The sequence below is a fragment of the Streptomyces blattellae genome, assembly GCF_009709555.1.
In the GTDB taxonomy this organism is placed as follows: domain Bacteria; phylum Actinomycetota; class Actinomycetes; order Streptomycetales; family Streptomycetaceae; genus Streptomyces; species Streptomyces blattellae.
The window spans coordinates 1-54,732 of the sequence record NZ_WJBG01000139.1; the positions used below are offsets into that span (position 1 = coordinate 1).

The window sequence follows — 54,732 nt, forward strand, 5'->3', positions numbered from 1 at the left end:
CCCCATACCACGACAACGAGGACCAAGACCCGAAGCCACGGCTTGTTTCCCGGCAAGCCCTTAACTGAACGGCATTGGCTCAAGTGCCCTACTGCTACGCCCTCTTGACGTGGTCCGTCGGGCGAGTGAAGGTCGTGCAATCAAGCGCAATCGCATCGACGGAAGGGCACGGCATGCCGCTACGTTTCCTCGGGATCATCCCGAACACGCCTGACACGGACTCGCCCACGATCTGGCTGGATGAGGACACGGGAGACCTGCTGATTCAGTCGTACAAGGCCACTGAGGCGGAGGTGAAGGCGTGTCAAGAGATCGGCTCAATCCCCGGTCACTCCACTGACGTACCGGATCACGAGACGATCATCAGGCTTCCCAAGATCATGCTTCAGTACATCCCCCGCCCCGACAGCGAGTAGCAACGATGACGAACCCCGTGCTTGAGGGACTGGCGACCGCCCGTCACTCAGCCGTCCACCTGGAAATGCGCGACGCGTACCAGCCGAACGACCCCGATTTCATCGCGTGGCAGAAAGGCAAGCGCCTTGACCCGACCGCAGACCGGTCGACATGGTGGCGCCCGTTTCTGGACGTAGTAGCCGAGACGACAGCGCGTGGTGTCGAAATGAGGCGTGCCCGGATCGTTTCGGAACCAGTGACGGACTACATCAAGTACGAGTACGACGTGACGTTTCCGAATGTCGTAGCGGGTGAGCTTGTGCGCTGGCTTCCCCGGCGTAAGGCAGCCGACATTGCGCTACCCGGAACCGACCTTTGGATGTTCGACGGTTCCTCAGTTCTGTTCACCTACTTCTCTGGAATCGGGGAAGTGGTCGACCGGGAATGGTGCACCGAACCGGCCGTGGTCGAATTGGTCAGCAGCGCGTTCGAAACGGTCTGGGAGCGGGCCACGCCTCACGAGGAGTACAAGCCGGTCTGACCGGTCCGAGCCATGCCCGTATCAGGATCATCAAGCGTTCAGGCAGCCCGGCAAGTCCTCGCCGATCGTCTTCGGGAGATCTGCAAGGACGCCGGGTTGGACGGTAAGGATCTCGCTGCCGCGTGCGGTTGGCATCCGTCCAAGGTGTCTCGGATATCTACCGCGAAAACCGCGCCATCCGCTGACGACATTCGGGCCTGGTGCAGCGCGTGCGGCGCAGAAAACGAGACGGAAGACCTGATTGCCTCGCTGCGGGCCGTAGAAGGCATGTGGGTGGAATGGCGCCGGATGGAGCGCGCGGGGCTCCGAAAAGCGCAGGAAGCCCGCTTGCCGCTGTACGAGCGAACGCGCTGGTTCCGCGCATACTCACCGGGTCTCGTCCCTGGGTTGCTTCAAACGTACGGCTACACCGAGGACGTATTGCGCGCTGTGCAGCGACGACGGGTTGAGATTGACGACGTGGCCGATGCTGTCGCAGCGCGTATGGAACGTCAGCGAGTGCTGTACGAGGGTCACCGCCGTTTCGCATTCCTGATTGAGGAGTCCGTTCTAAGGAATGCGTTAGGCGAGCCGGAAACGCAGCAAGAACAGCTTGAGCACTTGTTCACAGTTGGCTCGCTGCCCAATGTCAGCTTGGGTGTAGTGCCTACGCGGCTCAGCCGTTCTCGGATGCCCGTTGAAGGGTTCTGGATTTACGACACGACCCAAGTCAATGTTGAATTGGTGTCTGGCTACCTGACGATCACTCAGCCCCGAGAGGTGGCCGCGTACGCCGACACGTTCGCCATGCTGGCCGACGTGGCGGTCTACGGCCCCAAGGCCCGTGCGCTGATCACCAGGGCCCTTGAATCGCTCGGGTAATCCGCGCGCAATCACGTGCAATCGGCTGTGAGTTGGGGTTCCACCGTTCCTAGCGTGGTTGCCATCGGATCACGTGAGGGGACAGCGAGCATGACCATGGGCGCGAATGAGAGAACAGCATCGGTGAGCAGGCTCCGACTCCTGCCCTGGTCGAACGACACGGGGAAGCCGTGTTTTCTCAGCAGCGACAGCGGGTCACCGCTTGCCCGGCTGGCCGACGAGATGGAACGGGTCCAACTGGCCATGGGCGCAGAGGTACTTGGGCATGCGCGCAAGGTGCTGGAAGACCCGTTGGCCGGACACGCGGAAGTCAGGTACGCCGGGGTTCGTCTCGCCGAGTGCCTTGCCGACGCGTTGAGGGTCGCTGAGTCGCGCGGGATGCGCCTGCCCGTGCCGGACGGCGACGAGGACGACAGCGAGAGCCCCGCTGAGGCGTCCGCATGAGCCGCAGTGTCCTGCGTTTCGTGAACCACACCATCACGCACGTGTCGGAAGGCGGATGGATCTTCGAAGCGTTCTGCGCGTCCGGCGGATGTGAGGAAACGTCCGGCCCGCAGAGTGAGCAGAACACGGCGCAGGATTGGGCACTTCGGCATACGGGACGCACCGGTCATGATCTCTTCCGTCGTGTCGTCACGGACCATGCCCGCGTGATGCGGCAGGAGTAGCGTCGGCCGCATGAAGGCAGTCACCATCACACAGCCCGGCGGCCCCGAAGTGCTCAAGTGGGCGGACGTGCCGGACCCCGTGCCCCATGACGGGGAAGTCCTCATTGACGTAGCGGCAAGCGCCGTGAACCGTGCTGACATCCTCCAGCGGCAAGGCTTCTACGACCCGCCCCCTGGTACCTCTCCGTACCCCGGCTTGGAGTGCTCCGGCCGGATCGCTGCTCTTGGCCCCGGTGTCTCGGGTTGGGCTGTGGGAGACGAGGTCTGCGCGCTGCTGACCGGTGGCGGGTACGCCGAGAAGGTCACCGCTCCCGCTGGTCAGCTGCTCCCCATCCCCAAGGGCGTAGGCCTGGTGACCGCCGCAGCGCTCCCCGAAGCCGTCTGTACGGTCTGGTCCAACCTCTTCGGGTTTGGTGGGGGAGACTTCACAAGCTCCAACGTCTTCATGATCGCGCACCTGCGTCCCGGCGAGACCCTCCTCGTGCACGGCGGCTCCAGCGGCGTCGGCACCATGGCGATCCAGCTCGCCAAGGCCGTAGGCGCCAAGGTCGCGGTCACCGCGGGCACCGAGGAGAAGCTGCGGCGCTGTGCCGAGCTGGGCGCGGACATCCTGGTCAACTACCGCGAGCAGGACTTCGTCGAGGAGGTCAGGAAGGCCACCGACGGCTCGGGCGCCGACGTCATCCTCGACAACATGGGCGCCAAGTACCTCGACCGCAACGTCCAGGCCCTCGCCGTCAACGGCCGGCTCGCGATCATCGGCATGCAGGGCGGGATCAAGGGTGAGCTGAACATCGCCGCCCTGCTGGGCAAGCGCGCCGCGATCAGCGCGACCTCGCTGCGGGCCCGCCCGCTCAGCGAGAAGGCGGCGATCGTCGCTGCCGTTCGCGAACACGTCTGGCCGCTGATCGACGCCGGCCACGTCCGTCCGGTCGTCGACCGCAAGCTGCCCATGAGCGACGCGGCCGGCGCCCACCGGGTGGTCGAGGAGAGCGGCCACGTCGGAAAGGTGCTGCTGGTCGTGGAGTAGGACCGGCACACCGGACCGGCACACCGGACCGGCTCTACCCCCGCCGCAGTCGCAGCGCGAGCAGGCCGAGCCCCAGCCCGAGCCCGATCAGGACCAGCCCGCTGCCGAGCGGCAGGATCCGCAGCACGGGCTCGGCGGGGCTCTCGGCCTTCGCGACGGCCTGTTTCCCCGGACGCGACGGCGTGGAGGGCGGGGCGGTGGATTCCGGGGGCTGCTGAGGCTGCCGGGTCGCTCGTGGCGCCTCCTCCACCGGCTCCGCCGCGCCCTGCCGCCCCGGCCGCTCCCGCCCCTCACCGGCCCGGCTCCCGGCCCGGGACGGCCCGCCGGAGGGCGCGGGCGATGCCGAGGGCACGGCGGAGGCGCTGACCTGGATGTCGTACGACGGGACAGCCCCGTGCGCCCAGACAGTCCCGTACGACGGGACAGCCCCGTACGCCCAGACCGTCCCGAACGGCAGCAGGGCTGCCCCTGCCACCACCACCCTCGCCACCAGCCCCGGACGTACGCGCCACCACGGAGTCACGGAACAAGCCTCACATCTCCGTACTTTTCCGGCACTCCGGGTTCCGCCGACGGGCCGAAGCCGGCGCATCGGAAAACGGTGGATCGGCTGTCACCGGGGGCACCCCGGTGATGAGGTGTACGGGTGCGAGAGAATGGCGGCATGGAGATGCCGAGGAACGAAAGGTCGCCGGAGAACCCGCAGATCCTGGTCGTGGGCCAGGACGGCATGGCGCTCACAGGCGGCGACGGAGACGAGGACTCCCGCGAGATCCCGGTGACCGAGCAGGTCGAGCAGCCGGCGAAGGTCATGCGGATCGGCAGCATGATCAAGCAGCTTCTGGAGGAGGTGCGCGCCGCACCTCTCGACGAGGCCAGCCGGGTCCGGCTCAAGGAGATCCACGCGAGCTCGGTCAAGGAGCTGGAGGACGGCCTGGCGCCCGAGCTCGTCGAGGAGCTGGAGCGGCTCTCCCTGCCCTTCACGGACGAGGTGACTCCCTCCGACGCGGAACTGCGGATCGCGCAGGCCCAGTTGGTCGGCTGGCTGGAAGGCCTCTTCCACGGGATCCAGACCACCCTGTTCGCCCAGCAGATGGCCGCGCGCGCCCAGCTGGAGCAGATGCGCCGCGCCCTCCCACCGGGCGTCGGCGGCCACGAACCGGGCGAGGACGGCCATACGGGCGCCCGTTCGGGGGGACCGTACTTGTAATCCCGCGATTGATCCCGCGATGTGCACCTCATGCACGAAGAGCCCGGTGGCACACGGCTGCCGGGCCCTTTCACCTCGTGGGGATCACTCCGTCACTGCGGATTTCCCGTGGAGACCTGGAACACCATCTCCGGCGGGTCGTCCGGGTCGAAGTCCGTCCGTGTCTCGGGAGCCTGCCGCATGATCGTGCCCTCGCCGTAGGTGTTCTCGTTGATGTCGACCTTCGTGTACCCCCACCCGGCGGCCTTGAGGCACTCGACGACCGACGGCCAGTACTTGAACGTCAGGTTCGGCATCTGCACCTTTTCGGGGTCGTAGTACGACTCCCGCGGCTCGGTGCACTCGGTCGTCTCGACCGTCTTGGTGCTGTCGCCTTCCCGGTACCCCGCGGCGTTCGTCGCCGACGCCGTGGCGGATGAGCCGCCGCTGCCGCCCGCGTCGTCGCCGCCGCTGTCGCCGCCGTTCAGCGTCAGGGCCGCGATGAGGCCGCCGGCCGCCACGACGGACACGACGGCCGAGCCGATGACGACGACCGGCCGGTTGTTCCTGCCGCCGCCCGAAGCGGCCTGCGGCTGCGGCGACATGGTGTACGGCGGTGGGGCCGAGTGGCCCGGCTGCGGGGAGTACGCCGCAGGCGGCGGCGGGGTCGGGTAGCCGGGGTGCTGCGGGTGGCCGTAGCCGTACGCCGGTGGGGGCATCGCCGGCGGCGGGGTGCTGTACGGGTTCGGGGCCGAGGGCTGCTGGTACGGCGTCTGGACCGGGGCGGGCGGCGGGGGCGCCTGGCCGATCGGCGGGAACACCGAGGCGCCGACACCCTGGCCGCTCTGCGGCTGGGCGCCCGGCACGATGCTCGGCGGGGCCGCCTGGCAGGACGCGGCCACGCGCAGGCACTCGTCGCGCATGGACTCGGCGCTGGGGAAACGCTCATTAGGGTTCTTCTTCAGCGCGCGGGCGACCAGCGCGTCCACGGCCGGCTGCAGGGCACGGTTGACCGAGGACGGAGCCACCGGCTCCTCCTGCACATGTGTGTACGCGATGGCCAGCGGTGAGTCCGCGTCGAACGGCAGCCGCCCGGTGACCAGTTGGAACAGCATGATGCCGACCGAGTAGAGATCGGAGCGGGCGTCCACGGACCGGCCCAGCGCCTGTTCCGGCGAGAGGTACTGCGGGGTGCCGACGACCATGCCGGTCTGTGTCATCGACGTCACGCCGGACTGCATGGCGCGCGCGATGCCGAAGTCCATGACCTTGATGACGCCGCGCTTGCTCATCATCACGTTGCCCGGCTTGATGTCGCGGTGGACCAGCCCCATCTCATGGCTGATCTCCAGCGCCGCCAGCACGTCCGAGGTGATCGTCAGCGCCTTGTCCGCGGGCATCGCGCCGAACTGCCGTACGTCCTCGGCGAAGACCGAGCTGAGCGGGCGGCCCTCGATGTACTCCATGACGATGTACGGCGTCGGCGTGCCGTCGCCCGCGTCGGCGCCGCCGTCGGACAGCGTGTCCTCGCCGGTGTCGAAGACCGAGACGATGTTGTTGTGCGTGAGCTTCGCCACGGTTTGGGCCTCACGGCGGAAGCGCTCCCGGAACGCCTGCTCGCGGCCCAGCTCGGTGTGCAGCATCTTGACCGCGACCTGCCGGTCGAGCACGGAGTCGTACGCGAGGTGCACCGAGGCCATGCCGCCTGTGCCGAGCAGGTCGCGCAGCTGATAGCGGCCGCCGGCCAGCGCCCGCCCCGCATGCCGGCCCTGTGCGCCGTCCTGGCTCATGTTCCGCGTCCCCCATCGGCCGTTCCGCTCGGCTGTGCTGCTCGGCTGTGCTGCGTCCCCCATCGGCGCCGACGGCCCGAAGTCAGTGATCCAAGGTCCTCTTCCGGCCAAGTCTGCCCGCGGCACTGACAGGTCAAGCGCGGTGCCCGTTCCGTGTCCGTACGCGAAAGAAGCGTCGCGGAAGCGTTACGGCGGCCGTACCGCCGGTACACAGAACTTGCACGACACCGTGGGGTACGGGTTTCATGGCCGGTCCGTCTCATGCCGGTCCGGGGGTCCGTACCGGAACGGAGGCTTGCGCGGAGGCTGTAGCGTGGCCGACGGAGACCGTAACAACACCGCGCGCACCGCGGGCAGAAACGACGGCGAGGACTGATGGCACAGCAGCAGCGCGCTCAGGGCCCGTCCGACCCCGAGGCGACTGGCGGCGGTATGTCAGATGCGCCGGAGATGTGGGGTAACGGCGGGCTGGTCGGCGATGGCCGGTATCGGCTCACCCGCAGACTCGGCCGGGGCGGTATGGCCGAGGTCTTCGCGGCCGAGGACGTGCGCCTGGGCCGCATGGTGGCGGTGAAACTGCTCCGCTCCGATCTCGCCGAGGACCCGGTCTCCAAGGCCCGCTTCACGCGCGAGGCCCAGTCGGTGGCCGGGCTCAACCACCATGCGATCGTCGCCGTGTACGACTCCGGCGAGGACTTCGTGGGCGGCCAGTCGGTGCCGTACATCGTGATGGAGATCGTCGAGGGCCGCACCATCCGCGACCTCCTCATCAACGCCGAGGCGCCCGGGCCCGAGCAGGCCCTGATCATCGTCTCCGGCGTCCTGGAGGCGCTCGCCTACTCGCATCAGCACGGCATCGTCCACCGTGACATCAAGCCCGCGAACGTGATCATCACGCACAACGGCGCCGTGAAGGTGATGGACTTCGGCATCGCCCGCGCCCTGCACGGGGCGTCCACGACGATGACGCAGACCGGCATGGTCATGGGCACGCCGCAGTACCTCTCCCCGGAGCAGGCGCTCGGCAAGGCCGTCGACCACCGCTCCGACCTGTACGCGGTGGGCTGCCTGCTCTACGAACTCCTCGCGCTCAGGCCCCCGTTCACCGGCGAGACGCCGTTGTCGGTGGTCTACCAGCACGTCCAGGACATTCCGACGCCGCCGTCCGAGGCGTCCGACGCCTGTCCGCCGGAGCTCGACGGCCTTGTCATGCGCTCGCTGGCCAAGGAGCCGGACGACCGGTTCCAGACGGCCGAGGAGATGCGCGGGCTCGTCCAGTACGGCCTGCAGATGCTGTACGACCAGGGCGGCCACACCGGCACCTGGAACACCGGCCCGGTCACCGCGCACGACGGCCGGCAGACCCCGGCCGCGGGCTTCGCGAGCACGGCCGTGATGCAGAACCACGGTGACGGCTCCAGCACCTCGCAGATCCCGCAGCAGATCCTGCCGCCCGGATACGGCGGCGGGGACGACGGCGGCTTCGAGGGGCACGGCAACAGGGGCAGCGGACGCGGCAAGCTGTGGATCTTCGCGGTCCTCGCGGTGATCGCCATCGCCGCGGGCGTCGCACTGGCGCTGGGCGGCGGTGACGGGGAAGGCGGCGGCGGTGGCGGCGAAGTGTCGCCGACCACCTCGCAGACCACCGAGGACCAGCAGGCCAGCGAGACGCCGAGCGACGACGTGACGGACCAGCCGACCGAGACGGAGACGGACAGCGACTCGGGCACGAGCGGCGGTTCGGACTACACGCCGTCGTACCCGCCTTCCTACACGCCGTCGCAGTCGTTCTCTTCCGAGCCGTCCGCCACGCCGTCCGACGAGCCGACGCCGACGCAGCCGACCGAGACGGAGCCGTCGGACCCGGTGACCCCGTCGAACCCGGAGACGTCGCAGCCGACGGACACCGGCGGCGTGACCGAAGGCAGCGACGGCTGACCGCTGACCGGCCCGCCGGGAGACAGCTTCACGCGCGCGTACGGCCCGGAAACGGGCAGCACGCGCGCGTGCTGCTCTGCGGGGTACGGGGGCCCGGACGTCAGCCGCAGAAACGGTGACAGTCAGGCCTCTGAACGGTGACGGTCAGTCACTGAAACGGTCACGGTCAGTTGCTGAAACGGTGACGGTCACCCGCTGAAACGGTGACGGTCAGCCGCTGAATGCCTCGCACACCGCGTCGTACTCCCGTGTCCACCACACGGCGAGGGCCGAGGCGGCCGGGAACTGGGGATCCGCGCGGGTGTCGCCGCGCTCGTAGTGCCAGCGCAGCATCCAGAAGTCGTTGAGACGCTCCCACCACACGCGGTGCACGGCTGCCGCGAGCTGGGAGGGCGTGGCGCCGGCCGTGCGCCGGTACGCGCGCGCGTACGCCCGCACCTTGGGCAGGTCGAGAGTGCCGACGGGGCGGACGAAGAAGATCGCGGCGGCCCGTACGGCTTCCTCCGCGCGGGGCTGTATGCCGAGCCGGTCCCAGTCGACGATCGCTGCGGGCGCGTCCCCCTGGTAGAGCAGGTTGAACGGGTGGAAGTCGCCGTGCACCCAGCCCACCGAACCTCCGCGCGGCGGGCGCCGGTCGGCGTGCCGCTCCAGGAGTACGCGCCGTTCCAGCAGCCGGTGGCGGGCCAGTTCGTCGAAGGAGTCGGCGGGGCGGTGGCGGCCGACGCGGGCGAGCAGGTCGTCGATGACGGCGAAGGTGTCGGTGGGGTCGGCGCTGTGGGGAGGCTCCGTACGTCCCCGCCCCTGCGCCGGCATCACGCGCTCCAGGCTGGCGTGCACCACCCCTAACAGCGCCCCCAGCCGTCCGCACTGCGCCCCGCTGAGCTGACCGCCGTGCCGGTGCCGTCCCTCCACCCACGGGTGCAGGGCGTACGCGTGGCCGCCGATCACCGCCACCGTGCGCCCGTCGCGCGCGGCCACCGGCGGTGCCACCGGGACGCCGAGGTCGGCGAGGCGCTGGGTGGCCCGGTGCCGGCGTTCGATCGCGGGCGGGTCGGCGGTCTCGGGGTCGAAGTGGTGCTTGAGGAAGTACCGGCCGCAAGTCGTGCGCAGCCGGTAGCCGCGGTTGAGGAGCCCCTGGTCGACGGGCTCGCATGTCACGGCGGAACCGGCGGCGTAGTGGCGGAGCAAGGCGCCCAGCGGGGGCGCATGAGACCCAAGGGGTGGTACACAGGGGCGCGGCACGCGCCAGATGCTAGGGCACCGGCCGACCCGGTGAGCTGGGCGTTGTCACAGCACGTCGTCAGTGGTCGCTTTCGGTCAGCATCAGGCGCTTGACCGACGTCCGCGCCACGCCGGGTGGGCACCCGGGGCCGGGGGGCACCCGGGAAGAAAAACGCGGATTTTTCCTTTTTCGTGAAGCGGGTAAGTCAAACACACAAACCCTTCCGGTGAGCTGGGCCGGCGGGATAACGTGCCGTTGCTCCGGCCTCCTGCAAGGCTGTGACCAGTACCCCTTCGAGGCCTTCTCGATTTACTTGGAAATCCAAGCAAAATCGCAGGTCAAAGGGGTTTCACAGAAATGTGGAGCACTGGGTAACGTGATCGGTGCAGGGCGCTCGCCGGGGCACCTGTCACGCCTGTTCCGGCCGAGTGGCACCCACCCCGTGCACGGGTGTCGGACCAGGTGACCGCACTGGTTCACCCGGCAACCCCGGGGGCCGGACCGACGGAGGAGCACACGTGACCGTGGAGAGCACTGCCGCGCGCAAGCCGCGACGCAGCGCCGGGACCAAGAAGTCCCCGAGCACCAAGCCCGAGCTGGTTCAACTGCTGACGCCCCAGGGCAAGCGCGTCAAGAACGCCGCGTACGACCCGTACGTCGCCGACATCACCCCCGAAGAGCTGCGTGGCCTGTACCGCGACATGGTGCTCACCCGCCGCTTCGACGCCGAGGCCACCTCCCTGCAGCGCCAGGGCGAGCTGGGCCTGTGGGCCTCGCTGCTCGGCCAGGAGGCCGCCCAGATCGGCTCGGGCCGGGCCCTGCACGATGACGACTACGTCTTCCCGACCTACCGCGAGCACGGCGTGGCCTGGTGCCGCGGCGTCGACCCGATCAACCTGCTCGGCATGTTCCGCGGCGTGAACAACGGCGGCTGGGACCCCGGCGGCAACAACTTCCAGCTCTACACGATCGTCATCGGCTCGCAGACGCTGCACGCGACCGGCTACGCGATGGGCGTGGCCAAGGACGGCGCGGACAGCGCGGTGATCGCCTACTTCGGCGACGGCGCCAGCAGCCAGGGCGACGTGGCCGAGTCCTTCACCTTCTCCGCGGTCTACAACGCGCCGGTGGTGTTCTTCTGCCAGAACAACCAGTGGGCGATCTCCGAGCCGACCGAGAAGCAGACCCGCGTGCCCCTCTACCAGCGCGCACAGGGCTACGGCTTCCCGGGCGTCCGCGTCGACGGCAACGACGTACTGGCCTGCCTGGCCGTGACGAAGTGGGCGCTGGAGCGGGCCCGCAGCGGTGAGGGCCCGACGCTCGTCGAGGCGTACACGTACCGCATGGGCGCGCACACCACCTCCGACGACCCGACCCGCTACCGGGGCGACGAGGAGCGGCTGGCCTGGGAGGCGAAGGACCCGATCGCCCGCCTCCGCGCGTATCTCCAGGTTTCAAACCACACGGACGACGGATTCTTCGCGGAACTCGAAGCGGAGAGCGAAGCGTTGGGCAGGCGAGTGCGTGAAGCGGTCCGTGCCATGCCGGACCCGGACCACTTCGCCATCTTCGAGCACGTGTACGCGGACGGGCATGCGCTCGTCGACGAGGAGCGAGCCCAGTTCGCCGCCTACCAGGCGTCGTTCGCGGACGGAGAGGGGGCCTGACCATGGCAGCGGAAAAGATGGCTTTGGCCAAAGCGATCAACGAGTCGCTGCGGCGTGCCCTGGAGTCCGACCCCAAGGTCCTGATCATGGGCGAGGACGTCGGCAAGCTCGGCGGAGTCTTCCGGGTCACCGACGGTCTGCAGAAGGACTTCGGCGAGAGCCGGGTCATCGACACCCCGCTCGCCGAGTCCGGCATCGTCGGCACGGCGATCGGCCTGGCCCTGCGCGGCTACCGCCCGGTGGTGGAGATCCAGTTCGACGGCTTCGTGTTCCCGGCGTACGACCAGATCGTCACCCAGCTCGCCAAGATGCACGCGCGCGCGTTGGGCAAGGTCAAGCTCCCGGTCGTCGTCCGCATCCCGTACGGCGGCGGAATCGGCGCGGTCGAGCACCACTCGGAGTCCCCGGAGGCCCTGTTCGCGCATGTGGCGGGCCTGAAGATCGTCAGCCCTTCCAGCGCGTCGGACGCCTACTGGATGATGCAGCAGGCCATCCAGAGCGACGACCCGGTGATCTTCTTCGAGCCCAAGCGGCGCTACTGGGACAAGGGCGAGGTCACCACTGAGGCCATCCCCGGCCCGCTGCACAAGGCACGCGTGGTGCGTGAGGGCACGGACCTGACCCTCGCCGCGTACGGCCCGATGGTGAAGCTCTGCCAGGAGGTCGCCGACGCCGCCGCCGAGGAGGGCAGGAACCTGGAGGTCCTCGACCTGCGCTCGGTGTCTCCGCTGGACTTCGACTCCATCCAGACGTCGGTCGAGAAGACCCGCCGCCTGGTCGTCGTGCACGAGGCGCCGGTGTTCTTCGGCTCGGGCGCGGAGATCGCCGCCCGGATCACGGAGCGCTGCTTCTACCACCTGGAAGCCCCGGTGCTCAGGGTCGGCGGCTACCACGCCCCGTATCCGCCGGCCCGCCTGGAGGAGGAGTACCTGCCGGGCCTGGACCGGGTGCTCGACGCCGTCGACCGCGCCCTGGCGTACTGAGGAGAGGGGCGTGACGACGATGACTGAAGCGTCCGTGCGCGAGTTCAAGATGCCCGACGTGGGCGAGGGGCTCACCGAGGCCGAGATCCTCAAGTGGTACGTCCGGCCCGGTGACACGGTGACGGACGGCCAGGTGGTCTGCGAGGTCGAGACGGCCAAGGCCGCGGTCGAACTCCCCATCCCGTACGACGGCGTGGTCCGCGAACTCCACTTCCCCGAGGGCACGACGGTGGACGTGGGCACGGCGATCATCGCGGTGGACGTGGCGGGCGGGGCACCTTCTGAGTCGGCGCCCGTCGAGTCGGCGCCCGTCAAGGCGCCCTCCGCGAAGGAAACCAAGCCGGAAGGTCCGGGCTCGGGCTCGGGCCGGACACCGGTGCTGGTGGGCTACGGAGTCGCCGCCTCCTCGACCAGGCGACGCCCCCGCAAGGGCCCTGAGGTCCAGGTCCAGGCGGCGTCGGCGGCGATCCAGACCGAGCTGAACGGACACGGGGCAGCCACCCCGCCCCCGGCGGCTCCCCCCAAGGACCGCCCGCTGGCGAAGCCGCCGGTGCGCAAGCTGGCCAAGGACCTGGGGGTCGACCTGGCGACGGTGGTGCCCTCCGGCCCGGACGGCATCATCACGCGCGAGGACGTGCACGCGGCGGTGGCCCAGCCGACGGCCCCGGAGCCGGCACCGTCGGCGGCCCCCGTGGTCACCCCGTCCCCCGCAGCGACCGTGCCGACCGCGCCGACGTACGACCCGACCCGCGAGACCCGTATCCCCGTCAAGGGCGTCCGCAAGGCGACGGCGGCGGCGGTGGTCGCCTCGGCGTTCACGGCCCCGCATGTCACGGAGTTCGTCACGGTCGACGTGACCCGCACGATCAAGCTGGTCGAGGAACTCAAGCAGGACAAGGAGATGGAGGGCCTGCGGGTCAACCCGCTCCTCCTGGTAGCCAAGGCCCTGCTGGTCGCGATCAAGCGCCACCCGGACATCAACGCGACCTGGGACGAGGCGGCCCAGGAGATCGTCCAGAAGCACTACGTCAACCTGGGCATCGCCGCGGCCACCCCCCGCGGCCTGATCGTCCCGAACATCAAGGACGCGCAGGACAAGACCCTCCCGCAACTGGCCCAGGCCCTGGGTGAGCTGGTGTCGACGGCGCGGGAAGGCAAGACCTCCCCGGCCGCGATGCAGGGCGGCACAGTCACCATCACCAACGTCGGAGTCTTCGGCGTCGACACCGGCACACCCATCCTCAACCCCGGCGAGTCCGCCATCCTCGCCGTCGGCGCGATCAAACCCCAGCCGTGGGTCCACAAGGGCAAGGTGAAGCCACGCCGGGTCACGACGCTGGCGCTGTCCTTCGACCACCGGTTGGTGGACGGGGAGCTGGGCTCGAAGGTCCTCGCCGACGTGGCGGCGATTCTGGAACAGCCGAAGAGACTGATCACCTGGGCGTGAGCCACCCGGTCCCTGCCCTCGACAGCGCATACGGAGCGCCCCGCCGCAGACGAGACGGGGCGCTCCTCATCATCAACAGGCCTTCGGTGTGCCAGACGGATCAGTCGTGCTGGGCGCCCGAGGGAAGGGTGCGCAGTTGCATCGTGCTCGCTGTGCTGGTGCCGAAGGCGTAGTCCATCAGCTTGGCGGCGTCGGTGAAGCGGTAGGCGTCGTTGAGGAGTACGCCGACGACCGACTTGCCGTCGCGGGTGCCCGCGAAGACCAGGCAGGGGCCGGCCGGGGTGTTGGTGCCGGTTTTCACGCCGGTCGCGCCGCTGTAGGAGCCCAGCAGCTTGTTGGTGTTGTACCAGGTGTACGTGCGGGTGCCGCCGGTGCTTGTGGTGGCGTACTGGACGGTCTTCGTCTTCTTCACGATGCCGGAGAACGTCGAGAAGGTCATCGCGCTGCGCGTGAGCCTGGCGAGGTCGCGGGGCGTCGTGTAGTTCGTGTTCTGCGTGGAGTTGCCGTCGAACGAGTCGAAGTGCGTATTGGTGAGGTTGAGGGCCTCGGCCTTCTTGTTCATCTTGGCGATGAAGTTCTTGGTGCGGGCCGCGACCGTCGTGCCGGTGCCGAAGGTGTCGGCGAGGGCCATCGCGGCGTCGCAGCCGGACGGCAGCATCATCGCGTGCAGCAACTGGCGGATGGTGACCTTGTCGCCGGTCTTCAGGTCCGCGGTGCTCGCGCCCTTGGCGGCGACGTAGTCGCGGTAGCTCTGCTTGATGGTGATCTTGCGGTCGAGGTTCAGGTCGGGGGTGCTCAGCACGACCCGGGCCGTCATGATCTTCGTGGTGCTCGCCATGGGCCGCTTGGTGTCGGCGTACTTGCTGTAAAGCGTGGAGCCCGTCGCGCTGTTGAGCATGAACGCGCCCTTGGCGCTCACCGTGGGCGCGGTCGCCGCCTGCGCGGGTGCGGTCAGGGCGCCGCCCGCCAGCAGCGCGCCGGTGGTGACGACGACGGCTGCGGCTCTGCGGACTCGTACACCCTTGATGCCGGTTATCACTATGAACGCTCCGAATGTGCGCAATGCCGGGTAGGCAGCTGCCAAATCGTGGGGGAGGCGCACAGAAGACTCACAGGAGGAGTCGAGGGATGCACGAGGGGCGGGAGTTGTGGGATACGTCACTGGGGGCAGTCACCGTCGAGTGACTGCCCCCTTACCAATCGGCCTCGGTGTCAGCTGATCTTCGAGTAACCGTAGTTGATCAGCTTCTTCACGTCCGTCGTGCGGTTGGCCGCCGAGGACGAGGTGAGGACCGCGCCGACCACGGACTCGCCGTTCTTCGTGGCGGAGAAGACGAGGCAGTACTTGGCGGAGGTGCCGGAGCCGGTCTTCACGCCGAGGGTGCCGTTCCAGCCGAGCAGGGTGTTGGTGTTCTTCCAGGCCGCCATCGTGCGCGTGGAGCCGGTCTTCGTGGTCGTCTTCGCCGTGTACGACTTGGTCTTCACGACCGACCTGAAGGTGGACGTCTTCATCGCGTTGCGGGCGAGCTTCGTCAGGTCCTTCGGCGTCGAGTAGTTCGAGCCATTGCTTATGCCGTCGAACGAATCGAAGTGCGTGTTCGTCATGCCCAGGCTCTTGGCCATGGTGTTCATCTTGCCGATGAAGTTCTTGGTGCGGGCAGCGACCGTCGAGCCGGAACCGAACTTGTCGGCGAGGGCCATCGCGGCGTCGCAGCCGGAGGGGAGCATCATCCCGTACAGCAGCTGACGGACCGTGACCTTGTCACCGACGATCAGCCGCGCGGACGACGCGCCCTGGGAGACGATGTAGTCGCTGTACGCCTTCTTGATCGTGACCTTGGAGTCCAGGTTCAGATTCGGCTGCGAGAGCACGACCTTCGCGGTCATGATCTTCGTGGTCGAGGCGGTGAGCCGCTTCGTGTCGGCGGACTTCGCGTAGAGCGTCTTGCCGTTGGCGCTGTTCATCAGGAATCCGCCCTTGGCGGTGATGCTGGGCGTCGTCGCGGCCTGCGCCGGTGCCGCGGTGAGGGCTCCGGTCGTGAGCATCGCCCCGGTCGTGACCACGACGGCGGCGGCTCTGCGGACACGAGTGCCCTTGGTGGCGGTTTTCAACTCAAATACCCCGAATACGTCGAATGCCCCGGAAGTGCGGCCGAGTTGGTCGGAAAGGCAGGCAGCAGGCCGCACACGTGTGACACGTAACTAGCACAGAAGGTTGTGCGGCTTGTGGGACGAGCCCCGTCACGTCCGCATGCTGAAATGAGCGGCCGCATGCGTACGTGTTGTATCTAAGCTGTGCCCATGCCTTCCGCCCGGCCCGCACCCGTCAAGCAGCCACCCGCCGCCGACCGCGTCTACGCCCACGTCAAACAAGGCGTCCTGGAACGCCGTTACGAAGGCGGCACCCTCCTCACCGAGGGCGAACTCGCCGAGGCCGTCGGCGTCTCCCGCACCCCGGTGCGCGAGGCGCTGCTCCGCCTGGAGGCCGAAGGGCTGATCAAGCTCTATCCGAAGAAGGGCGCCCTGGTGCTGCCCGTCTCCGCGCAGGAGATCGCGGACGTGGTGGAGACCCGGCTGCTGGTCGAGGAGCACGCCGCGCGGAAGGCCGTACCGGCGAGTCCGCAGTTGATCATCCGGCTGGAGGAACTGCTCGCCGAGCAGAAGGCGCACGCCGCCGCCGGCGACCTGGCCGCGGCCGCCGTCACCGACCGGTGCTTCCACGCCGAGATCGTCCGCAGCGGCGGGAACGAGATCCTCTCCCGGCTCTACGACCAACTCCGCGACCGGCAACTGCGCATGGGCGTCGCCGTGCTGCACTCCCACCCCGACCGGGTCGCCAAGACCCTCGTCGAGCACGAGGAGATCCTGGGGGCGCTGCGCGCCGGGGACGCGGCGGCGGCCGTCGAGGTGGTCCACCGGCACGTCGGCTGGTTCTCGCACCTCGCGCGGGGTGAGGTCCGTTGAGCGCCGTCGCCCTCCCCGGCGATCCTCCGGGCGGTCGCCGCGCGGTCGCCGTCTGGGGCATCGGCGTCTCCGTGTACTTCGTCGCCGTCATCTTCCGTACGTCGCTGGGGGTGGCCGGCCTCGACGCGGTGGAGCGGTTCGACGTGGGCGCCTCCGCGCTGTCCACCTTCTCGATCCTCCAACTGCTGGTGTACGCGGGCATGCAGATACCCGTGGGCCTGCTGGTCGACCGGCTCGGCACGAAGAAGGTGCTGACGATCGGCGTGGTCCTGTTCACGGCGGGGCAGCTCGGGTTCGCGTTCTCACCGTCGTACGGCATGGCCCTCGCCTCCCGCGCGCTGCTCGGCTGCGGTGACGCCATGACGTTCATCAGCGTGCTGCGGCTCGGCACGCGCTGGTTCCCGGCGCGGCGCGGGCCACTGGTGGCGCAGTTCGCCGGGCTGGCCGGCATGGCGGGCAACCTCGTCTCGACGCTGGTGCTGGCGCGGCTGCTGCACGGTGTGGGCTGGACCGCGGCCTTCGCGGGCAGCGCGCTCGCCGGTGTGCTGGTGCTGGTGCTGATGCTGCTCTTCCTGAAGGACCACCCCGAGGGGCACGAGCCCGAGCCCTTCCCGCAGCAGGGCGCGGCCTACGTACGAGGGCAGATAGCCGCCTCGTGGCGGGAACCGGGGACGCGGCTCGGGCTGTGGGTGCACTTCACCACCCAGTTCCCGGCGATGGTGTTCCTGCTGCTGTGGGGTCTGCCGTTCCTGGTTGAGGCCCAGGGGCTGTCGCGGGCGACCGCCGGGGAGCTGCTGACGCTCGTCGTGCTGTCGAACATGCTCGTGGGTCTGGTGTACGGCCAGGTCGTCGCCCGGCATCACGCGGCCCGGCTGCCGTTGGCGCTGGGGACCGTCGGGGCGACGGCGCTGATCTGGGCGGCCGTGCCGGCGTATCCCGGGGAGCGGGCGCCGATGTGGCTGCTGGTGATGTTGTGCACGGTGCTCGGAGCGTGCGGTCCCGCCTCGATGATCGGGTTCGACTTCGCCCGGCCGGCGAACCCGCCGGAGCGGCAGGGCACGGCGTCCGGGATCACCAACATGGGCGGCTTCGTCGCCTCGATGACCACGCTGTTCGCGGTCGGCGTGCTGCTGGATGCGACCGGGGACGACTACACGGTGGCGTTCTCCTCGGTGTTCGTGCTCCAGGCACTGGGCGTGAGTCAGATCCTGCGGCTGCGGAGGCGGGCGGCTCGGCGGGAGCGGGAGCGGCTGGTGGCGAGCCGGGTGGAGACGGTGCATGTGCCCGCGTGACGGTGCCCTGCGCCGGGGCGGGGCGGGCGGCGCGGACCGGCGCTTGCCGGGTCCCGCCCGCGCCCACCCTTGCCGCCTGGGGGTTCCCGGGCCCTGAAGGCGCTGCCCCCAGGCCCTCAACGCACTGGGGGAGGCACGACTGCCCGCGGCTGGAGGCGGCCCGGCTACGGCGTCACCGTGAAGTTCCGCAGGATCGCCGCCGTCAGCTCCGCGTCGCCCTCGGCCTTGACGCGGTCGGCGACCGACTCCAGGGGCACGCGGCCGCAGGCCAGGCGGACGTAGGTCTCCCAGTCGAGGGTGAGGGTGGCGGCGGGGCCGAGGGCGGGGGCCGTTTCGAGGGTGCCGCGGCCCTGGATGTCGACGCGGATGGTGCGCAGGAACTCCAGGGGGCCGTGGACGTCGAAGACGATCGCCGAGCTGCGGGGCGCGTTCGCCTTGCTCGCGACGATGTCGGGGAGGGCGGCGAGGAGGACGTCACGGGCCACATGCGCGCCGGGCGAGTCGAGGTTGCCGGGGCGGCCGAGGGCGGCACGGAGGTCCTGTTCGTGGGCCCACACGTGGAACGCGTGATTGCGCATGGACTCTTCGAGCGTGATCTCGGCACCGAGCGCGCCGCGCACCTTGGTGCCGGGGTCACGGGACTCGTTGCGCAGCTGGCGGTTGCGGCGGATGGTGACCAGCTCAAGCTCGGAGGTCATCTCGGGCGCCGTGTGGTGGCGCCGCACGTCGACCTGCATCTCCATGTAGCGCTGGTGGTCGTTGGTGACGTGGAACAGGTCGCGCGGGAGTGTGTGGATGGGGCGCGGGTCGCCGAGCATCTCGCAGTCCAGGCCGATGACATGGGAGACGACGTCGCGGACCGACCAGCCGGGGCACGGGGTCCGCCGGTTCCACTCGCCTTCCACAAGGGGCTGCACCAGCTCGGATATCGCTTCGATGGAGTGGGTCCAGGCGTCGGCGTAGGGCTGGAGAGTGGGATGCAGACTCACGGAACGGGACCCCTCGGCGGTCGGTACAGGGCTGGTTGTGGCGGCGTTGCCAGTGGGAGGCGGCTGCTGTCGGCGGGTGTCTTGAGACGTTAAGTTACGCTGCTGTGAGGCACCCCGGCAGTGCTTTCGTGTCACGATCGTAGGCCGTGTGGACGGGTCTCATGCCAGGACGGTGGTAACGTGCGCGCCTCTTTGCTCCAGATCGCCGTAGACGAGGGCGAATCGGTCGAATCGCGTCGGCGTCGGGTGGCGGGGCTGGTGCTGGATCAGGCGGGGGCCGCCGATCTCGTCGTACTGCCGGAGCTGTGGACGACCGGGGCCTTCGCGTACGAGGAGTTCGGCAGCGAGGCCGAGCCGCTCGAAGGGCCGACGTACGAGGTGATGGCGAAGGCCGCGAGCGACGCCGGCGTGTGGCTGCACGCGGGGTCGATTCCGGAGCGGGACCCTGACGGGCCGCTCTACAACACGTCTCTCGTCTTCTCTCCCTCCGGTGAACTGGCCGCCGCCTACCGCAAGATCCATCGCTTCGGGTTCGACAAGGGCGAGGCGGTGCTGATGGGCGCGGGTGCGGGACTGGTGACCGTCCGCCTCCCGGAGACGACCGTCGGCGTGGGTACCTGCTACGACCTCCGTTTCCCCGAACTCTTCCGCGGTCTCGTCGACGCCGGTGCCGAGACCTTCGTCGTCCCGGCGGGCTGGCCGGAGCGGCGACGTGCGCACTGGACGCTGCTGGCTCAGGCGCGGGCGGTGGAGAACCAGGCGTTCGTGCTCGCCTGTGGAACGGCCGGGACCCACGCCGGAGTTCCGCAGGCCGGTCACTCGATCGTGGTGGATCCGTGGGGAGAGGTCCTTGCGGAGGCGGGTGCCGGGGAGCAGGTCCTCACCGTGGAGTTCGACCCGGCGAAGGTGGGCGCGACCCGGGAACAGTTCCCGGCGCTCAAGGACCGCGTACTGGGGCTGGAGCCGCCGCGCGCCGACCCGGCACCGTCAGTCCCCTAACGTTCCTCGCGCTCCTTCTCCGCCAGATGGATCACGCACACCGTCACCGCGATCAGCAGCGCCGGGTCCGCGTCGTCGCGTACCACGTCGACGCCGTAGGTGTCGCGGATGTGCAGCCACCGCCGGGAGATGACGGCGAGGAGTTCACTGTCGTACTCGACGGCGAACTCACGGTCGAGGATCTTGCCGCTGACGTCGAGTCCGGTGCCGTCGACGAGGGACACCTGGTAGTGGTTGCGCAGGAGGGACAGCCGCTTGCGCCTGATGCGGGCCAGGGGGGCGCCGTCCCGCTCGATGACCATCGTGTCCCGGAGGGCGAGCATCTTCTGGTGGATGTCGATGAGGACGCGCCCCTGCGTGTCCTTCAACTCGAAGGTGTCCCGCAGCCGCATGGCCTTGCCGTCGACGAGGTACACCTTGTTGCCGTGCTCGTCCTCGATCCAGTAGTCGTCACCGAAGCCGAGGAGCCTGTCGCGTACGAGGAATCTCATGGCAACAGGACTTCCACGCCACCGCCCCCGAAACGCCGCCGGTAGGCCGACGGGCTGAGCCCGGTCTCCTGTCGCAGCCGGGCACGGAGATTGGCGGCCGTGCCCAGGCCGCACAAGCCGGCGGCGCCGGGCGGGGCGTCGATCCTGATGTTCGAGCCGACGGGCACGCTGACCGTGGGCGACCGCCACGACGAGGTGCCGGATCATGTGGACGCGACCACGGGGCACACCCTGGCTTGACGGTGTGCCGATGCCCGAGTCGTCGGGGTGGGAGGGGATCAGCGGGAGGGGGTCGGTGGAAAATCGTGACGCTTTTCTGATTCTGAGAAGTGTCACATTTTCGCGGAGGGGGCAGGGGGCTGCTTCACCGCCGCGAGCAGAGCGCGAAGGGCGGCGGGGGTGAGGGTGAGGGCGGTGGCTGGGGCGTCGCTTTCGCGGAGGTGGAGGGTGGTGGGGGTGGTGGCTATCTCCAGGCAGTCGGTGTCGCCGCCGCCTCCGGAGAACGACGACTTCTGCCAGCGGAGGGCTTCAGACACGGGGTTCCTTCACAGTTCCTGAGCGATGCGGCGAATGACGTCCAGCGAAGCATCCTGAGGGAGCGCTGCGCTGTCGATGCTCTCGAAGAGAGCTCGGTAGCGGTTCAGCCGCGCTGCTGCGTCAATGAACTCAGCGCCGTGCGTCGTGTCGATCTGCACAGTGTCGAGTCGGGGGACGACTCCGCCAACGTACTGCATGGGGAAGCCCGCACCTGCGAAGCCCTCGGCTGTGAACGGGATGACGCGAACCTTGACCGTGTCCGTGTCGGACGCCTGAAGGACGTGCTCAAGCTGGGCGCGGGCGACCTTGGACCCGCCGACGTGCATCCGCAGAGCTGCCTCGTGAATGATGACGTCGTATGGCTTGCCCGACTTGAGCACCTGCTGGCGGCGCATACGGAAGGAGACGCGTGCCTCGCGTTGCTCCTCCGGGAGGTTTGGTTCCACGAAGACCGAGGCTGCGCGTACATGGTCCTCGGTCTGGAGGACTCCCGGGATGTGCACCACCTGGAATGCTCGGACGTACGACGCGTCGTGTTCCAGCTCGGCCAGGTCGAGTGCCTGAGGCGGCATCACATTCCGGTACTCCTCCCACCAGTTGCCGAAGCGCGGCAGAGACATCTCGACCAGCGCCTCTACGAGCGCGGTGTCATCGCAGTCGTAGAACTCGGCCATCCTGCGCAGCCGTTCCTCGCTGAGGCCGATCCGCCCTGACTCAAGATGGCTGATCTGGGTCGGGCTGGTGTCCATGTGATCACTCCTCCGCAACTCCCGTACGCCTAAACCCCGTTGGAAGCGCCACCCCGGCCCGTCGACACCCGGGGCGCCGGACAGCAACGCGGCCAGGCTCGGCGAACCCCCTCACCTCACCCGGAGTTGATGCCCCGTGCCCTCGTACACCCTCTACTGCCCGCCCCTCGAAACCTCCCCCCACATCGCCCGCGACTTCGTTGCCACTGTCCTCCGCGCCCTGAAACTAGACGAGTTGGTGAACGACGCCACCCTGTGCACCTCAGAACTCGTCACCAACGCCTGCGTGCACGCCAAGGGTGACGGCGCGGCGCTGTGGCTGGCGGTGGAGGGCGGGCAGGTGCGGGTGGTGGTGTACGACGGGGACGAGAACGCGCCGGTGACAAGGGAGTTGACGCCCGAGGTATGGGAGAAGGGCGGTCGGGGCCTGTTTTTGGTGGACGCGCTCACCGATGGGCGCTGGGGACACGCCCCTGCCCTGCCCTACGGAGGACTGTCGCGCCCGGAGGGCAAGGCGGTGTGGTTCGACTTGCCTGTACAGCGGCGAGCGTGATCGTCACAACTCCTCCACGCCCTGGACCACTCGCCCCTAGGATGGCCCCCATGGCTATGGAAGGCGCGCTGACGCCCCCTGACGTGGTGGAGGACGTGTTCGAGGGACACGCCACGGACATCGAGGTCGAGGACACCGGCGAGGACACCACACGGATCCAGCGGCCGTGGAACCCGGACCAGATCCGGGTGAACACCAGCCAGTTCTCCCTGCGCAACATTCTCGACCAGATCGACGAGAAATCCATCGAACTCGCCCCGGACTTCCAGCGGTTGCGAGTCTGGCGTGCCGACCAGAAGTCTCTGCTGGTGGAATCCCTGCTGCTGCAGATTCCCCTCCCCGCTTTCTACTTCGCCGAGGACGCGGACGGGTCGTTCCGAGTCGTCGACGGCCTCCAGCGGCTGTCCACGCTGCACGCGTTCGTCCGGGGCGGGGAGGGGGGCTTCGCTCTCGGGAAGCTGGAACACCTGGACGACCTCAGGGACCTGCGCTTCAGCGACCTCCCCGTGCCGTTCCAGCGGCGGATCAACAACACCCAACTGATCGTCAACGTGATCGACCCGACGACGCCCCGCGGAGTCACGTACGAGATCTTCAAGCGGATCAACACGGGCGGTACGCCGCTCAACGGCCAGGAGATCCGGCACTGCATGAGCAGTCCGCGCAGCCGGGACACCCTGCACCGGATGACGCACACGGACGCTTTCGCCAAGGCCACCGGGTACCGCCTGACCGACCACATCCGGATGAACGACCGGGAGATGGCGCTGCGGTTCGCCGCGTTCTGGCTGAAGGGCGGCGTCGAGGCGTACCACGAGAAGCCCGTCATGGAGCACTTCCTGATGGACGCCACCGAAATGCTCGACTCGGCGAAGCAGGTGCCGGACGAACGGGTGGCGGAGCTGGAGGCCGCCTTCGAGCGGGCGATGAGCCACGCCTACCTCATCTTCGGTGACCACGCCTTCCGCAAGTGGCCGCAGGGGGACGACTACCGCCGTCCGATCAACCGCGCCCTGTTCGAGTCCTGGTCGATGGCGCTGGCCGACCCCGGCTACACCACCGCCGACCTGCGTGCGCGTCGAAGGGCCATCCTCAAGGCCGCGCGCGAGCGCATGACCACCGACGTCGACTACCTCAACGCCATCACCTCCTCCACCGCCGACCGCCACCGCGTGGACTACCGGTTCAGGGCCGCCGTGGAGGACGCGGGAGCCGGCCGGTGATCACTTCCCTGGAGATCCGGGGCTTCAAGCGGTTCGTGGCGGAGTCCTTCGGCCTGCGCCCCCTGACCGTGCTGACCGGCGTCAACGGCGGCGGCAAGAGCACCGTGATCCAGTCCCTGCTGCTGGCGAGGCTGGCGGGTACGGCGGGCGGTACGGTCCGGCTGAACGGCCCGCTCGGGCTGGCCCTCGGCGAGGCGCGGGACGTGCTGAACTGGACGGCCGACGCGCGGGAGATCACCGTACGGCTGGGTGGTTCGGACGGCGAATCGTGGGTGTACGAATTCGGTCTGCCCGATGCCGAACAGGCGCTGCACCTTGACGTACGGCGGGTGCCGGTGGCGCAGGTACCCGGTATCGGGCCGGGTGTTCTGAACCCCGCTTTCACCTATCTGTGCGCCGAGCGCCTCGGCCCGCGCGACACGCTGTCCGTGTCCGCCGAGGAGCCGGAACAGATCGGCGTGGGGGTACGGGGCGAGTTCACGGCGCAGGTGCTGGCGCTGCGCGACACGCGCGTGGTGAGCCCCCGCGGCACCCGCGGGGTGGTCCGGGGCTCGCTGCACCATCCGGAAGCCGCCGGTCCACAGCTGAGGGTTCAGGCCGAGGCATGGGCCTCGGAAATCATCCGCCCGATGCGGATCACCGCTCGGGTGGCCGTGGGCATCATGGCCGGGACGATCCGGTTCGGCGAGACAGGCCTGAGCGACGAGGAGATCCGTCCCGTCAACACCGGCTTCGGCGTCTCCTACGCCCTGCCCGTCATCGTCGCGGGCCTGCTCACCGAGCCGGGCGACCTGCTGATCGTGGAGAACCCGGAGGCGCATCTGCACCCGGCGGGCCAGTCCCGGCTCGGCCGGTTCCTCGCCCGGGTGGCGGGCAGCGGGGTACAGGTCGTGGTGGAAACGCACAGCGACCACGTCCTCAACGGAGCCCGGCTCGCCGTCGCGCAGGACCGCTCCCTCCCGGCCGAGGACATGGTCACGCACTACTTCGACCACGACCAAACCCTGCCCATCGGCATCAACGACAAGGGCGAACTCAGCCACTGGCCCAGCGGCTTCTTCGACCAGATCGAGACCGACCTGGGGAGGCTGGCCCGTGCTCGACGCGGCAGGTAGCAACGGACAGGACTTACTGGGTGACACGCCGGTGGGCGACGCCGATGACGACTACCGCGTCGTCGTGGGTGAGGAGTGCTTCGACTGGCGGGAGCTGACGGACTCCGGCCTGCGGGACGCCCTCGACACACTCGCGGAGTTACTCCAGCCCCTGGCCGACGGCCGCAAGGCCGCGTTCATGGAACCCGCATACAAGACCGAGTGTCGTCCGTCCGTCACTCTGGAAGACGCCCTCTACTCCCCGGACAGCGTCCTGCCCCGTGACGAGCGGGTCCGCCTGCTGAAGCTGCTGGGCAAGTGCCGGGGTGTGGAGCCCGGCGAGGCGGACCTGCCCCAGTCTGTCCGGGTAGCCCAGGGCCCCTGGCGGGAGCCGTCCTGGGGTACCGCCCACGCCCTGGCCCGGGCGGCGGCGGGCAGGGCCATGTCCTGTCTCCTCGTGCCGTACGCCACGGAACCCGACTGGCCGTCCGGATGGCTCACCGTCACGCGGACGACGGAGGAGGGCCACGACGAGGTGAAGGTGCACGTCCTGCGGCGACCGGAGGACGCACCGGGCTTCTGGCGGGGTCTTCTCACCCACGAGCGCGTCCCGGCCGAGCGTTTCTTCATCTACACCCAGGACGCCTTCCCTCAGCTGCTGTTCGCCGACTCCCTGCGCCTGCACCACTTCAAAGGCGGCTACGCCGATGTCCTGCCCTGGCTGGTGAGGTTGCTCGGCGCGCTCAACGACCACTTCCCCCGGACGCTGGCCGACTGCGGCGGCGACCAGAAGCAGGTCATACGCAGGTTCGCCGCCCTGGACCTGGACATCTCTCCCGAGAGCCCGAACACGAAGAAGAACGCGAAGGCGTGGGAGCTGCGCAACGTCCACTACGACGGCGGCACTTACCGCTGCGAGTGGCACGGCAAGCGCCTCTTCGATCGCGACAGGGTGCACTTCTCCCTGCCGATACCCGCGTACGAAGACCGGATCCTTGTCGGGATCTTCGTCGGGCATCTGGCGACCTGAGAGCGAACTCCCTCCGCCCCCACCTCACATACCGCCGTACCCGTCGCGGTAGTTGTGGTGCCGTTCCTCGTCGATGAGCGGCGTCGAAGGCGGCACCATGACCCGCCGGCGCCGTGCGATGCTGCTGAACGTCGTCACGCCGATCAGCCCGACGATCATGAGGATCACGCCGACGAGGTCGAGGTTGACCCCCTCCATGTCCCAGTTGGTCGCGAACGTGAGGATGGCTCCTGCGGCGATGAGGATGATGCATCCGCCGAGGCCCATGAGCTGTCGCCTCCCTGTCCGGTCCGGTCGTTCCGGTCTTCCGGTCGGGGGCGGGTACCCGGCGGTCGGCCCGTTACCCCTCCAGGAACGCCGTCAACGCGCTCGCCAGCAGATGCGGGTCGTCCACCCCGCACAGCTCCCGCGCGCTGTGCATCGACAGGATCGCCACGCCGATGTCGACGGTCTTGATGCCGTGCCGGGCCGCGGTGATCGGGCCGATGGTCGTGCCGCACGGCATGGAGTTGCTGGAGACGAAGGACTGGAAGGGGACGTTCGCCTTCTCGCAGGCGGCGGCCCAGACCGCGCGGCCCGAACCGTCCGTGGCGTAGCGGTTGTTGACGTTCACCTTCAGGATCGGCCCGCCGTTGACGCGCGGGTGGTGTGTGGGGTCGTGCCGCTCCGCGTAGTTGGGGTGCACGGCGTGGCCGGTGTCGGAGGAGAGACAGACGGTGCCCGCGAAGGCACGCGCCTTGTCCTCGTACGATCCTCCGCGCGCGAACACCGAACGCTCCAGCACGCTGCCGAGCAGCGGCCCGTCCGCGCCCGTGTCGCTCTGCGAGCCGTTCTCCTCGTGGTCGAAGGCGGCCAGCACCGGGATGTACGGCAGCCCGCCACCGCTCGTCGCCACCGCGGCCAGCGCCGCCGTGCCGGCGTGCACCGACAGCAGGTTGTCCATGCGCGGGCCCGCGACCAGCTCCTTGTCCCGGCCCAGGTAGGCCGGCGGTTCGACGGAGTGGACCATCAGGTCCCAGCCGGTGACCTCGCCCGCCGCCAGCCCGGCAGTCTCCTCCAGAAAGGCGATCAGGTCGCCGTCGCGCACGTCGTCGCCGAGGCCCCAGACGGGCTGCAGATGCCGCTGCTTGTCGAGCTTGAGCCCCTCCGCCGACACGGAACGGTCCAGGTGGATCGCGAGTTGGGGGACGCGGAGGAGGGGCCGGTCGACGTTCACCAGCCGCGTCGTACCGTCCCGCAGCGTCAGCCGGCCCGCCAGGCCCAGGTCGCGGTCGAGCCAGGAATTGAGCAGCGGTCCGCCGTAGATCTCCACGGCCACCTGCCGCCAGCCGTGCGCCCCGCTGTCGGGCAGCGGCTTCACGCGCAGGTTCGGCGAGTCGGTGTGCGCGCCGACGATCCGGAACGGCGTGTGCGGCGCGGCGCCCTCGGGGACGTACCAGGCCACGATCGCGCCACCGCGCAGCACGTACTTGCCGCCGCTCGACCCCGCGGCTTCAGCCGCTGGTGTCACAGTCCAGGCGTCCGTCTCCGCGACCTGCCGGAAGCCGGCCTTCTCCAGCCGCTCGGCGGTGCTCGCCACGGCGTGGTACGGCGACGGACCGGCCGCCAGGAAGGTCATGAGGTCGTCGGTGTGCCCGCGGTCGAAGCGGGAAGGACTGCTGCTCATGGCAGCCACCCTAAGGTGCGGCGCGTCTTTGACGGGGCGCGGTTCCGCGAAGGGAGCCCCCTGCCGCGGCGCCGGGACACGGGCTTGGCCGGAATGTGCAGGGTGGGCGCAACGCCCCGGAGGCCCCCGTACCGACCGTCCCGGGACCGCCGGAGCGGTCCCAGGGCGGCGGGAGAGGCGGATCAGCGGCGCAACGCCTCCGCCGGCTGAACGCGGGCGGCCCGCCACGCGGGGTAGAGGCCTGCCAGGAGGCCCGTCGCCAGGCCGACGGCCGGGGCGGCGGCGAGAGTGACCGGGTGCACCACCGGGGTCCAGTCCCGTGCCACCGCCACCGCCACCACCGTGATCACGCCGACGCTCGTGCCGACCAGGCCGCCCAGCGCCCCGAGCGTGCCCGACTCGGTGAGGAACTGGAGCGTGATGTGCCGGCTGCGCGCGCCGAGCGCACGGCGCAGACCGATCTCGCCCGTGCGCTCCAGCACGGCCACCAGGGTGGTGTTGGCGATGCCGACGGCGCCGATGACCAGGCAGATCGCGGCCAGCAGCAGAAAGAGCTGGCCCAGGTCGGAGGTGACCGATGTCCGCAGCGACCTCGGGTCGGGCGGCGGGGTCGCCTTGAGGTACTCGGGGTGGTCCGGCCGCAGCGCGGTCGGCGCCTCGTGCGCCACCTGGGCGGCCGCCCCTGTCCTGGTGGCCACCAGCATCTTGGCGCCGCCCTCTGCGGGGGTGCCCCACAGCCGCTCCGCCGTGCTGCTCGGGACGACCACACTGAGCAGCAGGTCGGCCTTGCGCTGGACGTCGTCGATGATGCCGATCACGGCGAACGGCTCGCCGTCGATGAAGACGGCCGGACGCGTGTCCAGCGTGGTGATGCCGAGCCGGGCGGCCGTCCCGGAGCCGAGGAGCGCCACCTGGGCCGCGGTGTTCTGCTGGAAGTCGTCGTACAGCCGTCCCTGGGCGAGTGTGGGCAGGGCGGCCTGGAGCGTTCCGGGTGAGGCGGCCAGGATCTGGGCCCGCTCGCCGACGGCGTCGCCGAGCGGGGAGGCGCGGACCGTGTCGTTCCCGGTGAGCCGCACCTGCCAGTACACGCCCGCGTGCTGGACGCCGTTCAACGCCTCGATCCGGTCGTCCGCGTCGTCGGGGAAGGCGAAGCCGGCGAACTCGTCCTGCTCGCGGCCCACGTCCTCGATGGTGACCTCGGTGGCGCTGAGCAGGTCGAAGCGGGAGTCGATCTGCGAGGAGGTGGTCGCCGTCAGGCCGAGCACGGCGACGAAGGTGCCGACGCCCAGCACGGTGCCCAGCGCGGTGAGCGCGGAACGCGCCGGCCGCTGCAGCATCCCGGCCAGGGACTCGCCGAACAGGTCGCGCGGGGAGAAGGAGGAGAACGCGGAGAGCTCGTCGGAACGGCGGAGCCGTGGCAGTCGTCTTCGCTTGTCGGTCACTCGGCGACTCCCGCCCGGGCCTGCTCGGCGAGCACGCCGTCACGGATGGCGATGGTGCGTTCCCCGTGGGCGGCGACAGCCGGGTCGTGGGTGATGACGAGTACGGTCATGCCCTCGGCATGCAGCTCGTCGAGCAGCGCCAGGACGCTCTCGGCCGTCGCCGTGTCGAGGTTTCCGGTCGGTTCGTCGCACAGCAGCAGCGAGGGCCTGGCCACCAGGGCGCGCGCGATCGCCACCCGCTGCCGTTCACCGCCGGACAGCCGCGTCGGCACGGCGTTGATCCGGTGGCCGAGGCCGACCCGGGTCAGGGCGGCGCGCGCCCGCGCAGTGCGGTCGGCGCGACCGGAGCGGTTGTAGACCATGGCGAGGGCGACGTTCTCCAGCGCGCTGCGGTGCGGCATGAGGTGGAACGACTGGAAGACGAAGCCGATGTGCCGCCCCCGCAGTGCGGCGCGTGCGGCCTCGCCCGCGCCGGCGACGTCGATCCCGTCCAGGAGGTAAGAGCCCTCGGTCGGCGCGTCGAGCAGCCCCGCCACGTTGAGGAAGGTGGACTTGCCCGACCCGGAGGGCCCCACCACGGTGACGAACTCGCCCCGCCGCACGATCAGGTCGCAGGGCCGTAGCGCGGTGACGGGGGGCGGGCCGGGGTAGGTCAGCCCGACCCCGCGGAACTCCATGACCGGGGGGTCGTGGTCGGGCGGGGCCACGGGCGCCGGTGACGTGCTACGGCGGCTGAGGCGGACGAATGACCTCATGCGCCGCCTCCGCCGTCCACGGCCTGCCGGATACCGGTGACCACGAGGTCACGGGGGGCCAGCCGGCCGGTGCCCACGGGAACCACCTCCACGTATCCGTCGCCCTGGGTGCCGGCCCGGACCTGCACCCGGCGCTGCGTGCCGTCCGCCGATACGACGGTGACCGCGCTCTTGCCGTCCGCGCCGACGGACACGGCGGTGACCGGCACCACCAGCGCCTTGCCGTCCGTGGAACCGGCCTCGACGGTCAGTCGTACCTCCTGGCCCGCCAGCGCGGGGTCCAGGGGCTTGTCGGGCTCCATCACGACCGGATAACCCAGGGCCGCGGCCGGGGCGCGCTCGCCGTCCGACCCGTCGGGGGAGGTGCCGGTCTGCTCCTGGCCCTCGGTGCCCCCGTCCAGCGTCTTCGCCACGGACCGCACCTTTCCGGGGACGGTGTCCCCGGAGCGCTCGGCGAGGATCTCGACCGGTTGACCGGCCCTGATCAGCCCCTTCTGGCGTTCCTGCAGATGCCCCTGGACGACGAGCTTTCCCGCCGACACCGTCATCACGCCGGTGGTCACCCGCGCGCCGACCGTGGCGGACACCTGGTCCACCCGGGCCGGGAAGCCCGGCAGGAACACCACCTCGCCGGCCGGCAGCATCGGACCGGCGGCCGCCCGTGCCTCGGCCAGGGCCCGACGGGCCGTCTCCAGATCCTCCCGCGCCCACTCCACCGCACGCTGAGCCTCGGCGTCACCACTGCCACCGGCGTCCGCACCGGAAGCGCCGGAGCCGCCGGAGCGGCTGGAGTCGCCGGAGTCGCCGGCGTCGCCGGAGTTGCTGGAGCCGACGAAAGTGCTGGAAGCGCCGGAGCCGCCAGAGCCGCCGGAAGCGCCGGAAGCGCCGGAGCCGCCAGAGTTGCCGGATGTGTCAGAACTGCCGGAAGCGACGCTGGGGTCCGCGTCGGCCGTCGTTTCCTCGCCGGTCGTCGTTGCCGAGGGTGCGGCGGAGGCGGCATCGGCGGCTGACTGCGCCTGTTCCAGTGCGCGTTCGGCGGAGCGTACGCCCTGCTCCGCCGCCTCGACGGCCTCGCCGTCATCGTCGACCGCGGGCCTGGGATCGTAGCCGAGCCCGGCGTAGAAGGCCTGGAGCGCCGCCTTCGTGCCGCTCCCGAAGGTGCCCGGCGCGTCGTTTCCGGTGCTGTGCCCGAGGGCTTGCAGCGCGTTCTGCAACTGGGCGACATCGTCTCCCTCGGCCCCCGGCTTGAGATCCCGGTACACGGGGAGCCCGCCCTTCAGTACGAACACCGGGCGGCCGGACACCTCCAGCAGGAGCTGCCCGGCCCTGACCGTGTCACCGGCATCGACCGGAAGCTTCGTCACCACCGGTTCGGCGGCGTCCTCGCCTCCTCCCATGACGGGTGTCACGGTCACGGACTGCCCGGCCGCCACGGTGCCACGCAGCACCACGGTCTCCTTCAGCACGCGCCGCTCCACCGGCGCGGTCAGCACGTCCGCGGCCGGCGGTTTCGTGTCGGCCGCGGCCTGGGCCGGTGACTTGATGACCTGTGAGGCGGCGAAACCGGACGCCGCGAGGAGGGTCGACCCCGCGGCTACGGCGGCCACCCACCGGCGCCGGGTCATGCGGACGCGTGTGCCCGGCTCGGTATCAGGTGCCTGCGTCTGGTCGTCCATCGCTCACCCGGCCTGCGCGTCCGCCGCGGCCTTGAGCAGGGCGTCGATGCCCTGCTTGACCTCGGCCAGCACCTCGGTGTTCTGCTCCACGGCCTGTTCCTGGTAGGCGAAGTCGACCGCGAACCAGACGCCCACCACGTTGTGGGTCCCGCGGCACTCCTGGTCGGCCGTGGCGACCTGGATCTCGTGCTGGGTCGGCTGCGGGGTCTTCGCCCACTCCTCGTCGCCGAGGGCCTCCAGCGGGTCGGCGTAGTCGAAGCCCTTCTCCGCCATGCACGTCGACCACCTGGCGAACACCGCACGGGTGCGCTCGTCCTGCTGAGCCTTCGTCAGCGTGTCGAACTTGAGGTCGGTGGCCGCCTTCGCGTCGCCCATGTTCCCGTCGACCGAGCCGGTGAGCTTCTTCTGGGCTTCTCCGACACAGCCGTGCTCCGGCACGGTCTCGCCGTTGATGACCTGTCCGCCGGGCCCGAACTTCTCCTTGGGGTCGGACGATCCGCGCTCGGCCGTCTGCATCGCGGCCGTCATCTTCTGGCCCGAGCCCGCCCAGGGGCCGCTGTCCTCCTCGGTGACGCCTCCCTCGGGGTGGTAGCCCCACTTCTGCGCCGTCTCGGCGCTCTGGGGTCCGAAGCGGCCGTCGATCCGCGTGGTAGGGGCGTCCTCGGAGGAATTCGCGGGCTCGGCCCGCGGGGGTGTGTAGTCGAATCCGAAGCGTCTCATGCAGTCGGACACGAGCCCCGCATAGGCGTTGTCGATGGTCTCGGTCTGCTCCGGGTTCAGCAGATAGGTGTCCAGAGGCATCGACTTGTCATTGGCGTTGGTGATCTTCGGGGTCTCGGCGACGGCGGGAGGTGCCTTGGGGTTCCCCTGCGAATCCGCCGATGAGCTGTCGCCGTCCGAACAGCCGGCCAGGAGAAGCGGCACACAGACCAGGAGAGCAGAAAAGCGGCGCGTTGCAAGAGACACCATGTTGAGACTTCCGATTCTTCTGAGAGGAGATCCGATGCCGGGGGCCGATCCCGATTCCGGTGCCGGGGGTACGGGCCGGTGCCCGTACCCCCGGACCTTTTGGGTCAGGCTCAGATGTTCCTGCCTGATGCGTTGTTGTTCTTCACCGACGAATTGAGATCCCGGGTGGCGTAAGCCGGGATGTCCTGACAGGCGACGCTGCAGTTGTAGTTGCTGTTGTAGTAGACCCGGAACGTCGAGCCGATCCAGCTGTCCACGGCGGCGGCGTGGTTCTTGACCTCGACGCCGGCACCGCTGCTGCCGTTTCTGCCCTGGCTGAAGAAATAGCCCTGGTAGTTCGGGATCCTGTCGTACTGCACGTAGACCGCTCCGTACCCGTAGCTGCTGGAGTTGTAGTACAGGCAGACCTCGCCCGTCGCGCAGTCGTAGTTGATCGCTGCCGACGCCGGTGACGCCGTCACCAGTCCGGCGGTCAGCGCGCCGCCCGCCACCGCGGTCGCCGCGATGAGCTTCCTGATTCGCATGCCGATCCCTTTCTTCGGAGGTTCGGATGACTCCGGATCCGCGCACAAGAAAAGGCAGCCCCCCGATGCGCTGCTGATGCGATGTCGAGGCAGGAGGAACGAGTTGAGATTCTTGCTGAGAACGGTCGAGAGGACCTGCCCGTCGCGCGGATTTCTGCGCCACTCCTAGGGCATTCGGAAATGAATTCCTCACTCCGGATGCGCGATACGTGAACGATTGCCTCGAATTCGCGTACCCAAGAGTAGGTCGTGCTTCGGCCGACGGCCTCTCTGTTTTATTTCGGAGTGTCCGAAAAGGGGCCAACCATACCGGTGCTCGGCGGCGACGGTGGCATAAGCCGTCGTCCGATGCATGGCGGTTAATCATGAAATATCTCCCGATGGAATCCTGAATTCCATGTATGCGGAATGGGTGACTCTGGCGGGAATTTTGTGCCCGTTGCGACGCCCGGAGCAGGAAGGGACGGCCGGGCACGTCAGTGACCGGCCCGCTTCGCGGCGGCGTTCACCTCCGGGTCGACCCACTGCTGCCACCGCGCGCTGGTCGCGAGGGCCCGCACCTGGGCCGCGCGGTACCCGGTCCCCGTCGCGCTCACGACCACGCGGGTGCCGTCCGGGCGCAGTACGTCGGCCGTGAGCTCGGCGTCGGAGCCGCTGCCGTGCTCCCGGAAGAGCAGCACCGACCCGTTCGACAGCTTGGCGATCCGGCAGCCGTCGTCCCCGGCCCGGCAGGAGTAGTGCCTGCCCAGCTCCGACCGGGACGGCAGGTGGGCCGGGTCGGTCAGGTCCGGCTTGCTCGTGGGGCGGTCGAACCCGGAACCGTCCCGGCCGCTCCTCTCCGCCTCCTGCACGAAGGCCCCCTGCAGCCACACGGCGACCGTCCCTCCGTCCGCCGACGAGACCTTGCCGTAGGTCTGCACGGCGGTGTACGCCGGATCGCTGTCCCGTGAGTCGGTGGCCGTCACCGAGGGCTTGTCCGGCAGGAGTTCAGCCAGCAGTGCGACCGTGGCGGCGCCCGTCACGGGCTCCTTGCCCGGCGGGGCGGAGTCGCTGCCGGCGGAGAAGTCGGGCAGGGCGACGGTCTGCGTCGTGTCCTGCTGCCCCGGCAGGGCGAGCAGCAGTGTCGCGGCGGTCAGTGCCGCTGCCGCCGTCACGGAGGTGCTCCACAGCGCCGCCCGCTTGCGGCGCCGGGTGCGGGTGCCCCGTGCCACCGCGCCCGCCACCAGGAACTCGGTGCGCAGCGGAAGATCGTTCAGCGCGGTGTCGAGGGTGCGGGACAGCTCGGGGCCGTACCGCAGGTCGTCGTCGAGGGGAGTGGACTCGTCGTGCCGCATGGGTGCACCGTCCTTTCCGGTGTGGCGGGGTCCGGGATGCGGGGCGGGGTCCGGCCGGCGGGCCGGGATCGAGGGTCAGTGCACGGCGATCGAATCCTGTCCGTCCCCTATCGTCCGGCGCAGTCTGGCCAGGGCTCTGCTGCTGCGGTTGCGCACGGAACTCTTGGTCATCCCCAGCACGGACGCGGTCTCCTCCACGCTGCGGTCCTCCCAGTAGCGAAGGACGACGACGGCACGGTCACGCAGGGGCAGCTCGGCCAGCGCGGCGAGCAGGGTGACGCGCAGTGCGCTGTCCGGGCCGGCGGAGGCGGACGGTTCTGGCAGGGTCGCCACAGGATGCTCCGAGGAGCGCCGCAGCCGCCGGTGGGAGATGTAGGTGCGCATGAGCACGGTGTGGGCGTACGCCTCCGGGCTGCTCGTGCGCCGTACCCGGGACCAGGACGAGTAGACCTTGCCGAGCGCCGTCTGCACCAGGTCCTCGGCCAGGTGCCAGTCGCCGCTCATCAGCAGGGCGGTCCGGAAGAGGCGCGGTGTGAGGGCGCGTGCGAACCCCTGGAAGTCGTCCAGAGCGCTGGCAGTCGACACTCGGTTCCGCCCTTCCCCCGCGGTCAGCTCCTCCACATCCGGTAGACGCTTCGGCAGACCGTTTGTGTCGCACCCGGCTCAGAGATTTTTTCCGGGCACGCGAACGACGGCGGCCCGCTCCCATCGAGGGAACGGGCCGCCGCCGGAGACCGGTCGGATCAGAACGCGGCCTCGTCCAGCTCCATCAGGTCCAGGTCGACGCCCTCGGCGAGCTTGCGCGCGTTCGTGACGCCGGGGAGGACGTTGGCCGCGAAGAACTTCGCCGCCGCGATCTTGCCGGTGTAGAACGCCGCATCTTTGGAGGACACAGCCTTGGCGGAAGCGTTCCGCAGCGTCTCGGCGGCGACCGCGGCGCCCCTGAGGAGCAGGTAGCCGACGACGACGTCACCGGAGGCCATCAGCAGGCGGGTGGTGTTGAGGCCCACCTTGTAGATGTTCTTGACGTCCTGCTCGGTGGCGGCCAGGTCGGTCAGCATCAGGCCGACGATGGCCTCCAGCTCCACGGCGGCCTTGGCCAGGTGCTCGCGGGCCGCGGACAGCTCCTCGCCGCCCGTGCCGAGGGCCAGGAACTTCTTGATGTCCTCGGCGAGGGAGTTCAGCGCGGCGCCCTGGTTGCGGACGATCTTCCGGAAGAAGAAGTCCTGGCTCTGGATCGCGGTCGTGCCCTCGTACAGGGTGTCGATCTTGGAGTCGCGGATGTACTGCTCGATCGGGTACTCCTGCAGGAAGCCGGAGCCGCCGAAGGTCTGCAGCGACTGTGCGAGCTGCTCGTAGCCCTTCTCGGAGCCGTAGCCCTTGACGATCGGCAGGAGCAGGTCGTTCAGCGCGTGCTCGGCCTTGGCGTCCTCGCCGGCCGCTTCCTTCACCGCGATCGAGTCCTGCACGGAGGCCGTGTAGAGGACCAGCGCGCGCATGCCCTCGGCGTACGCCTTCTGCGTCATCAGCGAGCGGCGGACGTCCGGGTGGTGCGTGACGGTGACCTTGGGGGCGGACTTGTCCATGAAGTTCGCCAGGTCCGGGCCCTGGACGCGCTCCTTGGCGTACTCCAGCGCGTTCAGGTAGCCGGTCGACAGCGTGGAGATCGCCTTCGTGCCGACCATCATCCGCGCGAACTCGATGACCCGGAACATCTGCCGGATGCCGTCGTGCTTGTCGCCGATCAGCCAGCCCTTGGCGGGGTGCTGGTCGCCGAAGGTCATCTCGCAGGTGTTGGAGGCCTTCAGGCCCATCTTGTGCTCGACGTTGGTGGCGTAGACCCCGTTGCGTTCGCCCAGCTCACCGGTCTCGAAGTCGAAGAGGTACTTCGGGACGAGGAACAGGGACAGGCCCTTGGTGCCGGGACCGGCACCCTCGGGACGGGCCAGCACGTAGTGAAGGATGTTCTCCTCCATGTCGTGCTCACCGGAGGTGATGAAGCGCTTCACGCCCTCGATGTGCCAGGAGCCGTCCTCCTGCTGGATCGCCTTGGTACGCCCGGCACCGACGTCCGAACCCGCGTCGGGCTCGGTCAGCACCATGGTGGAGCCCCAGGTCCGCTCGACCGCGAGCTGGGCGATCTTCTTCTGGACCTCGTTGCCCTCGTCGAAGAGGATCCCGGCGAAGGCCGGACCGGAGGAGTACATCCACACGGCCGGGTTGGCGCCCAGGATCAGCTCCGCGTACGACCAGATCAGCGAGGGAGGTGCCGTCGTGCCGCCGATCTCCTCGGGCAGGCCCAGCCGCCAGTACTCGGAGTCCATGAACGCCTTGTAGCTCTTCTTGAAGGACGCGGGAACCGGCGCGGTGTGGGTCTCCGGGTCGAAGACCGGCGGGTTGCGGTCGGCGTCGGCGAAGGACTCCGCCAGGTCGTTCTCCGCGAGGCGGGTCATCTCGTCGAGGATGGATTTCGCGGTCTCGACGTCCATCTCCTCGAACGGGCCGGTGCCGTACAGCTTGTCGCGCCCGAGTACTTCGAAGAGGTTGAACTCGATGTCGCGGAGATTCGACTTGTAGTGCCCCATGGCGACGGCTCCGTAGAGAGATCGGCGAGGCACTGGATCCTCGCGCTAGTTCACATACCAACAAGTAGCTACGATGATGCTACCCGCCGGTAATAAGACGCAACCCTGATCGGTCATCTGTGACAGGTCACACCGGAACGAACGCCGGCGTGGCGGTGTGCCTACCTCCTGCCGATCCCCTGCCGATCCCCCTGCCGATCCCCCTGTCGGTTCGGTCCCGCCCACCCGCCCCGCCGCTCTCGGTACGCTTGCGCCTATGTACGGCTACGACCAGAACGTCGGTGCCCAGCAGGGCTACGTCCCCCCGCAGCAGCAGATGCCCGGCGGGTACGGACAGCAGCAGCCGCTGTACCCCGAACCGTCCACGCCTTCGGTCGCGGACGCGGTGCGGGCCTTCACCACCGGGCAGATGTCCGCGGAGGACTTCCAGCAGGTCTTCGCGACCTCGAAGGTCTACTGCCCGCGGGGCGACAATCCCGGCTTCCTCGCCCTGCACAACACCCAGCAGCCGGTGATCCCCATGTTCACCTCGCTGAAGGAGCTGCGCCGGTACGCGGGCAAGGAGTCCAAGTACTTCGTGATCACCGGCGCCGAGGTGATCGACCTGCTGCCGACCGGCTACGGCTTCGTCCTGGACATGGAGGGCGAGCACCGGATGGTGTTCGACGCGAAGGCGGTCGAGCAGATGGTCGAGTTCGCGATGCGGAGAATGTACGGCTGACGCCTGCTGACGGGAGCCCGGAGGGAATGTCCTCCGGGCTTTCGTCGTTCTGGGTGGCAGAAAGTTCAATGCTCAACTAAACTGGCCGCTCAAGGAGGTACCGACATGCCTGCAGTGACCGTCGAGAACCCGCTGACCCTGCCCCGCGTGGCCGCGCCGGCCGACGCCGTGGCACGTCCCGTGCTCGCCGTCACCACCGCGCCGAGCGGTTTCGAGGGCGAGGGCTTCCCGGTGCGCCGCGCGTTCGCCGGGATCGATTACAAGTACCTCGATCCGTTCATCATGATGGATCAGATGGGCGAGGTGGAGTATCAGCCCGGGGAGCCGAAAGGGACCCCTTGGCATCCGCACCGAGGCTTCGAGACCGTCACCTACATCATCGACGGGATCTTCGACCACCAGGACTCCAACGGCGGTGGCGGCACCATCACCAACGGCGACACGCAGTGGATGACGGCGGGCGCGGGCCTGCTGCATATCGAGGCGCCGCCGGAGCACCTGGTGGTGTCGGGCGGTCTCTTCCACGGCCTCCAGTTGTGGGTGAACCTCCCGGCCAAGGACAAGATGATGCCCCCGCGCTACCAGGACATCCGCGGCGGCAACGTCCAGCTGCTCACCTCGCCCGACGGCGGCGCGCTGCTGCGCGTCATCGCCGGTGAGCTGGACGGCCACGCCGGTCCCGGTATCACGCACACGCCGATCACGATGATCCACGCGACGGTGGCGCCGGGCGCGGAGATCACCCTGCCGTGGCGGGAGGACTTCAACGGCCTGGCGTACGTCCTCGCGGGCAAGGGCTCGGTCGGCGCCGAGCGCCGCCCGGTCCACCTGGGCCAGACGGCCGTCTTCGGCAACGGCGGTTCGCTGACCGTCCGCGCGGACGAGAAGCAGGACTCCCACACGCCGGACCTGGAGGTCGTCCTCCTCGGCGGACAGCCGATCCGTGAGCCGATGGCCCACTACGGCCCGTTCGTCATGAACACCCGCGAGGAACTCCAGCAGGCGTTCGAGGACTTCCAGAAGGGACGGCTGGGAACGATCCCCGCGGTGCACGGAATGACTGAGGGCGGGCTGTAAGCCGGGTACGGTACGACACAGGCCCGAAGCCGCAATCTCGGTTTGCGGCTTCGGGCCTGCTTTGTGGGGCTACGGCAGTACGTAGATCGGCGCTCCTTCCGCAGTGCAGCCTGTCTGCCGGATGCAGCCTCGCTTGAGCAGGATGCGCAAGGAGTCGTGGACGCGGGCGGAAGTGAGGCCAGTGCGGGTGGCGATCTCGTCCAGTCGGTAGCTGGCCTCGCCCCGAACGAGAGCGGGTGCCAGGTAGGCCGCCACCGCGTGGATGTCCTCGGTGACGACGAGGTTCTTCGCCTTCCAAGCGGTGAGGAGCTGCTGGGGCGTCAGATTCGGGTCCGGGCGGCGGAGTTTGAGGGTCTGAGCGATGTCCAGGAGCGCCTCGGCGATCGTGTTCTGGCTGCGGCTGATCTGCCGTAGGAGAACGGTCTGCTCATCCTGGAAGGCCACCATCATCTCGTCGGCCCGGATGTTCCTCACTTCGAGCCGCACGATCGCGTCGGCGACCTGTTTGGGCATGACGTAGGCGGGTTCACCGGTAGCGGGGGTTTGGGCGGGGGACGGGTCCAGGGAATAGGAGCCGTCGCGCTGGATGGTTGCGATCACCTCGGAGACCCAGGCCTTGAACAGGCCGCACTCGGGCTTGGTGCAACCATTGACCTGCGTGATGAGACCACGCAAGTTCACCAGTTTCATCGACTTCTTGAGCCCGTGACCTGCAATTTTGCTCGAAGCGTCTACTCCATAGACGCTTTGCGCAAGATCGCCCAACTTCGCTTGGCAATCCGGTGCAACATGCCAGGCGAGTGCCTGGCGGGTGTTTGCGTAGCCGAGATCTGTGGCGACGTCCGCCGCCACGAACCAGTGCTCGCCGTCTGGCGCCGTAAGCCTCCGCACCCGCGCCCCTGTCGCCGCGAACACGAAGTCGTTGATGTCGATCGCGTCCTGGCGCTGTTCCGTGTTGTTCTGCTCGTTCATCGAGCATCACCTCCGAGTCGGAACGTAGACATACGGAGGTGTAACTCGTGTCCACGGCAAAGATGTTCACACTATAGGTGGACAGACGTATCGATTTTGCCGACCGCGTCAGCAGCGCCGGGCCCGTGGGGTTCTTGCTGTCGCGGACGGCCGACGCGTCAGGGATGTGGTGCGTCATCCTTCGCATCACAGTTATCGGGAGATCATCACCCGCCCTTGGCGTGCCTGGTGGAGGGCGTGAGCCGTGGTGTGATCCGCTGGACACGTGCAGGCCTCCACTCCACTGCTCCCCGACCCCGTCCGGCGGCTCGCCGCCTGGTGTGCCGTCGTCCTGCTCGTCGCCGGTGTGGTCTACGTCGGGATCCGGCTGGCCGTGGAGTTCCGTACGGCCGTCGTGCCGGTGCTGCTCGCGCTGCTCGGGACCGCGCTGCTCGGGCCGATGCACCGGCGGCTGGTGAAGGCGGGGGTCAACCGGTCCGCCGCCGCCGCGGTGACCTGCGTGGCGGTCGTGGCCGTCGTCGGCGGCGCGGTGTACATCGTGGTCGCCGCGCTCATCGACACCGGGGACCAGATCGTCGCCTCGCTGAAGCAGGCGGCTGAGTCGCTCGCCGAGCGCTTCGGGGCGGCCGGGACCTCGCTGGACGACCTCGCGTCCAACGCGAAGAGACTGCTCACCGAGTTCGGCGGTACCGCCGCGTCCGGTGTCATCAGCGGGGTCAGTGTGGTGGGCGAGACGATCGCCATGGCCGTACTGGCGCTGCTGCTCGTCTTCTTCTTCCTGCGGGACTCCGACAAGGCCGCCGGCACGTTGCGCGCCGCCGTGCCGCGCGGGGCCGCCGACACCGTCGAGGCCATGGCACGGCGGGCCTTCGACGCGGTCGAGGGCTTCATGCGCGGGACCACCTTCATCGCGCTGATCGACGCGCTGTGCATCACGGTCGGTCTGCTGGTCCTGGACGTGCCGGGTGCGCTGGGGCTTGGCGCGCTCGTGTTCGTCGGCGCCTACATCCCCTACCTCGGCGCCTTCCTCTCCGGCGCCGTCGCCGTGCTGGTCGCGCTGGCCGACCGCGGGTTCGTCATCGCGCTGTGGGCGCTGGGTGTCGTCCTCGCCGTACAGGTGCTGGAGGGGCACGTCCTGCAGCCGGTGATCCAGAGCCGGACCGTGCAGATGCATCCGGCGCTGGTGATGGTGACGATCACCGCGGGCGCGTCCGTGGCCGGCATCCTCGGGATGCTGCTGGCGGTGCCGCTGACCGCGGCCGCCTTCGGGGTCGTGGCGGAACTGCGGACGCGGTACGGGAACGCCGGGCCCGCCGGGCCCACCGAGCCGTCGGACGCGTAGGGGGCTCTACTCCGCGGTGCTCTACTCCGCGGTGCTCTACTCCGCGGTGCTCTACTCCGCGGCGCCCTGCTCCTCGTACAGCTCGAACCAGATGCTCTTGCCCTCGCCGCGCGGGTCCACGCCCCATTCGTTCGCCAGCAGTTCGATGAGCATCAACCCGCGTCCGGAGGAGGCCAGTTCGCCGGGGCGGCGTCTGTGCGGGAGGTCGTCGCTGGTGTCGGTGACCTCGATGTGCAGGCGGCGCAGGCCTGCCGTTCCGGTGACCTCGGCGAGGAGGAGGGCGTCGGTGTCGGTGTGCACGAGGACGTTGGTGAGCATCTCGGACAGCAGCAGGACGGCCGAGTCGACCTGGTCGGGACAGGCCCAGTCATGAAGGAGTTCGCGGAGTTGCTGGCGGGCGACGGCGACCCGCTCGGGCTCCGCCTGGGCCACGGAGAGCAGCGTCCGCCGTACCGCGGGACGTTCGACGACTGCCGTGTCCTCGTGGCCGCGGTCCTCCTCCTCCCGGCACAGCAGCAGCACCGCGATGTCGTCCTCGCGGCGGTCGGCCAGCGGGCCGGTGGTGTGGTGGGAGGAGGGGCCGTGCACCGCCTGTACGAGGGCGTCGGCGAGCTCCTCCAGGTCGCCCTTGTGTTCTTCGAGGGTCGTGCGGATCCGTTGCCAGCCGGTGTCCAGGTCGTGCCCGCCGGTCTCGATCAGGCCGTCCGTGCAGATCATCATGGTCTCGCCGGGTTCCAGGGTGAACCTGGTCGTCGGGTAGTCGGCGTCCGGGTCGATGCCGAGCGGCAGGCCGCCTGCCGTGGGCCGCGCCAGTACCGTGCCGTCCGGCATCCGGATCGCCGGGTCGGGGTGCCCGGCGCGGGCCACGTCCAGGGTCCCGGTCACGGGGTCGGCCTCGGCGTACAGGCAGGTCGCGAAGCGCAGGTCGTCGCTGTCGGCGGTGATGCCGTGCAGAAAGCGGGAGGCGCGGGAGAGCACCGCGTCCGGGCGGTGGCCCTCGGAGGCGTACGCCCTGAGCGCTATCCGGAGCTGCCCCATCAGGCCGGCCGCCCGCACGTCGTGGCCCTGGACGTCGCCGATGACGAACGCGAACCTGCCGCTGGGCAGCGGGATCATGTCGTACCAGTCGCCGCCGACCTGCAGACCGCCGCCGGTCGGCACATAGCGCGCGGCGACGCTCATGCCCGGTATCTCGGGGAGAAGCGTGGGCAGCATCGAGCGCTGGAGGCCGTCCGTCAGCTCGCGTTCCGACTCGGCGAGCCCGGCCCGGGACAGGGCCTGCGCGAGCATGCGGGCCACCGTCGTCAGCACGGACCGCTCGTCCGGCGTGAACGCGACCGGGTAGGTGAAGCCCGCCATCCAGGCGCCCATCGTCCGCCCGGACACGGTCAGCGGCAGGAACGCCCACGACTGGCGGCCGAAGTGCTGGGCGAGCGGCCAGGTGGCGGGGTAGCGGGCCTTGTACTGCTCGGGGCTGGAGAGATAGACGGCCCGGCCGGTGCGGACCACCTCCGCCGCCGGGTAGTCGGTGTCCAGCGCCATGTGCGAGAAGGGGCCTTCGGCGCCCGGCTGGTGCCCGTGGTGGCCGACGATCGTCAGCCGGTCGGCCTCCACGCCGAACACGGCGAGACCGTCCGGTGAGAACCCCGGCATCGACAGCCCGGCCGAGACCCGCAGCACCTCCTCCGTCGACCGCGCCTCGGCCAGCGCCCGGCCCGCGTCCAGCAGGAACGCCTCCCGGGAGCGCCGCCAGTCCCCGGTGACCGCACTCCGCCCCGCGGGGGTGCCCGGCGAGGGGTCGGTGACCTCCTGGAGGGAGCCGGTCACGTCGTACGCGTCCTTCTCGCGGTCGAAGGACGCGTTGAAGCGGCTGCGGCCGACCCGGATGATCTGGCCCTGGTCGTCCATGATCCGTATCCGCACCTCGCCGAGGGTGCCCTCGGCGACGGCGAGCTGGATCACTCCGCTGATCTCGTTCCAGTCGACCGGGTGGATGCGGGCGCGCACCTGGGCCTGGCTGAGGTTGCACTGCTCGGCGGGCAGCCCGAGCAGCCGTGCCGCCTCCGCGTCGACCGTGACCTGCCCCGTGGCCGTGTTCCAGTGCCACAGGCCGGTCGCGAGGGCGGCGAGAACCTCCCCCACGGCGGGCAGGGGCTCACCAGTGCGCATTGCCCCACTGTAGGGAGAGATGATCGAGGGCTGCCACTGAAGCTGTCCACTGCTGCGCTTCACGGTCAGTGGGTGGGACGTTAATGGGTGGGAGGCGATCTTGGGGTGCCCGGTAGGCTTGGTGGAGTTTCACGTGAAACAGCCCCCGATCCGCGAAGACTGGATGAACGACGATGCATCGGTACAGGTCCCACACCTGCGGCGAGCTCCGCGCCTCTGACGTCGGCACCGACGTCCGGCTGAGCGGCTGGCTGCACAATCGGCGCGACCTGGGCGGCATCCTCTTCATCGATCTGCGTGATCACTACGGCATCACCCAGCTGGTCGCCCGGCCGGGCACGTCCGCGTACGAGGCCCTGGACAAGCTCTCCAAGGAGTCCACCGTCCGTGTCGACGGCCAGGTCGTCTCCCGCGGCGCCGAGAACATCAACCCCGATCTGCCGACCGGCGAGATCGAGGTCGAGGTCTCCGAGGTCGAGCTGCTCGGCGCGGCGGCCCCGCTCCCCTTCACGATCAACACGGAGGACGGGGTCAACGAGGAGCGGCGCCTGGAGTACCGCTTCCTGGACCTGCGCCGCGAGCGCATGCACCGCAACATCCTGCTGCGTACGGCGGTCATCTCGGCGATCCGGCACAAGATGACGGCGCTGGGCTTCAACGAGATGGCGACGCCGATCCTGTCGGCCACGTCCCCCGAGGGCGCCCGCGACTTCGTCGTCCCGTCCCGTCTGCACCCGGGCAAGTTCTACGCCCTCCCCCAGGCCCCGCAGCAGTTCAAGCAGCTGCTGATGATCTCCGGCTTCGACCGCTACTTCCAGATCGCCCCCTGCTTCCGGGACGAGGACGCGCGCGCGGACCGCTCGCCGGGCGAGTTCTACCAGCTCGACATCGAGATGTCCTTCGTCGAGCAGGAGGACGTCTTCCGGCCCGTCGAGAAGCTGATGACGGAGCTGTTCGAGGAGTTCGGCAACGGCCGTCATGTCACCTCCCCCTTCCCGCGGATCCCGTTCCGTGAGGCGATGCTGAAGTACGGCTCCGACAAGCCGGACCTGCGCGCCCAGCTGGAGCTCGTCGACATCACCGACATCTTCGAGGGCTCGGAGTTCAAGGCCTTCGCGGGCAAGCACGTACGGGCCCTGCCGGTGCCGGACGTCTCCGCGCAGCCCCGGAAGTTCTTCGACCAGCTCGGTGACTTCGCGGTCTCGCAGGGAGCGAAGGGCCTGGCGTGGGTGCGGGTCGCCGAGGACGGTTCGCTGTCCGGCCCGATCGCCAAGTTCCTCACCGAGGAGAACGTCGCCGAGCTGACCAAGCGGCTCCAGCTGGCCGCCGGTCACGCCGTCTTCTTCGGCGCGGGTGAGTTCGACGAGGTCTCGAAGATCATGGGCGCGGTGCGGGTGGAGGCCGCCAAGCGCGCCGGGCACTTCGAGGAGGGCGTCTTCCGCTTCTGCTGGATCGTCGACTTCCCGATGTACGAGAAGGACGAGGAGACCGGCGCGATCGACTTCTCGCACAACCCGTTCTCCATGCCGCAGGGCGGTCTGGAGGCCCTTGAGACCCAGGACCCGCTGTCCATCCTGGGCTGGCAGTACGACATCGTCTGCAACGGCGTCGAGCTGTCCTCCGGCGCGATCCGGAACCATGAGCCCGAGATCATGCTGAAGGCCTTCGAGATCGCGGGCTACGACCGCGAGACCGTCGAGGAGAAGTTCGCCGGCATGCTCCGCGCCTTCCGCTTCGGCGCCCCGCCGCACGGCGGCATCGCCCCCGGCGTCGACCGCATCGTGATGCTGCTGGCGGACGAGCCGAACATCCGCGAGACCATCGCCTTCCCGCTCAACGGCAACGCCCAGGACCTGATGATGGGCGCCCCGACGGAGCTGGAGGAGGCCCGGCTGAAGGAACTGCACCTGGCGGTGCGGGGGCCGCAGCCGAAGTAGACGTCTGCCCGGGGGTGCCCGGAGGGGTGCCCGGAGGGGCCCGCAACCGTCACCGGTTGCGGGCCCCTTCAGCCTTCACGGGCAGGCATCTGCCCCGGCGCAGGACACTCGGCCTAGATCACCCAGAGCAGCCCGTTGCCGCCGAGGAGTGTGCCGTGCTGCTGCGTGAGACCGATGGACGGCCCCGTGATCACCTTGCTGCCGGCGCCCGTCGGGCGGGTGGAGCCGCCGGGGAGGACGAATTCGGCGCCCGTCGAGTTGTTCTCGCCCGCGGCACCGACGAACAGCTCCGGCTTGCCGTTCTTGTCGATGTCGCCGGCTGAGACCGTCGTCCCGAAGAAGTCGTCGGTCTCCGAGGCGCCGGGGACACCCGAGGTGTCCTGGGTGAAGCCGTACGAGCCGGTGCCGAGGGCACCCGAGGCCCGCCCGGGGATCACCGTGACCGCACCGGCCCGCTGTGTGCTGCCGACGGTCTCGTACGGTGCTCCGACGACGATGTCCGCCAGCTTGTCCCGGTTGACGTCGGCCACGGCCAAGGCGCCGCCGAAGGCGTCACCCTTCTCGCTCCCGCCGGGCACGCCCGAGGTGTTCTGCGTGATCTGCACCGGCTTCGCATCACTCGCGATCCCGCTCGCCGAGCCGTACCACACCAGCACCCGCCCGCCCAGCATGCCGTCGGCGCCCGCGACTTCGGGCTCGTCCGGGTCACCAGCCACGAGGTCGGCGTAGCCGTCGCCGTTCAGGTCGCCGGTGGCGGAGATGAGCCCGTTGCCCTGCTGGAAGGCGTACCCGTACGCGGGGTTGGTATAGATCTCGCCGCCGCTCAGCCCACTTCCCCGGACGGTGACGAGAACCCGATCCGGTGTGGTGTCGCCGTTGAGGTCGCCGAGCGCGACGGATGCCAGGGACGGGGTGTCCTGGTTGAGCGTGGCGGAGCCGAAGGTGCCGGAGCGGCTGAACGATCCCGTGAAGAGCACGGATCCGTCGAGCCCGCCGACCAGCACCCGCGTCTTCGTCCCCGCCCCGCCGCTCATCGCCGCGAGGTCGACTCCGAAGTGCCGGGGATCGCCGGCCGGCGACGGCAGACCGGTGCCGCTCGTCAGCCCGCTCCTGCTGCCCCACACCACGGTCACCGTACCGGAGTCGGTGCCCTTGCCCGTGTCCTCGTACGGCGCGGAGATGACGAGGTCGGCGTATCCGTCCCGGTTCAGGTCCTCCGTGGCGGTGGCGGCGCCGAACCGGTCGTACGCCTCGGCTGTCCCGGGAATCCCGGTCGTGTTCTGCGTGAGGGTCTTGCGCCGGGCGGTCGCCAGCCCCGACGACGATCCGTACAGGACGACCACGGCACCGGCCGCCTCCTTGCCCGCCACGTTCGCGCCGGGCGCGGGCAGGACGGCGTCGCGGTAGCCGTCCCCGTTGAAGTCACCCGGAACACCGCCGTGCACGGCGGTCGCCGGACCGACGGGGAGCACCACGCTCCCGACGAGAGCCGCCGCGATCACGGCGGCGGCTCTCCAGCCCCCCTTGGACATACTGCTTCCCATTCCAGCCCCTCCACCCCCGGGCGCACCGTCCGTGCACCCGCGTCCGCGGAGATTGTAGAGTCGCCGGGGACGTGAAGTCCCGGGCGCCCTGCGGGGTTTGAGTCAGGCACGCCGATGCGCTCAGGTGTCGTACAGGCCGTCCCAGGGTGGGCCGAAGCCGAGGTGGTCCGGGTAGAGCTCGGCCCAGGGCTCGCCCTCGTCCTCTCCGGTCAGCAGGCCGAAGAGGACGTCGTCGAAGGTGAGTTGGAAGGGGCGGACGGCTATGTCCGTGTAGGTGCGCCGGGGCAGCGCCCTGAGCAGGGTCGCCAGATGGGCCCGTGCGCGGGCCAGGACCGAGTCCGGGCCGCGCGGGGAGCGCTGCTGCTCGGCCCAGGTACCCGCGCACCAGATCTCCGAGTGGCGGTGGCGTCCCGCGGCGTCGAACAGGTGCAGCGCCGAGTAGAGGCGCTTGTGCTTCTCCCAGCCGTCGTCCGGGTGGAACCCGGTGGGGAAGGCGTAGGTGACCGACCCCAGGAACTGCCCGTCCGCGTAGCGACCGATCGCTTCCGTACGGCCGTGCGGCTCATAGGCGATCGGGATGACCTCAGGGACTGCCATGGCGCAAACCATACGTATGTCCCGTGGCAATGTCGGCGTCCCGCCCATGAGTTGACCATCTGACCACCGAAAAATTCACGGCAGCCTTGTCGATCTGCCCAACCCCGGATGGTCCCGGTTGCCCTACGCGGATCGATCACACCCGGCGCATGACTCTGTTTTCGGGCGTCAGCAGCCAGTGGAAATGGTCGATGAGAGGTTCCACCAGGCGAGGATCACGGAGCACCACACCGAGTTCGATGTTGTCGGACAAGCCCCGCTCAGTGCTGTTCGCCGGTCTTGTCCTTATAGCGCGGCAGGTTGTCGGTCGAGATGGTCCAGTCACCGATGGTGACGTCCTCGCCGTGGACGAAGTCCTTGCGGGTCGCGTAGCGCGGGCCTTCGGGGGTGGAGTGGATGTCGGTGAGGACGGCTCGAGGGCTGCGGTACGGCAGGGAGGCGCTTGCGGGGGTGTGGCTTGTCCGGAGCCGCGCGTCGGGCGGGCCGCCTTTCGGAGGGCTCGGAGGGGGTGCTCCTCCGGTGTCCTGGCCTGTTGCAGGAGACCGTGCGGGTGACGATCCGGCCGGTGGGGGTGCGTTCGCGGGTGCGGCGCAGGTAGCCGTGGGTTTCGAGTTCGCGCAGGGCGGCGGCGATACGGGTGGGGCCCTCGGGGAAGCGGTCGGCGAGGGTCTTGATGTCGACGGCGGTGCCCGCGCGAACGGACTGGATGTAGCACGCCAGCCCGATGGCGAGCCCGGACAGTTCCCGGTGCTGGATGAGGTCGTTGCCGATCACGGTGAAGTTCTCGGTGTGGCGGGCGTTGTCGTGAATGACGCCGGATTGAGGCCGCGCGTGGGGGTGGTTTTTGCCCGGGATACGGGACTGGGCGCGCGGGGGCGCGCTAGGGTTTTCGGTGTCCATCAGGAAGCCCTACTTCCTCGGTGGTCAGGCCCTCGCACTGGGATTGCCGTCCCGGCGGGGGCCGTCGCATGTCTGCGGTTGTGTTGTGCTGCGGTGAACGTAAGGCAGGCAACCGGTCCCGAATCCAGCCGAGTTGGGCATATTCACTCGCGGGAGTGAGTTTGCCCGGCGGGAGGGAGGGGTGGGGCTTGGTGGGGTGCTTTCTCCCCAGTGGGTGGTGGATAGGGAGCGCAGGTCGGACCGGAGTCTGGGCTGTCGTGTTTCGGCTGTGGGGGCCTGGAGAGACCGGGTGCCGGTCCGGGGTGGGGTGTGCTGTACTTGGAGACGAGGAGGGCCCCGCATCGGATCGGTAATCCGTGCGGAGGCCCAGGCCCAAGCTCAGCAGGAGCCTGTCGGATATCCCCAGGACCGGGGGGATATCCGGCTACTTGCTGAGTGGCCGATGCAGGTGGGCCCCCGCCGGAGCTGCTAACTCCGGACGGGAGCCCGGCTCAGCAGGAGCCTGTCGGATGTCCCCAGACTGGATGGGGATATCCGGCTACCTGGTGAGCCACCAGAGCAGCCACCTCCTCGCGTGCTTCGCCGCCCGCTCCGGCAGGAGTCGGATGAGCCGCATGACGAAAGTCGGCTTCTGCTCCTCGTGACAGCCCATCTGGGGGCGTCCTCCCTTCGACGTGAGGCGGCCAGTCACAGTCCCGGGACCGCTCTCGTCGGGCCGGGCCCCGAAGAGGAGGGGCCCGGAGTGAAGGGAGGACGCACCCGTCGGGTGCGTCACATCTCGATGTTACCGGGTGAACTCACCTGCTGTGACACCTTGTTCACATGCCGTAGTGCGCGGTGCACTCCGCCCAGACCGTCTTGCGCGGGGGCAGCCCTTGGGTCACTCCCCAGCGGTCGGCGAGGGCGGCCACAAGGGTCAGGCCGCGGCCGGCTTCGCTGTCGGGGGTGGTGGGTTGGGCGTGCGGATGCCGGTCACCGCGCGTGTCGGTGACCTCGATGCGGAGGGTGTCGCCGACCACGTAGAGCAGGAGCTGGAAGTTCCGGCCGGGGACGCGGCCGTGAGTGGCCGCCGAGCAGTTACAGCGATGGCCCGGAGGGCGACTCCTGCATCGAGGTCGCCACCCCCCCGGCACCATCCACGTCCGTGACTCCAAGTACCGCGACGCCGGCTCCCGCCTCGTACTGGCAGCGGAGGCGTGGGCGGACTTCGTGGCGTACGCGTCGGGGAAGTGACTTCTCATTACGCCGGTGCGCCGCCGAAGCGCTCCTTGTATGTTTCCAGGTCGTCGTCCGTGAGCTTGGCGAAGAGGACCGGGGGGACCGTGAAGGGGGTGCCGGCCGGGACGGAGGACAGGGCGCGGGCCTCGTCCGGCGTCACCCAGGTCGCCGTGTCGGTCTTCAGGGCGAAGGACTCACGCATGGCCTTCGCCGTGGTCGGGATGAAGGGTTCCGAGACCACCGCGTAGAGGTGGATCAGGTTCATCGCCGTGCGGAGGGTCAGGGCCGCGCCGTCCTTGTTGGTCTTGATCTCCAGCCAGGGGGCCTTCTCCTCCAGGTACGAGTTGCCGGCCGACCACAGGGCGCGCAGCGAGGCCGCCGCCTTGCGGAACTGGATGGCCTCCATGTGCTCCTCGTACTCCGCGAGGAGCCGGGCGATCTCCGCGCCGAGCTTCGCCTCCGCCTCGCCCGGCTCGGCGCCCTCCGGGACCGCGTCGCCGAAGCGCTTGCGGGAGAAGGACAGGACGCGGTTGACGAAGTTGCCGAGGGTGTCCGCCAGGTCCTTGTTCACCGTGGCCGTGAAGTGCTCCCAGGTGAAGGACGAGTCGTCCGACTCGGGGGCGTTCGCCATCATGAAGTAGCGCCAGTAGTCGGCGGGGAGGATGTCGAGGGCGTCGTGGGTGAAGACGCCTCGCCTCTGCGAGGTGGAGAACTTGCCGCCGTAGTAGTTGAGCCAGTTGAAGGCCTTGATGACGTCGACCTTCTTCCACGGCGCCCTGGTGCCCAGCAGGGTCGCCGGGAACATCACGCTGTGGAAGGGGACATTGTCCTTGCCCATGAACTGCGTGTAGTGGACGTCCGCTTCCGACTCCCACCACCAGGAGCGCCAGTCGCGGTTGCCGGTCGGGTCCTGGTCGGCCCACTCCTTCGTCGAGCCGATGTACTCGATCGGGGCGTCGAACCAGACGTAGAAGACCTTGCCCTCGGCGGCGAGGTCCGGCCAGGTGTCGCCGGGCACCGGGACGCCCCAGTCCAGGTCACGGGTGATCGCGCGGTCGTGCAGGCCCTCGGTGAGCCACTTGCGGGCGATGGACGAGGCGAGGACCGGCCAGTTGTCGGCTCGCTCGTCGACCCACGACTCCACCTCGCCGGCCAGCGCCGACTGGAGGAGGAAGAGGTGCTTGGTCTCGCGGATCTCCAGGTCGCTGCTGCCGCTGATCGCGGAGCGCGGGTCGATCAGGTCGGTGGGGTCCAGGACGCGGGTGCAGTTCTCGCACTGGTCGCCGCGGGCCTTGTCGTAGCCGCAGTGCGGGCAGGTGCCGATGATGTAGCGGTCCGGGAGGAAACGGCCGTCCGTGATCGAGTACACCTGGCGGATGGCTCGTTCCTCGATGAAGCCGTTCGCCTTCAGCTCGCGGGCGATCTCCTGGGTGATCTCGTGATTCTGGGGGGACGAACTGCGGCCGAAGTAGTCGAAGGCCAGATTGAAGCCGTCGTAGATCGCCTTCTGCTGGTCGTGGGCGCGGGCGCAGAACTCGTCGACCGGGAGGCCCTCCTCCTTCGCGGCCAGCTCTGCCGGGGTGCCGTGTTCGTCCGTCGCGCAGATGTAGAGGACGTCGTGGCCGCGCTGGCGGAGGTAGCGGGAGTACACGTCCGCCGGGAGCATGGACCCCACCATGTTGCCCAGGTGCTTGATCCCGTTGATGTACGGAAGGGCGCTGGTGATGAGGTGTCGAGCCATCGGGGGCTGCTCCCAGGTCGGTTTCTTGCTTCTTTGCGAACCTTGAAATCGTAGCCGACATGGGTGGGCCGCCCGCTTCCTGTTTTACCGGGTGGAGCGGGCGGTCGTGGATCGTGGACCTTATGGGCGCCAGTTTGCGAGTACGCCCTCGTAGAGCTCCGTGTCCGTGAGTTCCCTCGGGGTGGGGCCGGCGTGGAAGAAGGACGTGTTGCCGGTCTTCAGCTTGCGGAGGTAGTCGAAGGCCTTGTTGTCATGCTCGCCGAAGGCGACGAAGGCGAAGTGGATGTGCGGGTGGTTCTTCGCGGCGTCGGTGAGGGACTGGGTGGCGGGGGTCTTGGCGTCCGGGGCGCCGTCCGTCTGGAAGATCACGAAGGCGGGGGTCTTGGCACCCGACTTCTCGTAGTGGGTGACCACTTCTTCCACGGCCGCGTGGTAGCTCGTACGTCCCATGCGGCCCAGGGAGGCGTGCAGGTCGTCGATCTTGGTGGCGTGGTCGGTGAGGGTGAGGTCGCCGGTGCCGTCCACTTCCGTGGAGAAGAACGTGACGTGGACGGTGGCGTCGGGGTCCAGGTGGGCGGCGAGGGCGAGGGTCTGGTCGCCGAGGGCCTGGGCTGAGCCGTCCTTGTAGTACGGGCGCATGGAGGCGGAGCGGTCGAGGACGAGGTAGACCTTGGCCTTGGCCGGGGCCTTGGTGCCGGTGAGGTTGTGGGCGGTGAGGGTTTCGCGGGCTGCGGTGTAGGCGGTGAGGAGGGTGGGGGGGACGGGCTGGGGGTGCGGTTCGGCCTCGGCTTCGCCTTCGGCCGGGTTGTTCCCACCCGCACCACCCGTGCCGGTTTCGTCGCCGGGTGCGGGTGGCCCCTGTGGGGCGTCCTCGCCGTCGGCGGCGAGCGGTTCGACTGGGGCGGCAGCCGCGGGCTCGGGTTCGGGTTCGGGCTCGCGCTGCTCCGTGACCGGCTCGTCCACGGTCGGCTCGGGGGCCTTGTCCTCGGGGGCCTTCTCCTCAGCGACCGGCTCGTCGATCACCGGCTCCTCAGTCACCGGCTCCGGCTCCACGACCGGCTCCGCCGCAGGCTCTTCGGCGACCGTCACCGGTTCCTCGGCGGTGGGCTTCTCAGCGGTCGGTTCCTCAGCCGTGGGTTCCTCAGCCGTCGGCTTCTCCACCGCCGGTTCCTCAGCCGTCGGCTCTTCGGCGACCGCCACTGGTTCCTCAGTCACCGGCTCTTCGACGACCGGCTCCTGGGCCTGCGGCTCCTGCGTCTCTGGCACCGGCTCTTCGGTGACCGTCACCCGCTCCTCCGTCACCGGCTCCTCAGGCGCTGTCGTCTCCGTCGACCTCGTCGGCTGGGGGACCGTGACGTTGTCGAAGGCGGCTGCGACCAGTTCGTGCTCTTCCTTTTCCGTTCTCTCGGCCTGCTCGGCCTGCTCGGCCTGCTCGGCCTGCTCGGCCACTCGCGGCTCCGGTACCTGCGCAGCGGCGGTCGGCTGGGGTTCGGGGGTGGACGGGGAAGGAACCGTCGGCTGTGACTCCGGCGAAGGTGTCGCGCCTTCTGCTTCGGCCGTGCGCCCCTTGCGCGACCGGCCGAACGCGTTCCGCAGGAGAGTGAGAATGCCCATGTGCGCAACCGTTCCTCATCAGTGCCCGGAAGTGAGTCTTGGCCACACATACTGACACTGCGCACACCCCGAACGGCGTGGGGTGTGCTGGACCTCGCCGCGTTCCTGGTGCGGGCGAGTGGGTTCCTGCCTGAGCGGAGCCCTTCCCGACGGGATTCCTGATTTTGCGGGTCATCTGGCATGCGACAGCGAGCGCTATCCTGAACTGGCTCTTTACGCACGAACATGCCCACACCGCGGAATTCCGCGGTGTGCACAAAGATTTGGGAGACGCGAGATGAGTTCTGAGGCAGTGACCGGAACCAGGCGGCGGAGGCGGCTGGCCAGGGCCGTGGCGGTGAGCGGGATAGGTGCCGCGGTGCTCACGGCCGTCATGGCCATACCCGCGCAGGCAGCCACGTGGACCATCAACGGACCCTATCGTTCGACATTTGCGGCTGCGGAGGCGGACCGTCCGGGCCTGGAAGCACAGTGCCGACAGCAGGACGGAAACGTGTATAACTCCAAGACACGGTGGCTCGGCCTCGAGGGCGGCGACCTGGTCTACTACGGGTACGTAGAGTGCCAGTCCAAGCGCGGCTAGGAGCGTGTCTCAGTAACGGGCAACCCGCCTATGGTTCGTGATCATTGGTGCGGGATGATCACGGTATGCATGGTGGGGATGGGCTGTTCGAGGTCGAGCCGGTCGAGAAGAAGCGGCCGATGGGTCCTGCGGTGGCGGTGGACAAGACGTTCCGGGCGTTCGACCCGCATCAGGTCCTGCTGCTGCCGCCGTCGCTGGATGACTGGCTGCCCGAGGACCACCCGGCCCGGTTCGTCGCCGACCTGGTCGACGAGGTGCTCGACCTCGGACCGGTCCTGGCGGACTACACCGAAAAGCGCGGCTACCCGCCCTACGACCCCCGGCTGATGGTGCGGCTGCTGATCTACGGCTACACCACCGGGGTGCGCTCCTCCCGGGCGATCGAGCGCCGCATGGCCGACGACGTCGCGTTCCGGTTCCTGGCCGCCGGCCAGGCCCCCGACTTCCGCTCGATCGCCCGGTTCCGCCGCCGCCACCTGGACGCACTGGCCGGTCTGTTCACCCAGTCGCTGCACCTGGCCATGCGACTCGGCCTGGTCAAGATGGGCCGCGTCGCGCTGGACGGCACCAAGCTGGAGGCCAGTGCCTCCAAGCACAAGGCGATGAGCTACGGCCGCCTGGTCGACAAGGAAGAGCGGATCGAGGCCGAGATCGCCCAGCTGGAAGCGAAGGCCCAGGCACTGCTGGCCGACGCGGAGGCCGCCGACGAAGCCGAGGACCAGGTCTTCGGCGTGGACGGCAAGGAGGTGGACCTGCCCGCCGAACTGGACCGGCGTGAAAAGCGCCTGGCGAAGCTGCAGGCCGCCCGCGCGCAGATCGAGGCCGAGGCCGCCGACAAGGCCCGCAAGCATGCCGAGGACAAGGAACGCCGCCGTCAGCAGCGCGCCGGCACCAGTGATGAGCAGGCCGTCACCGACGCCGGCGAGGCGACCGCCGCCAGGGCCCGGCCCAAGCCCAAGGCGCAGGCCAACTTCACCGATCCCGACTCGCGGATCATGAAGAACAGCGACGGCGCCTACATCCAGGCCTACAACGCGCAGGCCGTAGTCGACGAGGAACACCAGGTCATCACCGCCGCCGACGTGACGTGCAACCCCTCGGACGCGCTGAACTACACCCTGATGCTTGACCAGTCCGCGGCGAACACCGGCGCCCACCCCAAGCAGGCGCTGGTCGACGCCGGATACTGCTCGGAAGCCAACCTCGAAGCCGCCAAGGACCGCCAACTGGCCTGCGGCACCGACACGTTCATGGCCACCGGCCGACTGGCCCACGACGAGCAGGTTCCGCCCGCTCCACGCGGACGCATCCCCAAGGACGCCACGCTGAAGGAGCGCATGGCCCGCAAGCTGCGGACCAAGCCCGGCCGGGCCGCCTACGCCCGCCGCAAGGCCATCGTCGAACCCGTCTTCGGACAGATCATGACCTGCCACAACGGCCGCCGGCTCCTCCTGCGCGGCGAAGACGGCGCCCGCGGCGAGTGGCGACTGCTTGCCGCCTGCCACAACCTCCGCAAGATCTTCCGCCACGCCGGACCGACCGGCCTCGCCGCCGCGGCCGACTGACCAACCGGGCCGCCCCGGCCACCGCGGGCCGAAATCCCGGCCCGACCGACCCGCCCGTCGGCCCCACAGGCGCTGACCGGACCACCGCGACCGATCCCGCCGATCACGACCTCCCGGCCAGTTGCCCGTTACTGAGACACGCTCCTAG

At 69.3% G+C, this 54,732-nt stretch carries 51 protein-coding genes and 5 pseudogenes; 27 read left to right on the forward strand and 29 right to left on the reverse strand.

The genetic code is table 11. The features are described from left to right. Positions 1 to 173 precede the first annotated feature (173 nt). The 6 genes from GFH49_RS14395 (at position 174) to GFH49_RS14420 (ending at position 3,496) form a co-directional block, all read left to right on the forward strand. Positions 174 to 416 (forward strand): hypothetical protein, encoded by a 243-nt coding sequence (locus GFH49_RS14395; RefSeq protein WP_155056271.1) that lies wholly within the window; start codon positions 174 to 176, stop codon positions 414 to 416. A 5-nt stretch (positions 417 to 421) separates the two neighbouring features. After that, complete coding sequence (locus GFH49_RS14400; RefSeq protein WP_155056272.1) at positions 422 to 937, forward strand: DUF6879 family protein; 516 nt, start codon at positions 422 to 424, stop codon at positions 935 to 937. Positions 938 to 949: 12 nt separating this feature from the next. Then, on the forward strand, positions 950 to 1,798 hold the full coding sequence (locus GFH49_RS14405) for a helix-turn-helix domain-containing protein (RefSeq protein ID WP_155056273.1): 849 nt from the start codon (positions 950 to 952) through the stop codon (positions 1,796 to 1,798). A 123-nt stretch (positions 1,799 to 1,921) separates the two neighbouring features. After that, positions 1,922 to 2,242 carry a hypothetical protein gene (locus GFH49_RS14410; RefSeq protein WP_230396287.1) on the forward strand — a complete coding sequence of 107 codons (321 nt, stop codon included), beginning with the start codon at positions 1,922 to 1,924 and terminating at the stop codon, positions 2,240 to 2,242. Next, positions 2,239 to 2,466 (forward strand): DUF7848 domain-containing protein, encoded by a 228-nt coding sequence (locus GFH49_RS14415; protein WP_155056274.1) that lies wholly within the window; start codon positions 2,239 to 2,241, stop codon positions 2,464 to 2,466. Before GFH49_RS14410 ends, GFH49_RS14415 begins: the two co-directional genes overlap by 4 nt. Before the next feature lie 10 nt (positions 2,467 to 2,476). After that, complete coding sequence (locus GFH49_RS14420; protein ID WP_155056275.1) at positions 2,477 to 3,496, forward strand: NAD(P)H-quinone oxidoreductase; 1,020 nt, start codon at positions 2,477 to 2,479, stop codon at positions 3,494 to 3,496. 34 nt (positions 3,497 to 3,530) lie between these two features. Here GFH49_RS14420 and GFH49_RS14425 read toward each other — a convergent pair whose 3' ends face one another. After that, entirely contained in the window at positions 3,531 to 4,019 is a 489-nt protein-coding gene (locus GFH49_RS14425) for a hypothetical protein (RefSeq protein ID WP_230396288.1), read from the reverse strand. 141 nt (positions 4,020 to 4,160) lie between these two features. On the opposite strand from GFH49_RS14425, the gene GFH49_RS14430 reads away from it, so the two are divergent. Next, the gene (locus GFH49_RS14430; RefSeq protein WP_155056276.1) at positions 4,161 to 4,706 is read left to right on the forward strand and encodes a bacterial proteasome activator family protein; all 546 of its coding nucleotides are present in this window, start codon (positions 4,161 to 4,163) and stop codon (positions 4,704 to 4,706) included. A 92-nt stretch (positions 4,707 to 4,798) separates the two neighbouring features. On the opposite strand, the gene GFH49_RS14435 is transcribed toward GFH49_RS14430, so the two are convergent. Beyond that, entirely contained in the window at positions 4,799 to 6,475 is a 1,677-nt protein-coding gene (locus GFH49_RS14435; protein WP_155056277.1) for a Stk1 family PASTA domain-containing Ser/Thr kinase, read from the reverse strand. 375 nt (positions 6,476 to 6,850) lie between these two features. Between GFH49_RS14435 and GFH49_RS14440 the strand changes: the two genes are divergently transcribed. After that, positions 6,851 to 8,413 carry a protein kinase domain-containing protein gene (locus GFH49_RS14440; RefSeq protein ID WP_155056278.1) on the forward strand — a complete coding sequence of 521 codons (1,563 nt, stop codon included), beginning with the start codon at positions 6,851 to 6,853 and terminating at the stop codon, positions 8,411 to 8,413. 210 nt (positions 8,414 to 8,623) lie between these two features. Here the strand turns inward: GFH49_RS14440 and GFH49_RS14445 are convergent, their stop codons facing one another. Beyond that, complete coding sequence (locus GFH49_RS14445; RefSeq protein ID WP_196217982.1) at positions 8,624 to 9,655, reverse strand: phosphotransferase; 1,032 nt, start codon at positions 9,653 to 9,655, stop codon at positions 8,624 to 8,626. A gap of 498 nt (positions 9,656 to 10,153) precedes the next feature. Between GFH49_RS14445 and pdhA the strand changes: the two genes are divergently transcribed. Genes pdhA through GFH49_RS14460 form a run of 3 tightly spaced genes read left to right on the forward strand, consistent with a single transcriptional unit; the run spans position 10,154 to position 13,732 of the window. Beyond that, positions 10,154 to 11,302 (forward strand): pyruvate dehydrogenase (acetyl-transferring) E1 component subunit alpha, encoded by a 1,149-nt coding sequence (gene pdhA, locus GFH49_RS14450; RefSeq protein ID WP_155056280.1) that lies wholly within the window; start codon positions 10,154 to 10,156, stop codon positions 11,300 to 11,302. A 2-nt stretch (positions 11,303 to 11,304) separates the two neighbouring features. Then, complete coding sequence (locus tag GFH49_RS14455) at positions 11,305 to 12,285, forward strand: alpha-ketoacid dehydrogenase subunit beta (RefSeq protein ID WP_155056281.1); 981 nt, start codon at positions 11,305 to 11,307, stop codon at positions 12,283 to 12,285. A gap of 10 nt (positions 12,286 to 12,295) precedes the next feature. Beyond that, positions 12,296 to 13,732: a dihydrolipoamide acetyltransferase family protein gene (locus GFH49_RS14460; protein WP_155056282.1), complete on the forward strand. Its 1,437-nt coding sequence runs from the start codon at positions 12,296 to 12,298 to the stop codon at positions 13,730 to 13,732. Between the two features lie 100 nt (positions 13,733 to 13,832). Here GFH49_RS14460 and GFH49_RS14465 read toward each other — a convergent pair whose 3' ends face one another. Both GFH49_RS14465 and GFH49_RS14470 read right to left on the reverse strand, forming a co-directional pair. After that, positions 13,833 to 14,771 (reverse strand): D-alanyl-D-alanine carboxypeptidase family protein, encoded by a 939-nt coding sequence (locus tag GFH49_RS14465; RefSeq protein ID WP_155056283.1) that lies wholly within the window; start codon positions 14,769 to 14,771, stop codon positions 13,833 to 13,835. 173 nt (positions 14,772 to 14,944) lie between these two features. After that, positions 14,945 to 15,844 (reverse strand): D-alanyl-D-alanine carboxypeptidase family protein, encoded by a 900-nt coding sequence (locus GFH49_RS14470; RefSeq protein WP_155056284.1) that lies wholly within the window; start codon positions 15,842 to 15,844, stop codon positions 14,945 to 14,947. Between the two features lie 189 nt (positions 15,845 to 16,033). Here GFH49_RS14470 and GFH49_RS14475 point away from each other — a divergent pair, with 189 nt between their 5' ends. Together GFH49_RS14475 and GFH49_RS14480 are read left to right on the forward strand one after the other, a co-directional pair. Next, entirely contained in the window at positions 16,034 to 16,696 is a 663-nt protein-coding gene (locus tag GFH49_RS14475) for a GntR family transcriptional regulator (RefSeq protein WP_155056285.1), read from the forward strand. After that, positions 16,693 to 17,988: an MFS transporter gene (locus tag GFH49_RS14480; protein WP_155056286.1), complete on the forward strand. Its 1,296-nt coding sequence runs from the start codon at positions 16,693 to 16,695 to the stop codon at positions 17,986 to 17,988. Before GFH49_RS14475 ends, GFH49_RS14480 begins: the two co-directional genes overlap by 4 nt. A 164-nt stretch (positions 17,989 to 18,152) precedes the next feature. Here GFH49_RS14480 and GFH49_RS14485 read toward each other — a convergent pair whose 3' ends face one another. After that, positions 18,153 to 18,977, reverse strand: coding sequence for a maleylpyruvate isomerase family mycothiol-dependent enzyme (locus tag GFH49_RS14485; RefSeq protein WP_155056287.1), 825 nt, complete (start codon positions 18,975 to 18,977; stop codon positions 18,153 to 18,155). Between the two features lie 180 nt (positions 18,978 to 19,157). Here GFH49_RS14485 and GFH49_RS14490 point away from each other — a divergent pair, with 180 nt between their 5' ends. Next, positions 19,158 to 19,976, forward strand: coding sequence for a carbon-nitrogen family hydrolase (locus GFH49_RS14490; protein ID WP_155056288.1), 819 nt, complete (start codon positions 19,158 to 19,160; stop codon positions 19,974 to 19,976). On the opposite strand, the gene GFH49_RS14495 is transcribed toward GFH49_RS14490, so the two are convergent. Both GFH49_RS14495 and GFH49_RS40105 read right to left on the reverse strand, forming a co-directional pair. Next, the gene (locus GFH49_RS14495) at positions 19,973 to 20,467 is read right to left on the reverse strand and encodes an LURP-one-related/scramblase family protein (protein WP_155056289.1); all 495 of its coding nucleotides are present in this window, start codon (positions 20,465 to 20,467) and stop codon (positions 19,973 to 19,975) included. The two genes, GFH49_RS14490 and GFH49_RS14495, sit on opposite strands and share 4 nt — an antisense overlap. Then, positions 20,464 to 20,589 (reverse strand): annotated as a pseudogene (locus GFH49_RS40105) (AraC family transcriptional regulator); the annotation flags it as partial. The gene GFH49_RS14495 and the pseudogene GFH49_RS40105, both read right to left, overlap by 4 nt. Between GFH49_RS40105 and GFH49_RS14505 the strand changes: the two are divergent. Next, positions 20,567 to 20,707, forward strand: a pseudogene (locus GFH49_RS14505) (cupin domain-containing protein); the annotation flags it as partial. The pseudogenes GFH49_RS40105 and GFH49_RS14505 overlap by 23 nt on opposite strands. Positions 20,708 to 20,799: 92 nt before the next feature. Here the strand turns inward: GFH49_RS14505 and GFH49_RS14510 are convergent. Together GFH49_RS14510 and GFH49_RS14515 are read right to left on the reverse strand one after the other, a co-directional pair. Further along, positions 20,800 to 21,003 carry a DUF397 domain-containing protein gene (locus GFH49_RS14510; RefSeq protein WP_155056290.1) on the reverse strand — a complete coding sequence of 68 codons (204 nt, stop codon included), beginning with the start codon at positions 21,001 to 21,003 and terminating at the stop codon, positions 20,800 to 20,802. A gap of 9 nt (positions 21,004 to 21,012) precedes the next feature. After that, a complete protein-coding gene (locus GFH49_RS14515; protein WP_328288276.1) occupies positions 21,013 to 21,840 on the reverse strand; it encodes a Scr1 family TA system antitoxin-like transcriptional regulator in 828 nt (275 codons plus the stop codon). Between the two features lie 49 nt (positions 21,841 to 21,889). Between GFH49_RS14515 and GFH49_RS14520 the strand changes: the two genes are divergently transcribed. From GFH49_RS14520 to GFH49_RS14535, 4 genes are read left to right on the forward strand one after another with little or no spacing between them, the layout of a single operon-like run. Next, positions 21,890 to 22,306 (forward strand): ATP-binding protein, encoded by a 417-nt coding sequence (locus GFH49_RS14520; RefSeq protein ID WP_155056291.1) that lies wholly within the window; start codon positions 21,890 to 21,892, stop codon positions 22,304 to 22,306. Between the two features lie 50 nt (positions 22,307 to 22,356). Continuing rightward, on the forward strand, positions 22,357 to 23,529 hold the full coding sequence (locus tag GFH49_RS14525; protein ID WP_230396290.1) for a DUF262 domain-containing protein: 1,173 nt from the start codon (positions 22,357 to 22,359) through the stop codon (positions 23,527 to 23,529). Continuing rightward, positions 23,526 to 24,644 carry an AAA family ATPase gene (locus GFH49_RS14530; protein ID WP_155056292.1) on the forward strand — a complete coding sequence of 373 codons (1,119 nt, stop codon included), beginning with the start codon at positions 23,526 to 23,528 and terminating at the stop codon, positions 24,642 to 24,644. The genes GFH49_RS14525 and GFH49_RS14530 overlap by 4 nt, the downstream gene beginning before the upstream one ends. A gap of 31 nt (positions 24,645 to 24,675) precedes the next feature. After that, a complete protein-coding gene (locus GFH49_RS14535) occupies positions 24,676 to 25,653 on the forward strand; it encodes a hypothetical protein (protein ID WP_155056293.1) in 978 nt (325 codons plus the stop codon). A gap of 24 nt (positions 25,654 to 25,677) precedes the next feature. Here the strand turns inward: GFH49_RS14535 and GFH49_RS14540 are convergent, their stop codons facing one another. The 10 genes from GFH49_RS14540 to GFH49_RS14585 form a co-directional block, all read right to left on the reverse strand. After that, the gene (locus GFH49_RS14540; RefSeq protein WP_155056294.1) at positions 25,678 to 25,920 is read right to left on the reverse strand and encodes a DUF6458 family protein; all 243 of its coding nucleotides are present in this window, start codon (positions 25,918 to 25,920) and stop codon (positions 25,678 to 25,680) included. A 73-nt stretch (positions 25,921 to 25,993) separates the two neighbouring features. Beyond that, positions 25,994 to 27,319 (reverse strand): M18 family aminopeptidase, encoded by a 1,326-nt coding sequence (locus GFH49_RS14545; RefSeq protein WP_155056295.1) that lies wholly within the window; start codon positions 27,317 to 27,319, stop codon positions 25,994 to 25,996. A 182-nt stretch (positions 27,320 to 27,501) separates the two neighbouring features. Continuing rightward, positions 27,502 to 28,656 (reverse strand): ABC transporter permease, encoded by a 1,155-nt coding sequence (locus tag GFH49_RS14550; RefSeq protein WP_155056315.1) that lies wholly within the window; start codon positions 28,654 to 28,656, stop codon positions 27,502 to 27,504. Positions 28,657 to 28,757: 101 nt separating this feature from the next. Next, positions 28,758 to 29,516 (reverse strand): ABC transporter ATP-binding protein, encoded by a 759-nt coding sequence (locus tag GFH49_RS14555; RefSeq protein WP_155056296.1) that lies wholly within the window; start codon positions 29,514 to 29,516, stop codon positions 28,758 to 28,760. Further along, positions 29,513 to 31,192 (reverse strand): peptidoglycan-binding protein, encoded by a 1,680-nt coding sequence (locus tag GFH49_RS14560; RefSeq protein WP_230396291.1) that lies wholly within the window; start codon positions 31,190 to 31,192, stop codon positions 29,513 to 29,515. Before GFH49_RS14560 ends, GFH49_RS14555 begins: the two co-directional genes overlap by 4 nt. 3 nt (positions 31,193 to 31,195) lie before the next feature. Next, positions 31,196 to 32,116, reverse strand: a complete 921-nt coding sequence (locus GFH49_RS14565; RefSeq protein WP_155056297.1) for a hypothetical protein — start codon at positions 32,114 to 32,116, stop codon at positions 31,196 to 31,198. 155 nt (positions 32,117 to 32,271) lie between these two features. Next, positions 32,272 to 32,685 carry a hypothetical protein gene (locus tag GFH49_RS14570; RefSeq protein WP_230396292.1) on the reverse strand — a complete coding sequence of 138 codons (414 nt, stop codon included), beginning with the start codon at positions 32,683 to 32,685 and terminating at the stop codon, positions 32,272 to 32,274. 476 nt (positions 32,686 to 33,161) lie between these two features. After that, complete coding sequence (locus GFH49_RS14575) at positions 33,162 to 34,019, reverse strand: hypothetical protein (RefSeq protein ID WP_155056298.1); 858 nt, start codon at positions 34,017 to 34,019, stop codon at positions 33,162 to 33,164. A gap of 75 nt (positions 34,020 to 34,094) precedes the next feature. Beyond that, positions 34,095 to 34,604 (reverse strand): SigE family RNA polymerase sigma factor, encoded by a 510-nt coding sequence (locus GFH49_RS14580; RefSeq protein ID WP_230396293.1) that lies wholly within the window; start codon positions 34,602 to 34,604, stop codon positions 34,095 to 34,097. Positions 34,605 to 34,762: 158 nt separating this feature from the next. Further along, complete coding sequence (locus GFH49_RS14585) at positions 34,763 to 36,604, reverse strand: acyl-CoA dehydrogenase (protein WP_155056299.1); 1,842 nt, start codon at positions 36,602 to 36,604, stop codon at positions 34,763 to 34,765. Between the two features lie 256 nt (positions 36,605 to 36,860). Here GFH49_RS14585 and GFH49_RS14590 point away from each other — a divergent pair, with 256 nt between their 5' ends. Both GFH49_RS14590 and GFH49_RS14595 read left to right on the forward strand, forming a co-directional pair. After that, positions 36,861 to 37,325, forward strand: a complete 465-nt coding sequence (locus GFH49_RS14590; protein ID WP_155056300.1) for an SseB family protein — start codon at positions 36,861 to 36,863, stop codon at positions 37,323 to 37,325. Positions 37,326 to 37,430: 105 nt separating this feature from the next. Continuing rightward, positions 37,431 to 38,402, forward strand: a complete 972-nt coding sequence (locus GFH49_RS14595) for a pirin family protein (protein WP_155056301.1) — start codon at positions 37,431 to 37,433, stop codon at positions 38,400 to 38,402. 69 nt (positions 38,403 to 38,471) lie between these two features. On the opposite strand, the gene GFH49_RS14600 is transcribed toward GFH49_RS14595, so the two are convergent. Then, positions 38,472 to 39,374 (reverse strand): BRO-N domain-containing protein, encoded by a 903-nt coding sequence (locus GFH49_RS14600; RefSeq protein WP_155056302.1) that lies wholly within the window; start codon positions 39,372 to 39,374, stop codon positions 38,472 to 38,474. Between the two features lie 169 nt (positions 39,375 to 39,543). Here GFH49_RS14600 and GFH49_RS41725 point away from each other — a divergent pair, with 169 nt between their 5' ends. Next, complete coding sequence (locus GFH49_RS41725) at positions 39,544 to 39,615, forward strand: DUF7848 domain-containing protein (protein WP_456243056.1); 72 nt, start codon at positions 39,544 to 39,546, stop codon at positions 39,613 to 39,615. Positions 39,616 to 39,639: 24 nt separating this feature from the next. Next, positions 39,640 to 40,716 (forward strand): AI-2E family transporter, encoded by a 1,077-nt coding sequence (locus GFH49_RS14605; protein WP_155056303.1) that lies wholly within the window; start codon positions 39,640 to 39,642, stop codon positions 40,714 to 40,716. A gap of 51 nt (positions 40,717 to 40,767) precedes the next feature. On the opposite strand, the gene GFH49_RS14610 is transcribed toward GFH49_RS14605, so the two are convergent. Then, positions 40,768 to 42,885, reverse strand: a complete 2,118-nt coding sequence (locus GFH49_RS14610; RefSeq protein ID WP_155056304.1) for an ATP-binding SpoIIE family protein phosphatase — start codon at positions 42,883 to 42,885, stop codon at positions 40,768 to 40,770. Between the two features lie 173 nt (positions 42,886 to 43,058). Here GFH49_RS14610 and aspS point away from each other — a divergent pair, with 173 nt between their 5' ends. Further along, entirely contained in the window at positions 43,059 to 44,822 is a 1,764-nt protein-coding gene (gene aspS / locus GFH49_RS14615; RefSeq protein WP_155056305.1) for an aspartate--tRNA ligase, read from the forward strand. 113 nt (positions 44,823 to 44,935) lie between these two features. On the opposite strand, the gene GFH49_RS14620 is transcribed toward aspS, so the two are convergent. The 4 genes and pseudogenes from GFH49_RS14620 to GFH49_RS14630 all read right to left on the reverse strand — a co-directional run. Continuing rightward, on the reverse strand, positions 44,936 to 46,366 hold the full coding sequence (locus tag GFH49_RS14620) for an FG-GAP repeat protein (RefSeq protein WP_155056306.1): 1,431 nt from the start codon (positions 46,364 to 46,366) through the stop codon (positions 44,936 to 44,938). A 120-nt stretch (positions 46,367 to 46,486) separates the two neighbouring features. Then, positions 46,487 to 46,963 (reverse strand): hypothetical protein, encoded by a 477-nt coding sequence (locus tag GFH49_RS14625; protein ID WP_155056307.1) that lies wholly within the window; start codon positions 46,961 to 46,963, stop codon positions 46,487 to 46,489. 260 nt (positions 46,964 to 47,223) lie between these two features. Then, positions 47,224 to 47,379, reverse strand: a pseudogene (locus GFH49_RS40110) (Uma2 family endonuclease); the annotation flags it as partial. Beyond that, a pseudogene (locus GFH49_RS14630) lies at positions 47,378 to 47,863 on the reverse strand (helix-turn-helix domain-containing protein); the annotation flags it as partial. The pseudogenes GFH49_RS40110 and GFH49_RS14630, both read right to left, overlap by 2 nt. Before the next feature lie 509 nt (positions 47,864 to 48,372). Here GFH49_RS14630 and GFH49_RS40985 point away from each other — a divergent pair. Then, complete coding sequence (locus tag GFH49_RS40985) at positions 48,373 to 48,507, forward strand: hypothetical protein (protein WP_268867499.1); 135 nt, start codon at positions 48,373 to 48,375, stop codon at positions 48,505 to 48,507. Between the two features lie 174 nt (positions 48,508 to 48,681). On the opposite strand, the gene GFH49_RS14635 is transcribed toward GFH49_RS40985, so the two are convergent. Further along, positions 48,682 to 48,882 (reverse strand): ATP-binding protein, encoded by a 201-nt coding sequence (locus tag GFH49_RS14635; protein WP_230396294.1) that lies wholly within the window; start codon positions 48,880 to 48,882, stop codon positions 48,682 to 48,684. A 44-nt stretch (positions 48,883 to 48,926) separates the two neighbouring features. Here GFH49_RS14635 and GFH49_RS14640 point away from each other — a divergent pair. Beyond that, a pseudogene (locus GFH49_RS14640) lies at positions 48,927 to 49,096 on the forward strand (DUF397 domain-containing protein); the annotation flags it as partial. A 7-nt stretch (positions 49,097 to 49,103) separates the two neighbouring features. Here GFH49_RS14640 and metG read toward each other — a convergent pair. Next, positions 49,104 to 50,822 (reverse strand): methionine--tRNA ligase, encoded by a 1,719-nt coding sequence (gene metG / locus GFH49_RS14645; protein ID WP_155056309.1) that lies wholly within the window; start codon positions 50,820 to 50,822, stop codon positions 49,104 to 49,106. A gap of 120 nt (positions 50,823 to 50,942) precedes the next feature. Beyond that, complete coding sequence (locus tag GFH49_RS14650; RefSeq protein WP_155056310.1) at positions 50,943 to 52,436, reverse strand: VWA domain-containing protein; 1,494 nt, start codon at positions 52,434 to 52,436, stop codon at positions 50,943 to 50,945. 720 nt (positions 52,437 to 53,156) lie between these two features. Here GFH49_RS14650 and GFH49_RS14655 point away from each other — a divergent pair. Further along, on the forward strand, positions 53,157 to 54,584 hold the full coding sequence (locus tag GFH49_RS14655; protein ID WP_456243052.1) for an IS1182 family transposase: 1,428 nt from the start codon (positions 53,157 to 53,159) through the stop codon (positions 54,582 to 54,584). The last annotated feature ends 148 nt before the right edge of the window (positions 54,585 to 54,732 follow it).

Bases quoted from the DNA above. Each gene is read 5' to 3' on its own strand.
- GFH49_RS14395 (WP_155056271.1), top strand. From the start codon at position 174: ATGCCGCTACGTTTCCTCGGGATCATCCCGAACACGCCTGACACGGAC.
- GFH49_RS14400 (WP_155056272.1), top strand. From the start codon at position 422: ATGACGAACCCCGTGCTTGAGGGACTGGCGACCGCCCGTCACTCAGCC.
- GFH49_RS14405 (WP_155056273.1), top strand. From the start codon at position 950: ATGCCCGTATCAGGATCATCAAGCGTTCAGGCAGCCCGGCAAGTCCTC.
- GFH49_RS14415 (WP_155056274.1), top strand. From the start codon at position 2,239: ATGAGCCGCAGTGTCCTGCGTTTCGTGAACCACACCATCACGCACGTG.
- GFH49_RS14420 (WP_155056275.1), top strand. From the start codon at position 2,477: ATGAAGGCAGTCACCATCACACAGCCCGGCGGCCCCGAAGTGCTCAAG.
- GFH49_RS14430 (WP_155056276.1), top strand. From the start codon at position 4,161: ATGGAGATGCCGAGGAACGAAAGGTCGCCGGAGAACCCGCAGATCCTG.
- GFH49_RS14435 (WP_155056277.1), bottom strand. From the start codon at position 6,475: ATGAGCCAGGACGGCGCACAGGGCCGGCATGCGGGGCGGGCGCTGGCC.
- GFH49_RS14440 (WP_155056278.1), top strand. From the start codon at position 6,851: ATGGCACAGCAGCAGCGCGCTCAGGGCCCGTCCGACCCCGAGGCGACT.
- GFH49_RS14455 (WP_155056281.1), top strand. From the start codon at position 11,305: ATGGCAGCGGAAAAGATGGCTTTGGCCAAAGCGATCAACGAGTCGCTG.
- GFH49_RS14475 (WP_155056285.1), top strand. From the start codon at position 16,034: ATGCCTTCCGCCCGGCCCGCACCCGTCAAGCAGCCACCCGCCGCCGAC.
- GFH49_RS14495 (WP_155056289.1), bottom strand. From the start codon at position 20,467: ATGAGATTCCTCGTACGCGACAGGCTCCTCGGCTTCGGTGACGACTAC.
- GFH49_RS14525 (WP_230396290.1), top strand. From the start codon at position 22,357: ATGGCTATGGAAGGCGCGCTGACGCCCCCTGACGTGGTGGAGGACGTG.
- GFH49_RS14540 (WP_155056294.1), bottom strand. From the start codon at position 25,920: ATGGGCCTCGGCGGATGCATCATCCTCATCGCCGCAGGAGCCATCCTC.
- GFH49_RS14545 (WP_155056295.1), bottom strand. From the start codon at position 27,319: ATGAGCAGCAGTCCTTCCCGCTTCGACCGCGGGCACACCGACGACCTC.
- GFH49_RS14550 (WP_155056315.1), bottom strand. From the start codon at position 28,656: ATGCTGCAGCGGCCGGCGCGTTCCGCGCTCACCGCGCTGGGCACCGTG.
- GFH49_RS14555 (WP_155056296.1), bottom strand. From the start codon at position 29,516: ATGAGGTCATTCGTCCGCCTCAGCCGCCGTAGCACGTCACCGGCGCCC.
- GFH49_RS14560 (WP_230396291.1), bottom strand. From the start codon at position 31,192: ATGGACGACCAGACGCAGGCACCTGATACCGAGCCGGGCACACGCGTC.
- GFH49_RS14570 (WP_230396292.1), bottom strand. From the start codon at position 32,685: ATGCGAATCAGGAAGCTCATCGCGGCGACCGCGGTGGCGGGCGGCGCG.
- GFH49_RS14575 (WP_155056298.1), bottom strand. From the start codon at position 34,019: ATGCGGCACGACGAGTCCACTCCCCTCGACGACGACCTGCGGTACGGC.
- GFH49_RS14585 (WP_155056299.1), bottom strand. From the start codon at position 36,604: ATGGGGCACTACAAGTCGAATCTCCGCGACATCGAGTTCAACCTCTTC.
- GFH49_RS14590 (WP_155056300.1), top strand. From the start codon at position 36,861: ATGTACGGCTACGACCAGAACGTCGGTGCCCAGCAGGGCTACGTCCCC.
- GFH49_RS14595 (WP_155056301.1), top strand. From the start codon at position 37,431: ATGCCTGCAGTGACCGTCGAGAACCCGCTGACCCTGCCCCGCGTGGCC.
- GFH49_RS14600 (WP_155056302.1), bottom strand. From the start codon at position 39,374: ATGAACGAGCAGAACAACACGGAACAGCGCCAGGACGCGATCGACATC.
- GFH49_RS14610 (WP_155056304.1), bottom strand. From the start codon at position 42,885: ATGCGCACTGGTGAGCCCCTGCCCGCCGTGGGGGAGGTTCTCGCCGCC.
- aspS (WP_155056305.1), top strand. From the start codon at position 43,059: ATGCATCGGTACAGGTCCCACACCTGCGGCGAGCTCCGCGCCTCTGAC.
- GFH49_RS14620 (WP_155056306.1), bottom strand. From the start codon at position 46,366: ATGGGAAGCAGTATGTCCAAGGGGGGCTGGAGAGCCGCCGCCGTGATC.
- GFH49_RS14625 (WP_155056307.1), bottom strand. From the start codon at position 46,963: ATGGCAGTCCCTGAGGTCATCCCGATCGCCTATGAGCCGCACGGCCGT.
- GFH49_RS40985 (WP_268867499.1), top strand. From the start codon at position 48,373: ATGTCCCCAGACTGGATGGGGATATCCGGCTACCTGGTGAGCCACCAG.
- metG (WP_155056309.1), bottom strand. From the start codon at position 50,822: ATGGCTCGACACCTCATCACCAGCGCCCTTCCGTACATCAACGGGATC.
- GFH49_RS14650 (WP_155056310.1), bottom strand. From the start codon at position 52,436: ATGGGCATTCTCACTCTCCTGCGGAACGCGTTCGGCCGGTCGCGCAAG.